Genomic DNA, 44,861 nt, shown 5'->3' on the forward strand with positions numbered 1-44,861 from the left:
AAGGCAAAGCTAAAGGGCTTGCCGCCTGCAATTCACAGACAACAAGCCCTTTCGGCTGCTTAAACAATTTTTGCTTTCAAATATTGTCTAACTTTTGGGGGTCACTTCATTTCCGTTCCGGTTTTTCTTTCAAAACTCCTATAAATCAGGCTGCAAGTCCATCCACGCCGCCAATCAGTGCGGTGGTGCCACCGATCATATCGACGTAAGTATCCAGATCACTCGGCAGGGTAATTTTAACATTGTCACCCAATCCGTTCACCGTGCAATCCATCGTCATGTTCAGAGTCACACTCTGACCTTCTGCAGTCATCGACATCTTCATAGCCAAGTTCATATTCTTGATATCGCCATTGGAAATGGTAACCTTAGAGGACACATTTTCAAACTTGACCTGCACATCCATGCTGCTCATATCCATACCCATGTTTGCCAAAACAGAATTGACCAGTGCATTCATTCCGGAGGAAGAGTAGGTAACCGTCATGTCACTGCCGGATTGGTCAATCGCCTCGATGAGGCAAAGCGGCTCAGAAGACTGCATACCGGTCAAATCTCCCATTTGCGCCATCACATCTTCCACCGACATATCCATTTTGAACTTCTGGTCGCCCATGTTCACGTAGTACACGCCATCTGTGTAATAATACGCGATATCCTGATTGATGGTTGCCGGCGCGCCCTGCTCGACCATCGATTCATTCATGTTGATTTTTACCGTGCCGGTCATCGCAATCTTGGACTGGTCCATGTTTTCCTGATTGGCATCCACCTTTATGTTAAGCGGCATGGTCAAATCCATGATTTTGGTGTCGCCCATTGATACATCTGCCGCAATGTTTGCGGTCATATCCATTTTCGTTGCACCATTCATCTTGGAGGATGCGTCCGTATAGGCAGCGTAGCGGTCAAAGAACGCCAGCAGACTGCTCGCTTTGTTTGCGTCAACCGCACCGTCATCCACCAGCTTCTTCAGCAGTACGGAGTTCTCATCACCCTTCACCGGTGTATCCAGCGCCGTCAGACTCATGGCCGCAACATGATCGCGGAGGAAATTATCCTGATCGCAGTTTGCATAATCTACCAGGCCGATCGATTCGCCAAACGATACTGCCTGCGCATAAGTAAAGTCACCGCCAGCCGTATCACTATAGCCCAAAGCACGAAGCAAGAACGTCGTATACATCTGTGCGGAGCATCCTTCTTCCGGCTCAAACGTGGTCGCAGTTGCGCCCGTTGTCAGACCGTTATCATACAGATACTGTACATACGGTTTTTCCCAACCAGCCAGATCGGTAAACGGCGCAGTATAATCCAGCGTTTTCGCTTCCTCTTCCTTACCCAGCAGACGAACCAGCATGGTTGCCGCTTCCGCACGGGTCGGTGCACGATCCAGTTCATAGCCTTGCGCCGTTCCTTGGAACAAGCCCAGATCCTTAAGCTGATCCGCGCAGTGATCATAATTTGCCGCACCTGCGGTTGCCATCAGGCTGGCAGCCGCAACAGCCGCAACCAAAGCAATTCTGAACTTACTTTTCATAGAGTTACCTCCTTTTATTGACAGTGACATACACTGTGATTAGTTTTATTCTATCATCTTAATGTAACAAAGTAAATAGATTCTCGAAAGAATACGCCGTATCCAACCACCGTTTTACACAAAGAGAGACACGGCACTTTTCACCAGTGCCGTGTCTCAACCAAACACACCTATTCTTTGCCCTGTCCCAGTTACTCCACACGGAGCTTTTCGATCATGGCTTCATCCGGCGTTACATAAGCAGTCTGGTACACATGATAAATTACCATACCCGGTTTTGCACCTGCCGGCTTCTTCACCTGCCGCACCGGTGTATAATCCACCGGTACCCGCGAGGACTGCCGCGCCTTGGAGTGATATGCGGCAATCATTGCAGCCTCTGTCATCGCCCGATCGGTGGGTTCCCGCCCATCCGTAACCAGAATCACATGTGAGCCGTGAATTTTTTGCGTATGGAACCAAATATCACTCTTAAACGCGGTTTTAAGCGTGAGCAAATCGTTTTGCAAGTTGTTCTTTCCGGCAAACACTTCAAAACCGTCGCTCGTACGATAGTGGAAAGGTTTAGCCTGAACAGGTTTTGTGCGCAGCTTCTTGTTACGCGTCTGCTTATTAGAGAGAATGCCTGTCTGCGTCAGTTCTTCACGCAGCTGAGACAGGTCACGCTCACTTTCCGCCTCTCCCAACGCAACCAAAACGCTTTCCAGATAGTCCAAATCGGCCTTGCCCTGCTCAATCTGCTGGGTCAGCACAGTCTCTGCTGTTTTCGCTTTATTATATAGTTTGAAATACCGCTGCGCATTTTGCTGCGGTGTCAGACGCACATCCAGCGTAATTTCTACTTCTGGACAGTCTTCAGCGTAGTAATCCACCACGGTCGCCTTGTTCATGCCTTTTTCCAGTTGATACAGGTTTGCGGTAATCAGGTCACCCATGTGCTTATACTGCTCGCGATTCTGCGTCGCATCCAGTTCCTTCTGCTGCGCTGCCAGTTTACGTGCCAAACGGTCCCGTGCGTTGGTGACCGTCTTATGCAGATCGGCCGATCGACGCGCCATGCGCTCGATTTTTCCCTTTTTCTCATAGAACGCCGCAAGTAGCGCAGAAAAACTATCCGCCTGCGAAACAGTCATCAGCCCTTCATACTGCGTCACCGGCAGAAAAGTGAAGTCAAATACCGCTCCGTTTTCTACTTTGGTGAGTAAAAACGGTTTCCAGCGGTTTTCCTGCACATAGGTGATGAAATCATCGTACACCTGCCCCAAGCATTCCTTCTGCGCATCCGACATAGTGCCAATCCGTACTGCAGCATCTCCGGTTGCACGATAACTTAGCTCTCGGCACAGCAGCGGTGAAAAGCCCAAAAGTTGACCGAGCAGGAAACGGTCAAGCGTCTGTTCTCCATCCGCCTGCGTAACCGCAGCAGCCACCCCCGCACCAGACAGAGTAAACGGATCATGTTTATCCTGCGCGGGCGGCATGCGATAAAATAAGCCAGGCAGCACCTGTCGTTTACCGGACAGATCGCCGTCGATACGACGCATAGCGTCAATAATGCGATTATCCTCGCCGCACAGAATAACATTCGAGTGTTTGCCCATCAGCTCACAGATCAGATGCTTTTTGCAGGGTACACCCATTTCATCGGTTGTGTCCAGCTCAATCGTCAGCATGCGCTCAACCGCAGGCTGCACAATTGCCGCAATCTTCGCACCCTGAACGTGCTTGCGCAGCAGCATGCAAAACATCGGTGGCGCCGCTGGATTTTCACGCGCCGCGTCTATGAAATGCACGCGCGCCGCACCGGCCGCAATCGAAATCAACAGGCGTTTTGCGCCTCCCGGCCCTCTCGTTTGCAGCACAATTTCATCGCGATCAGGCTGATAGACTTTTTCCACGCGGCAGCCCGCCAGCATCTTATTTAATTCATGCGTCACTGCCCCAAGGCAAATGGCATCTAATGGCATATGAAACCTTCCTTAAACAAATTGGATACAGTCGGCATGTCGTTCGGAAACCATCGTCCGCACTTGCGGGAACGCGCCGACAATCTGCTCCGCAAATACTGCGGCAATCGGGTTTTCTGTCGGGAAATGCCCCGCGTCAACCAGCGTCAGCCCCAAAGACTGCGCACGCTGCATCAAATCATAGCTGCAATCTCCGATAACAAACGCATCCGCGCCTTTGGCCAGTGCATCATCCATCATCTTACCGCAAGCACCGCCGCCAACTGCGACGCGATGAATGACATGACCACCGTCACAGAAGCGAACACCGCCCGCACGCAGGCACTCCTTTACATATGCGGCAAACTCCTGCGGCTGCATCTCACGCGGCAAGTCCCCCACGCGACCCAGCATCCGGTTGTCCCCCGCTTCCATGTTTGCCACATTGGTCAGAAACAATGCGGCAGCCAGCGCATCATTCACGCCGCCCCATGCGCTGTCCGCATTGGTGTGCATACAGATGAGTGCAACATCATGCTTAATTGCCGCGCGCAATACGCGCCCGGTTACATCATCGGTAGTCACACGGCTCACCGAAGTAAAGATAACCGGATGGTGCGCCACAATCAGCTGTGCGCCGCGCGCCACCGCTTCCTCCACCACCTGTTCGGTAATATCCAACGCACACAGCGCGGCCGTCACCGTCTGATTGCGGTCGCCGCACAGCAACCCCACATTATCCCAATGCTCCGCCAGCTCCGGCGGCGCGAACCCTTCCAGAAACGTTAAAATATCCTGTACCGTACTCATTGCAATCCCTCCAATGCCTGTTGAATTTCCAAAACCAGACGGCGCTGCATATCCAAACAAGCTGTATCCAGTACACTTGCTTGTTCCATGCCCGCCAACGCACGATTTTCGCGCGTCAGCAATGCCTGCAAATACGCCTTGGCCCCATCCGCTTGCAGCAAGGCAGGAGACAATGCACATTGCCACAGCGGAAACTCCTTTTTCTCTACGCCACCACGGACAGACAGCACCACATATTGTCGCCGATCCTCCCGGCACAGCGTTTCACGCTCAATGGCATAACCATGCGCCCATAGCCATTGACGCAGCTCGTAGACCATGGTCATCGGCTGCAAGAGCAATAAATGCTGTCCCCGTTCGCACCACGGCGCTGCACCCAAAATTTCCGCGATGGTCTGCCCACCCATACCGGCGATGCTGACCGTATCGCATTCCTCCGGCTGCACAGCGTCCAGACCCGCGGCCAACCGCAGGGACAGAGAAACACCATGATCCTGTGCGTTGCGCGCAGCATGCGCCAGCGGTCCTTTTCCGATATCCGATCCAATCGCGGCAGTAATTCTTCCCTCCAGCAGCAAGGACACCGGCAGTTTACCATGATCCGTGCCGATATCCGCAAGCCTTGCACCCTGCGGAACAAGCGATGCCAGACATGCGAGCCGCGGCGTTAAAACCATACTTTCCATATTTCACCCAAAAAAAACAGAGCCGGCGTTAGCCGGCCCCGGTTTTGCTCTTATTCGCCCAGAAAAGCGTTCAGCTTTGCAACCAGCTCATCTGCATTGGTGCCGTGTACCATGCAGGCCTCCTCAATGCTCTCGCCCTGCGACGCCGGGCAGCCGAGGCAATGCATGCCAATTTCCATGAAAAACTTTGCCGTATCCAGATTGCGGTTGAGCACCTCGCCAATCGTGGTCTTTTTCGTAATCGCAGCCATAATAGACCTCCATATATCTTTGTTTGTTATCAGTATACCGCAAAGATGCACATATTTCAATCACAAATACAAAAAATTCACTGTTTCCTGCGGGTTTCAGCAGATACAAAAAGGGTGTCCGGCAACGACCGGGCACCCTTCTGTTAACTATTCTCAGCCCTGCTCGCGCATCTTTGCGAAGCACTCGCTGCAATATACCGGACGGTCGGACTTGGGTTCAAACGGAACACGAGCCTCGCCGCCGCAAGCAGCACAGGTAGCGGTGAAATACTCACGCGGGCCGCGGGCCGCGTTCTTGCGTGCATCGCGGCAAGCCTTGCAGCGCTGCGGCTCGTTCTGGAAACCGCGCTCTGCGTAAAACTCCTGCTCGCCTGCGGTGAACACAAATTCCTTACCGCATTCCTTGCATACTAAAGTCTTGTCTTCGTACATGGTTTTTACCTCTCTTTGATACCGTTCCCTCGGGAAACTGAAATTATATGCGCACAGGCTTTCCCGCCTGCAAACGCCTATTGGGGTTTGATAGCTGCCGATTTTCGCTTGATGCGCTGGATGGCATTATCCACAGACTTGATCGGTTTTTGCAGCGCTTCCGACATCTCCTCATAGGATAAGCCGTCCAGAAACAATGTCAAAACCCTCGCCTCGAATTCAGACAACAGCGAGTAAAGCTGACGAATCAACTCTTCTCTCTCCTCGTTGCCGATCACCAGCGATTCTGGATCACCAATCGGTGCCGTAACCCGGGTGTGCGATTCCGCAAGGTCCTCAAACAGAGGTCGATCGATTGACACGGAACGATTCAGCGGATCATGCTTGAGTGAAGAAGCGGCGCGCACAGCGGAAAAAATCTTCCGCATCACACACAGCTTTGCAAAGGCGCCAAACGGTGCCCCCTTTGACTCGTCATATTCACGCATTGCCTTCATCAGTCCAAGCATACCCTCCTGTATCAAATCCTCTGCATCCGCCCCCACCAGAAAATAAGGACGCGCACAGGTTTTCACCAAGCGGGTATATCGTTTGACCAAATCCTCCGCCGCCGAACCGTCTCCCTGCTGTGCCATACGACATAGCACTTCGTCAGATAACGGCGCGGATGAAAGCATTTTGTAACCATTTCTCATGTCAAGACTCATTATATGCGATAGTTCTGGAAATGTCAAGAAATTTTTGTGAATTCTACTGTTTTGCCTTAAAATAACCTATTCATTTTTGTGATGATTGCCTAATACCTCTGTATTTATTCAACTGTGACCGATTTTGCCAGGTTTCGCGGCTTATCGACATCGCAATTTCGCTCCACCGCTACATAGTATGCCAAAAGCTGCATCGGAATAATCGAAAGCGAGGCAGAAAATTCGTACAGACACTTCGGCAAGCGAATAATATGCTGGCAAACTGACTCGTCCCCGGTAAAGTCATCGGTCGTCACAAGCACCACCACGGCACCACGAGACACAACCTCACGGATATTGGAAACGGTTTTTTCAAACAGAGCGGGCTGTGTTGCCAAGGCGACCACCAGTGTCCCCTCTTCAATCAGCGAAATTGTGCCGTGCTTCAGCTCACCCGCCGCATACGCTTCCGAGTGGATATATGAAATCTCCTTAAGTTTGAGTGATGCTTCGAGCGCCGCCGCATAGTCTAATCCACGTCCCAAAAAGAATACGCTTGGGCGGTTGGCATACAGCGTTGCGATGCGCTGCATATCCTCCTGACACGCAAGCGCCTTCTCGATACATTCAGGCAGGCGCTGCAGTTCCGCGCAAAGTGCACGCTCATCGCCGATAGAAATCAGGCCGCGCGTACGGGCAATCTTTACGGAAATAAGATACAGAGCAGATAACTGTGCAGAATACGCCTTGGTCGTTGCAACCGAAATTTCCGGCCCTGCCCAAGTGTACAACACACCGTCTGCTTCACGCGCAATGGTGGAGGATACGACATTGACAATTGCAATAGTAAACGCCCCCGCCTGCTTGGCCATACGCATGGCTGCAAGCGTATCCGCTGTCTCCCCCGACTGACTGATGACAATGCACAAATCTTTTTTTCCGATAATTGGATTCTCATAACGGAACTCGGAAGCGACCTCCGCGGTGCAGCGGATACGGCACATCGCCTCAATCACACGCTTGCCCACCATGCCTGCGTGCAGCGCCGAACCACAGCCAACGATATGAATATTTTCAATGTCCCGCAGACGCTCATCGGTCAAGCCGTTATCTTCAAACACAACCGCATTGTTCTGAATACGCGGATTTACCGTATCCGCCACCGCCTTCGGCTGCTCCATAATCTCCTTGAGCATGAAATGCTGATAGCCGCCTTTTTCCGCAGCGGACATATCCCAGCTCACAGTCTGTACGGCTTTTTCCACCACGTCACCAAACTCATTCATCACAATGACGCTGTCCGGTCGGACAATAGCAACCTCATTATCATCCAGAATGATATAGTTTTTGGTGCGTCCGATAATTGCAGTAATATCGGACGCAATCATATTTTCGCCTTCGCCTACGCCGATAATAAGCGGATTGTCGCGCCGTGCGGCAACGATTTCCTCCGGATTGTCCATCGACACCACACCCAGCGCGTACGAGCCGCGGATACGCTGTACTGCATTAAGCACGGTTTTCGCAAGGTCCTCCTGCTTGCCCGTATGCAGATAGTCGACCAGATGCGCAACCGTCTCAGTATCGGTCTCCGACTGGAAGGTGTAGCCATGCGCCTCCAACCGCTCACGCAGTTCTTTATAGTTCTCAATAATACCGTTATGGACTACCGCTACCTTGCCCATACCGTCTCGTCCGCCCAGATGCGGATGCGAGTTACGGTCGGACGGCTCGCCATGCGTGGCCCAGCGTGTATGACCGATGCCGCAGGTGCAGTACAGGTCACCCTCTTCGCGAATTTTTTCCTCCAGATTCGAAATACGTCCGCGCGTTTTGACCACGCGCAGACCATCCTTTGTAAACGCTGCAATGCCCGCAGAATCATAACCACGGTATTCCAAGCTGTAAAGTCCTTTTATCAAAATCGGCAGCGCATTTTCGCGCCCCGTAAAACCGACAATTCCACACATAAACGTAAATCCTCCAAAAAAAGAAGCTGAATTTTTAAAAATAGATATAAAAATAGTGCGTTATGCATAACTGCTCTGTCCGCACAGTCGCCCGTGCGTTTTAACAGTCTGCTTACGACCAACCCACTCATGGCCGAAGGGCACCCGCCGAAACCTTCGATGAACCCTTTCCTCGTCAACTGCGATACCGGCTGCACCGCAGTTCTGGCGCTTTCTCCGCTATTCACTTGTCATCATATACTCTCACCTTCCTTCAAACAAACAAGGTGGATGCGAAAACCACATCCACCCCTGTTGGCTCTTTCTTATTATACGACAGACTCAATGACTTTAGCAACCCTTTTTGCCAAAGTATCCACCTGTTCGCTGTCTTTGCCTTCCACCATTACGCGGACAAGCGCCTCTGTACCGGACGGACGCACCAGAATACGACCGTTTTCAGCCAGTTCCGCCGACGCCGCATCAATCGCGGCCTTGACCTCCGGCAACTCCTGCAACGTTGCTTTCTTGTCATTAGGCACCTTGACGTTGATCATCAACTGCGGCCACGGTACTACTTCCGCCGCGATTTCCGAGCACTTCTTGCCGCTTGCTTTGAGAATCGACATAAACTGCAACGCAGTCAGCTCACCATCGCCCGTCGACGCATACTCCAGGAAAATGACATGGCCGGACTGCTCACCACCCAGAATATACCCCTTTTGCAGCATCATTTCCAGAACGTAACGGTCGCCCACATTAGAGCACTCAATGCGCATGCCATTCTTTTCCGCATAAGCATGCAGGCCCATGTTGGACAGTACTGTTGCCACAAACGCACCGCCGCGCAGCTTGCCTTCTTTCTTCATATGCGCCGCGCACACCGCCATAATACGATCGCCGTCCAGCTCCTCGCCGGTTTCATCGACAATCAGGCAGCGGTCTGCGTCGCCATCAAACGCTACACCCAAATCAAAGTCGCCGTTACGCACACGCTTTTTCAGCTGCTCCAGATGCGTCGAACCACAGTTATCGTTGATGTTGATACCGTCCGGCTCATAGAAGCGGATTTCCGCCTTGCACTCGACCAGACGCATCAGGCGCTCAACCGTGGTCGAAGATGCACCGTTTGCGCAGTCCACCGCTACACGCAATCCAGACAGATCGCCCTTGATGGTTTCCGCCAGATGGTCGGTATATTCCACCACCGGATCAATCTTGCTTTTAATCACGCGGCCCAGTTTTTCATGGGTCATCTTCGGAATAGATTCAAAATCGTCGATCAGGTCTTCGATCTTCGCCTCGGTTGCATCCGGCAGCTTATAGCCGTTGCCCGCAAAGATCTTGATACCGTTATACTCGAATGAGTTGTGGCTTGCCGAAATGACAATACCTGCATCTGCCTTATGCTTGATGGTCAGAAATGCCACCGCCGGCGTCGGAATGACACCAAGCAGCTCCACATCCGCGCCAACCGAACAAATACCGGCCACCAACGCATTCTCCAACATATCCGAAGAAATACGAGTATCCTTACCAATCAGCAGTTTGGCCTTGCCAGTGTGCGTTGCCTCCTGCGTCAGCGCATAGGCAGCCGCGGCTCCTATCTTAAAGGCCAACAATGCATCCAATTCAAGGTTTGCCACACCACGAACGCCGTCTGTTCCGAAATATCTACCCAATACAAAACACCTAACTTTCTTATTTTAAGCGGCAGCTTTACAGCATTTGCTGTCCATCCGCCGGCTCCATATGCATATGACGATAAGCCTGTACCGTGACGCACCGTCCGCGTGGAGTACGGCTGAGAAAGCCTATCTGCATCAGATATGGCTCGTAAACATCTTCCAATGTAATCGCTTCTTCGCCAATCGTAGCCGCCAGCGTATCCAGCCCAACCGGACCGCCCCCGTAATTGAGCATGATGCTTTTGAGCATCCTCCGGTCGACATTATCCAGCCCAAGCTCGTCAATCTCGAGCGCACGCAGCGCCATGTCTGCACTTGCTTTATCAATCGTACCCGTACCACGCACCTGCGCAAAATCGCGCACACGACGCAGTAATCGGTTAGCAATACGCGGTGTGCCACGGCTGCGGCGTGCAATCTCAAACGCGCCCTCGTGTTCACACGGCACATTCAAAATGCCGGCCGATCGCTCCACGATCTGGCAAAGCTCCTCCGGCGAATACAACTCCAAACGAAGCATAACACCGAAACGGTCACGCAAGGGACTGGTCATCTGTCCCGCTCGTGTCGTCGCGCCGATGAGCGTAAACCGAGGCAGGTCAATACGAATCGAGCGAGCCGACGGCCCCTTACCAATGATAATATCGAGCGCATAATCCTCCATCGCCGGATAGAGAATTTCCTCCACTGCTCGGTCAAGACGATGAATCTCATCGATAAACAAAATATCATTTTCCGAAAGATTTGTCAATAAAGCCGCCAAATCTCCCGCTTTTTCGATTGCTGGACCGCTTGTAACGCGGATATTGACACCCATCTCACTGGCGATAATGCCTGCAAGCGTCGTCTTGCCAAGGCCGGGCGGACCGTAAAGCAATGTATGATCGAGAGATTCTCCGCGCATCTTCGCCGCTTCAATATATACGCTTAAGTTTTCCTTCGCCTTGGTCTGGCCGACATAATCTGCCATGGTTTTTGGACGCAGCGAATTTTCGGTCTCATCCTCGGAAAGCTGGCGCGTGGAAATGATTCGCTCGTCGTCCGCCATCCCGCCGGAAAATTCTATACTCAAAGGAACACTCCCTTACTGTTTGACCAGCTTTTTCAAACACTGGCGGATGATTTCCTCCGCCGGCATCTGCGCGGTATCCAGCCCTTCCATCGCGCGAAGTGCCTCCGCCTGACTGTATCCGAGCACCATCAGCGCCGCTACCGCCTCCTGCGTATGATTAACGCCGCCGGAAGTGACTGACGCAGCTGCCGGAGAAGCCGACGAAGCGGTTTCCAGCTGCTCTTTACTCATCTTATCCCGCAGCTCCAGCACAATGCGCTGCGCAATCTTCTTGCCGATACCCGGAGCCTGCATCAGCATTTTTTCGTCTCCAGTGATGATGGACAGTGCAAGCCTGTCCGGCGGCGCGACCGACAAAATGGACAGCGCTGCTTTCGGGCCAACGCCGGACACACCAATCATCATTTTAAAGCACGATTGCTCCTCTTCATCGATAAAGCCATATAATTCAAAAATATCCTCACGTACATTCAAATAGGTGAGCAGACGCGCATGCGCGCCGATTTTCAGCTTGCCAATCGTGTTCTGCGACGCATGACAGGCATAGCCCACGCCGCCGCAGTCAATCACGGCAAGCCCTTGTTCGAGCACGGTAACCGTGCCATCTACGTAATAAAACATTTACAGTAAACCCTCATATCGCATTGCCTGTCTGGAATGACCATGACAAATGGCCAGTGCAAGCGCATCGGCTGCGTCGTCCGGCCGCGGCAGCTTAGTCAAATGCAGAATACTTTTGGTCATCTCCATCATCTGCTTTTTCTCCGCATTGCCATAACCGACCACCGCCATTTTCACCTGATTCGGCGTATAAGAAACCGGATGCAGACCTTTCTGCGCCAACGCAAGCAAAATTACCCCACGCGCCTGCGCGACTTGAATGCCGGTCGTGATGTTTTTGGAAAAGAACAGTTCCTCGATGGCGACCTCATCCGGATGGAATGTGTCCACCAGCGTCCCGATGTCATCGTATATTTCACACAGCCGCAGATGCATCGGCATACCAGGTTTGGTCGTTGCCGCGCCATACTGTACGGGCGTAAATTTCATATTGTCAAACCGTACCACGCCGTAACCGATAGTACCATACCCTGGATCAATGCCAAGAATCGTCATAAACGCAAACCTCTGCTTTGTAACTAAAGTATTTTACCATGAAACCACGCAATATGCAACCTGATTTGCCAAGCGCAGCATTCTCTCTGCAGGGCATGGTTTATTCTTCATTCAAGCTCACCCCGCGTGAGCAGCTCCTCAATTGAATCTCGAGCACTTTCGATTATCTGGAACATCTCTGATGAGATCATGTTTCCCGCTTCACCGGACAATGCACGCAGCGCGCGGTCAAAGCAGTCCGGTGTGTCCCGATATTTACGCAAATATAAATTGCATCGCATAGCAGCATGCACCAGCTGCGCGGCAATCGGTACGGCAACCGGCTCCTGCGTCACAGGATAGCCTGTCCCGTCATAATTCTTATGATGCCAACGCATCACATCCGCACAAATTTTCACAAACGGATGCGGTTTTTCACTCTCCAGCAAAGCATAGCCCAATTCCGTATGCCGCATATACGATGTACGCCCCGGCTCCGGTTGATCTGCTCCTAAAGCGATGACCTCATCCGGAACTCCAATAAAGCCAATATCGCAGATCCGTGCAGCTTGCTGCACGTATGCTGCCTGCAATTCCGTCAGGCCGCCACTCGGATGCTGCAAACGCCATACAGCCGCCAATCGCTCTGTTAAGCGCGGAATCACCGGACTGGGTGTCGGTTGAACACCGGTGCGGTATGCGCATAATACAGATATTTTCTTGCACCAACCATCAACCAGCTGGGCCGCTTGTTCGGCAGATAGCTGCTCCGGCAACCCATCCAGCAAGGAGATACCTGCTTGGGCTGGTAGTTTCTCTTTTTCAGGCCCCTCTGTCACGACTGCATCGCGCTTATCCAAAATTGTCCCATTCTCCGGCCAGGCGGAACGCACGATACTGCATACCCGCTCCTGCACGGAATGCGGGTCGACAGGCTTAACCAGAAAATCCACCGCACCGTGCTCCACACCGTTCATCACATTGTCTCGACTTGCATCCGACGTAATCAAAATAATCGGCAGCTGTGTTGTCAGTGCGTTGGTTTGCAGACGGTGCAGCAGCGTAAATCCTGCGCCCCGACGCCCTAGGCAAATATCCACCAGAGCCGCGCATATCCGCTCGGTATTCTTTTGAATAAAGGAAAGCGCCTGATTGGCCTCCTGACAGCATTCCACTCGAAAAATGCCCTTGAATATTTCGTTTAAAATGGCCAAATCCAGCTCTGAGTCATCTACAATCAATAACGTATCTCGTATCATAGGCTTTCCTCCCAACGGTCATCTTGTCAATCTGCCAAAATAGAATCCATCTGCCGCAACAGTTCGGACAATTTTTCACTTTCCACCTCGGCCTCCCGAAGCAACCCTTCCAGCTTGCGCATGTGCTTAAAGCCGGAAGTGCGATACTCTACCAAAATCGCCTGTACACACTCGGCCAAATTCTCTGCAGACAGATTTGCCGCAGTCCCTTTGAGCGTATGCACCAGCATATAAAAGGTCTCATCATCCTCCTGTTGCAGCGCCGTGCGAATTTCTCCAAAGCGCAGCACATCCGGCAGACGACGAACAAACTTCAAAAACAAAGCCGTATTGCCCATAAAGCGACCGATCGCCTTTTGGGTATTAATGCCGGCCTCATCCAATTTTTTCAGTAAAACGGTTTGATCCATGATATTGCTTCTCCCTCGCAGCGTATTTATCCATGAAGCAGGAATCGATTTCATTATACCGCAGAAAGGCAAAGCGGGCAAGCTGCACAGGCATATGTGGCAAAATTCTTCATCCAGCCATCCTGATTTCCCTATGGGAGAATTGACAAATGCGTGTCAGTGTCCCATACTGGCAATGGAGCATAAACCGGAAGGAGAAAATAGATGAAGCACCACAAAGCAAAGAATCGTACCACGCTGCACAATTTATGGCTCAACGTTGTGTTTTTACTGTTTTTTGCCGCTTTAACCATCTTCAGTCTATATATGATGCGCGAAAAGCTGCTGCAAAACGCCCAACAATTCGGCACTTCCTTGACCCAGAATTACGCAGCTGAGGAGCAGAACCATATTGATACCTATAGCGCTATGATGAATCTTGGAACGCAGTATCTCGACCAGATGACTGAAAACAATGCCAGTGAGCAGCAAATCCAAACATGGATTGAAAACTTTTTTCGAAAAATGCCGCAGGTGTTGAAGAACGATTCTGTGGATTTATATGCGGTTGTCGAAGGACGCATTGTTGCTGCCAACCCATGGGAGGGCGATGCCTCTTATGATTTTCGCCAGACAGATTGGTATCGTATGGCAATGGAGGCAAACGGCGAAGTGGTTTTTACCGCCGCCTATCCAGATGTCATCACAGGAAAACAGGTTATCACCATTGCACAGAAAGCGCGCAATTCCGATAACATGCTGCTGTTTGATGTATTTCCAGAAAAATTCCACACGACTGACGATATGCAGCCCCTGCCGGAGGGCAGCTCCTATTATCTATGCGATCAGACGGGTACACTGCTGTATGCACACGAAACTGCCGCGCATGAGGATACGCAGCTGCAGCCGTATGTGGACAGTCTGGTTCAGCGCATTAAAGAAGGCTCGCTCGATCCATATGACGCCAGCATCATAGGGCCGGACGGCAATCCATGCGGCGTCTATTACTACCGGATGAGCAACGGCTGGATCACCATTTTAACCATCCCGTTCCGCACGGTACTGCGTGAGTTGACCGGCATTTACCGTCTTTTCCTACTGCTCTCTTCCCTGTTTTTAATTGCCGCCGTGTTGCTGTCTATCCGTGATTACCGTTTGAACCGCAAAATGCGCCGCACAGATGATACTGTCCGCGCGCTCGGCAACCTGTATTATGCTATCTATCGCGTCAACTATAAAACAGGCGTTTATGAAGCCATAAAATGTGCAAATGATACCCGCCGCCAAATCAGCACAACGGGCCGCTACACGGATTTATTGCGTATCATACAAAATGTCGTTGCACGCAGTACCTATGAGGAATTCGCCAGCAGTTTTTCGCTGGAGAACATCCAACAGCTGGTACATGACCAGGTGCCGGAATTCGGTGGAGACTACCTACGCCGCTTTGAAAATGGCGAACGCTGGGTGAATGTCAGCATTCTGTTTGACGAAGCGTTTGCACAAGACGAAGTCATCCTTGCATTTCGTGAAGTCAATCAGGAAAAGACGCGCCAGCTCGAACAGCTGGAGCTGCTGCAAAACGCACTGGAATCTTCCCACCGGAGCGAGGCGGATAAAAACGCATTTTTCAGCAATATGTCGCATGATATGCGCACGCCGCTCAACGCCATTATCGGCCTTTCCGAATTGGCGCAGCGAGATCTCGACAACCAAGACAAGCTGAAAACGCTGCTGGACAAAATCCTGTTTTCCGGCCAGCAATTGCTCCACCTCGTCAACGATGTACTGGAAATCTCGCGCATGGAGCAGGGCCATATCTCTCTTGACTATCATCCGATCGATTTGCATCAGTGCGTAGAAGACTGCGTGGAAATTTTCCGTCATCAAGCCAAAAAGGAGGAAAAGAACCTCTCGCTTGCATGTAATTTGCGCCATAGCATGGTATTAGGAGACGCTTCACGCATCAGCCAAATCCTAAACAATCTGTTGTCCAACGCTTTTAAATACAGTGAACCCGGCTCCTCCATTACCGTCCGACTCAACGAAAACAATTCTGATAAGCACAGCAGCTATGAGCTTTCGGTGCAGGATACCGGCATCGGAATGTCTGAAGAGTTTCTCCAACATGTTTTCGAGCCCTATGCGCGGGAAACCCGTTTCAGCGCGCGCTCTGTGGTCGGCACCGGACTGGGCATGGCAATTGTCCACAGCTTGGTTAAGCGTATGGACGGCGAAATCCGTGTGTCCAGCGAATTAGGGCATGGCAGCATCTTTACGGTCACACTGCCGCTGCAAGCTGTCACGGAGTCGGAAACCTCTACCAGTATGAAGGCAACCGAATTACCCACGCAAATCGAACCATCTGCATTCGATCTGCGTGGGAAAAAGCTACTGATTGCCGAAGACAATGAAATCAACATGGAAATCGCAACCGAAATCCTGTCAATGCATGAAGTGCAGGTTGTGCAGGCGTGGGATGGGCAGCAGGCCGTGAATATTTTTTCCGCATCACAGCTGCACGAATTTGATGCCATCTTAATGGACATGCAAATGCCGAATATGGACGGCTGTCAGGCAGCGCACACAATTCGCATGTTACATCGTGCAGACGCGGCGACCATTCCGATCATTGCCGTGACCGCAAACGCCTTTCCGGAGGATATAGCGAAAACGCAGGCCGCCGGCATGAATGCGCATATTGTCAAGCCTATTGACTTCACGATTTTGTGTCAACTACTGCAGGCCCTAACCTAAAAAACGTATGTTCTGCAATCAAAAAGGGACGGTGAAAGCCGTCCCTTTTTGATGTCAGTTTTTCTGATTGCGAATGCGTTCCGCCGCAAGCAGAATACCTGCTTTTCCTGAAGAATAAGTCAAGCCCCCCTGCATATAGCACACATATGGTTCGCGCATGGGCGCATCGGCAGACAGTTCGATTGACGCGCCTTGCACAAAGGCACCTGCCGCCATAATAACCGGGTCGTCATATCCCGGCATTGCCCACGGTTCGGGCGTAACGAACGAATCGACCGGCGCACCGGCTTGAATGCCCTCGCAAAAGCGGCACAGCGGCTCGGGAGCTCCAAACGCAATTGTCTGGATAATGTCATACCGCGGCTCTTCTGCCTTGGGACTGACCTCATAGCCCAGCAGTTCCATCACCTTAGCGCAGAAAATTGCAGTCTTGAGCGCCTGTGCCGTCGTATGCGGCGCCATAAACAGGCCCTGATAAAGCAGACGATTCTGTCCCATCGTGCAGCCGCATTCACCGCCGATGCCCGGTGCGGTCAGTTTATAAGAAGCATTTTCTACCAGATCCGCACGTCCTGCAATATAGCCACCCGTCGGCGCCAAACCGCCGCCTGGATTTTTGATGAGTGAACCCGCGATTAAGTCCGCGCCAACCTGTGTCGGTTCAATATCCTCCACGAACTCGCCGTAACAGTTGTCCACCATGATTGCAGCATCCGGATTAACCTGACGCACAGTTTTGCAGATTTCTCCAATTTCCGCACAGGACAGCGTCTTGCGCACGGCATAGCCACGGCTGCGCTGGATAAATACCAATTTTACACTCTGGTCCTGTGCCGCCTGTGCAATGGCCGACAAGTCGGGCACGCCGTTTACCAAATCCACCTGCTTATAGCCAATTCCATAATTTTTCATGCTGCCGCAGTAATCGCCCGTGATGGTATTCTGCAGCGTGTCATACGCAGGACCGGTGACAGAAAGCACGGTATCCCCTGCCTGCACCGCAGAGAACATTGCGCAGGACAGCGCATGGGTGCCGTTAACAAAACCAATGCGCACCAGTGCGGCTTCGGTGCCGAAAATATCCGCGTAGATACGGTCAAGCGTATCCCGACCATGGTCATCATAGCCATATCCGGTCGTTCCTGCGAACAGGTTGTCAGACACGCGGTTTTTCGCAAATGCCGCGAGTACTTTCTCCGTATTTCGGTCGCATACCTCTTCAATCCGCGCAAAATGCGGCATGATTTCGCGCTCGGCCTGTTGACCGAGCGCGCGAATTTCTTCCGATATTTGTAATTTATTCATCATTCTGTGTATTTTCTCCCAATAGCTTTTGACCGTTCGGCAACGTAAACAGTGTATCCTCCGGCTGTTCGGTTTTCAGATTACTCACCACGACCTGACGCGCCAACGTTTCACCCTGATAAAAAGAAGCCTTTTTCAGCAAGCCAGAGGCTGCGGAAATGTAGTAAACACAGCGGTATCCTTCCTGCTCGAACTCGACCATAATACACGGCTCATTATCGATATCCTGCCGGCCTGCGCTGGACAGGACCACGCCTTCATCCAGCACATCTTCATAAGTGGGCAGCATCGCTGCAGAGTCATCCGAAAACTCGCCCCATGTCCCCTTATAAAAGGTGGTGCTGCCGTTCTCCCACGTATATACAGTATCACCTGCACGCAGCAATGTGCTTTGCGCCGCCCCCGCTTCGGTCAACCAATCGGTACGAACCAGATTATCACGCATGTACTGATGACAGCGAAGTGTAGACGAGCCGCCAGTATAATACAGCGTATTCTCGATAACACAGCTGTACGCTTCCGGCCGTTTTAAAGAAGCAATGACCTTTTGCGCGTTATCCGGTCCAATCGTAACGTCTGCCACGCTTTGCGCCGTCAGCAACTGACTGCCGGAGCTGACGGTCGGCGCATTCTCCGTACCGCTTTGCAGCACAATACCGGTGTCCTTTCGATGCAGCACGCCGGATGAGAGTACATAGCTTAAAAACAGCAGTCCTACCAACACCGCCGCACCAATTGCCGCAACCATTGGGGTCGACGGGTTTTTGTACGGCTTCATGGTGCGAACGGAGCCGGTCCATCCGACCGTAAGCCAAAATAGTGCTCAATCGCCTGCAAGATACGTGCAGAAGTCTTGCCGTCTCCATACGGATTGACCGCATGCGCCATCGCCGCATATGCATCCGGATCATCAAACAACTCGCGCGCCAAACGGACAATATTTTCCTGATCTACGCCTGCCAACTTAACCGTTCCCGCCTCAATGGCCTCCGGACGTTCTGTTTCGCGGCGCAGCACGAGTACCGGTTTACCCAAGCTGGGCGCCTCTTCCTGCAAGCCGCCCGAATCGGTCATGATCAGATAGCAGCGCGCCATCAGATTGTGCATCTCGTCCACCGCCAGCGGATGAATCAGATGCACGCGCTCGTTTCCGCCTAAAAACTTTTCCGCCGTCTCGCGGACATACGGGCTGAGGTGTACCGGATATACGAAGTGCACATCCGGGTACGCTGCCGACAGTTCTGCAATCGCACGGCAAATGTTTTCCATCGGCTCACCGTAGTTCTCACGACGATGCGCAGTAACGAGAACCACACGGTTATTTTCAAAATCCAGCGATTTAAGCTGTTCATCACGGAACACAAAATCCGGCCGAACGGTGATATGGATCGCATCAACGACCGTATTGCCGACCACACTCACACCCTCCGTAATGGCTTCACGCGCAAGATTGTCTCGGTTGCGCGGCGTCGGCGCAAAGTGCAGCGTTGCAATCTGACCGGTCAGTTTGCGATTCATCTCCTCGGGAAACGGAGAATATTTGTCATATGTGCGCAAACCTGCCTCCACATGACCCACCGGGATTTTGTGGTAAAATGCAGCAAGCGCACCGGCAAATGTTGTAGACGTATCACCATGTACGAGCACGATATCCGGCTTGGCCTGCTCCAGCACCTCATCCAGACCATGCAGACTCTTTTCTGTAATCAGCGCCAGCGTTTGACGCGGCTGCATAATGTTCAAGTCATAATCCGGCTTGATATGGAAAATATCCAACACCTGATCGAGCATCTCACGATGCTGCGCCGTTACACATACGATAGACTCGGTATTCTCATTCTGCTCCAGCGCATGCACCAACGGCGCCATTTTGATGGCCTCCGGTCGTGTGCCGAATACCGTCATCACCTTAATCTTGCTCATGTTCTTTATCCTCCTGTACCGCATCCTCTGCCCCTTCAGACTGCGCGGTCTTGTCCGATTCTTCTCCGCCGTGCGATATTTCCTCGTGCTCGGCCGGGTGCTTTGCCCAGTGCTCTGCCCCGTAAATGATGCAGGCACCAACCAGAATTGCCGCCAGCACCGCCAGCAGCAGGACAATCGCCTTCACCTCGCCTGACGAGGTCAACACCACCGCCGTCAAGCCAAGGGTTGCACTGATGGCGTACAAAATTGCAACCGCCTGCTTCTGGTTGAATCCCATATCGATAAGTTTATGATGCACGTGCCCGCGATCCGGACTCATCGGACTGCGTCCTGCGGCCACACGACGGATGATCGCGTTTGCTGTATCGAAAATCGGCAGACCAAGAATCAAAAACGGCACCGCAAACGAAATCACCGCATAAAATTTGAACAACCCCATAATGGAAACCGTGGCCAGCATATATCCCAAAAAGGTCGATCCGGTATCCCCCATAAAAATCTTTGCGGGATTGAGATTATACGGCATAAAACCAATACACGCGCCTGCCAACGCCGCCATTGTCACCGCAATGGTCATATTGCCAGTCAAAAGAGCGACTGCCAGCATGGTAATCGCTGCAATCGAAGATACGCCAACCGCAAGGCCATCCAGTCCGTCGATCAGGTTTACCGCGTTGGTAATGCCGACAATCCAGATGATGGTAATCGGAATCGCCAAAATCCCCAAATGAAAATACGGCGTATCCGAAAACGGATTTAAGTTGGTAAACAGCTTGATCTGCAAATCACCCACGCAAACCGGAATCGCGGCAGCCACGATCTGCACCACAAATTTCAGCTTGGCTCCCAGCGCCAAAACATCGTCAAAAATGCCCAGTGCGACAATCATGGATGCACCCAGCAGCACACAGAGCATGGTCTGGTCCAATTCTCCAAAAATCAGGATGGAAGCCAGAAACCCGCCGAATATTGCCAGACCGCCCAAACGAGGAATCGGCTCCTTGTGCATACGGCGGTTGTCCTTCGGCACATCAATCGCACCCACCTTATGGGCGAACTGCTTGACAGGTGGTGTGAAAAAATAAGACAATACACCTGCAACAACAAATGCAGCCAAAATCACACCACTTACAATATATTCAGGCATTATTTTTTCCCCTTAAAGACGGTATTCAGCGTCCCACAAAGCCAACCTTCCGGTAAACCTTGCTCAGCGTCTTGCGCGCCAAATAAGACGCTTTCTGCGCGCCCTCGGTATAGACCTGCTCCAGATAATCCTTATTGCGCAGCAGATCCTCCGTCTTTTCGCGGATCGGGCGCAGCAACTCTACCACCGCTTCACCAACCGCCGGCTTGAGTTCTCCATAACCCTTGCCTGCAAATTCCGCTTCCACTTCCGCAATGGACTTACCGGTCGCTACGGCATAAATCTGAATCAAATTGGACACGCCCGGCTTTCCAACCGGATCCATCACGATGCGGGAATCCGAATCGGTAACTGCGCGCTTGAACTTGCGCATGATGTCCTCCGGCTTATCCATCAGCAGAATAAATCCATTAGGATTCTCATCCGACTTGCTCATTTTTTTCTCCGGATCGGACAGGCTCATGATCTTCGCGCCCTCTCCTGCCTTGGGATAGCGGCCTTCCGGAATCGTGAAGGTACCCGGGAACAAACCGTTAAAGCGGTTTGCGATGTTTCGGCAAATCTCAATATGCTGGCTTTGATCCACACCGACCGGAACCAGATTGGTCTGGTACAACAGAATGTCCGCCGCCATCAGCACCGGATAAGTGAACAAGCCCACGTTCACATTATCCGCATGCTTTGCGGATTTATCCTTAAACTGTGTCATGCGAGATGCTTCCCCAAACATGGTAAAGCAGTTGAGCACCCAAGCCAGTTCTGCATGTGCCGGAACATGGCTCTGGATAAACAAAATGCTCTTTTCCGGATCCAATCCGCAGGCAATATACTGCGCCAGAACTTCCAGCGTTGCATGGCGCAGAGCCGCCGGATCCTGACGAACCGTAATTGCATGCATATCAACCACACAATAAATGCAGTTGTAATCCTCCTGCAAAAGCGGAAAATTGCGAATTGCGCCAAGATAATTACCCAATGTCAGCTTACCGGAGGGCTGCACACCGGAAAAAATTGTTTGCTTCTGGTTTTCGCTCATAGCTAAGACTTCCCTTACTCAATGGATTGTGATTCTTTCGTACGAAGCAAACCACCCCATACTTATCAGTAATCATACCATATTTCCCGTTTTCTTGCAACGAATTTTATTATTTTCCCATTTAGTTTGTCTTTTAACCTCGACTCTTTTTGCAGGTGACTTAGGGTTTTCTCTGTATATTTTTCTGTTTAGCGTGGTAAAATTTTCGGATAGCGATTGTGTTTTTTGCAAAAACGTGGTACAGTAACTTCACAACAACAAGGAGGACACCTTTTATGCAATTCACATTTGCCCACAATAACTATAATGTGCGCGATCTCGATCGTTCACTCGCTTTTTATAAGGAAGCGCTTGGCTTGAACGAAGTCCGCCGCATTAACGCGGACGATGGCAGCTATGTCATTGTTTATCTCAGCGACGGTGTTTCCAAGCACCAGCTTGAACTGACTTGGCTGCGGGATTGGGAGCGTCCCTATAATTTGGGCGACAACGAATTCCATCTGGCTTTTGTTGTGGATGATTATCCCGCCGCGTACCGCAAACATCAGGAGATGGGCTGCATCTGTTTTGAAAACCCGGCAATGGGAATTTATTTTATTTCCGACCCGGACGGCTATTGGCTGGAAATCGTGCCCGGCAAATGATATGCTCCTGCGGCGTGAACATAAGGAAAACAAGGAGGCCGCCGTTATGCCGGCGGCCTCTTAATTTTGTCACAATCGCCCGGCACTATCATTTTTTGAATCCATCTTAATGCGCGAAAGGAATGAATGTACCTTTGAACCCATATCTGGATTTATTTTTGACCTTTGCCCGCATCGGCGTCTGCACCTTTGGCGGCGGCTATGCCATGCTGCCGATTTTACAGCTTGAAGTGGTAGAAAAACGCGCATGGACAACCGAAGATGAGCTGATGGATTATTACGCAATCGGTCAATGCACCCCTGGCGTCATTGCCGTCAATACCGCCACTTTCATCGGCTATAAACGGCGCGGCATTTTGGGCGCCATCTGCGCTACAGCCGGAGTGGTATTTCCCTCTCTGGTCATTATCATTATCATTGCCGCGTTCATTCAGCAGTTCGCCCACTTGCAGATTGTGCAAAACGCATTTTCCGGTGTGCGCATTGCAGTATGTGCGCTGGTCGTACAATCCGTTTGGAAATTGGCAAAGAAAAGCGTCGTAGACATACCGACAGCGCTGATTCTGCTGATTACCTTTGCAGCAGTTGCCTTTTTCGGTGTTTCCCCTGTGATTATGGTCATCTTTTCCGGTGCGGCCGGCATTCTACTTGGACTTCTCCGGAGGCGGCGCGCATGATTTTTTTACAGCTTTTTTGGGAGTTTTTCAAAACGGGTCTTTTTTCCATCGGCGGCGGCTTGGCTACGCTCCCGTTTCTTCAAGATATTGCACAGAATTATCCTTGGTTCACCTCCAGCGACCTGCTGGATATGATTGCGGTTTCTGAGTCCACCCCCGGCCCTATGGGCGTCAACTCGGCAACCTACGCCGGTTTTCGTGCTGCTGGTGTCCTCGGTTCGTTAACTGCGACCTTCTCATTGGTGCTGCCATCGGTCATTGTCATCGTCCTCATTGCCCGCGCACTGACGCGTTTCCGCGATTCATCTTTGGTACAAGATGGCTTTTACAGTCTGCGCCCAGCCTCTGCCGGCCTGATTTTCGGCGCCATGCTCGAAGTCTTTGCCTCTTCCCTGTTTCACACAGAGCTGTGGAGCGGACTATCCAGCATTGTATCTGTACTCAATGTCCCGGCTATCGCTTTTTTTCTCGTCTTATCGTTTGCGATTTGGAAATTCTCCAAAATCCATCCCATCGTTTTCATCGGTGTGGGGGCACTTTTTGGCATATTGTTTCATTTTTAAAATAACGCGGCAGGAGTCGATAAGCTCCTGCCGCGTTTTCGCTTCTCTCGTTTCTACCGTGCCAAATAGTCTTCCACCACATCCCGAAAATGTACAGCCGCAACGCCATTTTCCTGAAGAAAGGCCGCCAGCAAAGTTATTTCTTCTAAAGAAGATGCAATATCCTCGATACTGTCAATTTGCTCCTGCTCCCCTATAACAGCGATTCCATATTGCTCTCTGCTGTCTGACTTGCCTTTGGTTACCACATAGCGAACCACGTTTATCACCCCCTATTTAACTTTCCGCATAGTTTTCGATCCGCTCGCCCATCTTTCCTATATCTTCATTTCTACCATGATACTTTTTATCATTTGTAAGCACCATGTTCCCCTTTGGATCGTCTTTCTCATTCATTTTACGCGCAAACACTTTATATGTTTGTCGAATCTGGCCGAACAAAAGATAAAATAATTACCGCAGATGACTTGACATCTGCGGTAATTGATTATTTTACCAAAGTTTGTTCAATCAAATTGCATGCATCCTCAATACAGCCGTCACAGGAACGACGTACATTACCATCCGTAACCCCCTTAAGCTCCCGGCACAGATAGGTTCCGTTCTTCTCCTTGAAAGCTGTTGCCAGTGCCTTTGTCGTCTTATAGGTTTGGCCCTTGGTCGCGCCTGGATAATCTGTCCCTTTGCTGCCGCGCATCCCAGCCAGCATAAATGCTGCCGACAAGGCTCCGCAAACCTCCATCAATCCCATACCAAGACCGAAACCTTCCGCAACGCGATATGCAGTTTCCTCATCCAAACCAAACTGGTCGCAATACGCGCATGCCACCGCCTGCGCACAGTTATAACCTTGTTCATGCAGGCGTTGTGCCCGCCCTGCCCGTTCTGTCATAAAACAAATTTCCTTTCAGTTTTTAATATTCTACCTGCGTGAAATAATACATAATTGCATTATACTGTGCACGCGCCTCTGCTTGCCAGTCTTCCTCGCTGTCGATGAATTTCTGATCTTCCTCATTATCAATAAAGCAGAATTCACTTGTCACCGCCGGAATAAACAGAGACGCTGCAATGCGATTGGTATAATAATAATCTCCGTTGCTGCCTTCCTTGAACACGACCTGTCGAATAGGAATTCCCAAGGTATCGTATTCGTCCAACAACGCTTCACCCAGAATTTTGCTTGGGCCTCCGTTTTTGTCCGCTATCTGCGCGAGCACCTCCGCACCACGCGCCGTCGTATTAGCTGCGTTATGGTGAATACTGAAGAATAGGTCCGCAGATACAGCATTTTGCTCCATCACAGTGCCGCGCAGTGACAACGAACTGCCCGCTTCCATCGTATCACGTACCATAATCACGTTGACGCCGGCGTCCTCCAAATAAGATTGCAGATATTGCGCCACATACAGATTCACGTGCTTTTCATCCAGCGACATATCTGCATTATGCGCACCAATATCGCTTCCACCATGTCCCGCATCCAGAATGACCGTCATTTTCCCATCCAAATGCGAGGTCCGAGGCGGTTCTACCGGATCCTCCGGTTCTCCTTGGCTAGCGTCATAATCCCCGATTCGGGTCAGATAATCCGCGCTGCAATATCTCCCGGTGCCTGCATCGGTATCCATCAGGTGTGCCCAGCCCTTTTCCATGCTGTCCACTACGATTTCATCACCGTTTTGCAGACGGCCCACAATGTTGTAGCTCGTCCCCGGGCCGGAACGGACTGACAAGGACGAATCCACCTTCACGCGATAAACGCCTGTTACAAACGGTTCTTCCGGCTCCTCTTCCGGCGCTTCCGGTTCCGCGTCGTCTCCGTAATCCTTTATCCGGGTCAAATAGTCCGCACTGCAGTATCCGCTGGTATTTTTGATATGCGCCCAACCATTCTTGAGTTCATCTACAATAATCTGTGCTCCGTTGGACAACTGGCCGACAACCTCATAACTCGTCCCTGGGCCAGATCGAATCGACAGCGACGAATCCACCTTTACCTGATAAAGCCCCGTTACAAACGGCTCATCCGGTTCTTCCGGCTCCGGCTCTGGTTCCGGTTGAGGTGCCGACGGCGTTTTAATCTGAACGGTCTGTGTTGTACTTTCATATGCAGCAGTAAATCCAATGGCAGCGGACACATCTGCAATTTTATAATAGTTATTGCCGTTGATGTTGTAGCCTTTAATGGAAACCCCACTGCCATCCAACAGTACCTTTGACGTGGACTCCTGCACCCGCAGAGAGGTCGTTGACGCCACGGTCATTTCCCCGCCGACCACCGTATATGCCTGTCCGGAAATCAGGTTGACCGCATTCTTGGCACTGTCCCATGTGACATTAAACGATATGGTGGTGCCATTAAGCAAATAAGCCAAATCCCGCAGCTTAAAATAATTATATCCGTCAATATTATACGCCTGCGGATTGACCGCCTCGCCGTTGACCTGCACATGATGCGTGGAAGGTACAATTTTCAATGTAGTTGCCCGTGCTACCGGCAAATCCATCTCCGCCGGTTCCTGTTCCGCTGTCTGCATCTCCGACGAAAGCATCATTTCCGCTTCGTCCGTAAGCGCCGTCTGCGGCATATCCGCCGCTCCTGCACCTGAAATTGATATGTAAATGGCCGCGCACAGTAACGCGATAATTCGCTTGAAACGCATGTGAAACCTCCGTGCCGTCCCGTGTGAATATGTGCTTATATTGAATGTATTTTATCACGAAACCGCCCGAAATTCAATGCTATCTATCGGAAAGCGGGGCATTTGTAATATTACAAATGCCCCGCTTATGTTACAGTATTACATCATTTACAGCATGGCCGCACCGATTAGTCCGGCATCATTACCCAGAGAAGCGCACACAATCTCCGTATTGCACTTATCGCTGCGGAAGGTCTGCGGTGTTGTCAAACGGCGCAGCGGCTCAAGCAGTTTTTCACCGTAGCCTGCCAAACCACCGCCCAAAACCAGACATTCCGGCTGGAAGATATTGATAAAACTTGCCAGTCCACTCGAAAGATTCTCACAATAATCATCAAACAATTCACGAGCCAGCAAATCTCCTGCGTCTACAGCGTCGCAAATCATCTTGGCATCCAGATGTCCCGCACTTTTGCTCAACAGGCTTTCGCGCCCCTCGGCCAATGCCCGTTCTGCAAACTTAACAAAGGCCGACGCCGACGCGTATGCTTCCAGACAGCCTTTCCGTCCGCAGTTGCACGGCTCACCGTCACGCTGGATAACAATATGCCCCATCTCACCCGCAATACCGTTGCAGCCGGTATAGAGCTTACCGTCAATGATAATGCCGCCGCCGACACCGGTGCCTAGCGTCACCATCAGCATGTTGCGCGCATTCTTTGCTGCGCCTGCCGTTGCTTCACCCAAAGCCGCACAGTTTGCATCGTTATCCAGCTGTACCGCACAGCTGAATTCCGGCTGGAAAGCGTCGGCAAAGCAGACGTTGTTCATGCCAAGATTCGTACCAAATTTCAGCGTGCAGGTCTCCTTGTCAAACGAACCGGGCACACCGATTCCGATACTGGTCACCTGGCTTGCCGCAATACCGCGCTCTCCACACAAAGCCAGCGCAAGCAGCTTCATATCCGCGCACAAACCTGGGGCGTCTCCCGTTCTGGTGGGCGTACTCTGCTTTGCCAGCAGCGTGCCGTCCTCTTCGCACAACGCTGCCTTGACCGAAGTTCCTCCCAGATCAATACCAATCCGCATATAATTCCCGTCCCTTCTTCCGTTTATTCAAATAAATGCAGCCCGCGGCCGCGGAAATACGTATCCAATCGCTCTCGACTGCTGTTGACCACCAACTCCTCTGGAAATCCGATATCTTCCAGCATGGCCAGTGCATGATCCACGCAGCCGACACGATACTCGATATGCGAATCGCTGTCCACAACGATTGGCACCTCGTATTTTTTGCACAACCGGGCAATTTCCGTACAGTTTTCCCGGCTTCCCTTGCGAATGGCGAAAGAATTGCTATTAATCTCCACCAGCTTATCGTACTGATTGCAGCGAGAGATGATATATTCCTTATCAAAATCATAGTTGGCGTTGCCTGGATGACCAAGCGCATTAACCCGCTTGTCCTGTAAAACCGCCTCCAACGCTTCGGTATGCGCTGTTTTGGTTGACGGTTCAAAACAACATTCGTGGAATGATGCCAACGCAAACTCAACCGGCTTCAGACTGCCCGCCTGCATATGATCCAACTCTCCACCCGGACAAATATTGAATTCGATGCCGCGAATCACGGTCACGCCCTCGATTTGACGCGGCAGAATATCCAAATTGGAAAAATGCCATTCGTGCGGCGCGTCTCCCATGTCCGGCCCATGGTCGGTAATGCCGATAGCAATCAACCCACGGCTTTTTGCGCCGCGTGCCATCTCATAGACTGTGGAGTAAGCATGTGTACTTGCGATTGTATGGGTGTGCAGGTCTGCTACGATTTGCATGAACTTGTATGCTCCTTTATGATATGCTTGTTTTTACAACAGATATGTATTCCGAAACCGCGCATGCGCTTACACCAAAAGCCCAGCGTCGCTGGGCTTTTGATAAAATCACTGTTCACCAATCGGGCCGGAATACGCCGCCTAATATCAGAATTTTAATTGCCATACTGCTTTAGCATACGCTCCTGCAATTCCTTGGCTGCATTAAAGCCCATTTTCTTCTGGCGGTCGTTCATGGCGGCTACCTCAATGATGACAGCCAGATTTCGACCAGGCTTAACCGGAATGGTCATGCTGGGCACGGCAATATCCAAAATAGAAGTAGTTTGTCCATCCAGTCCGAGGCGGTCGTACTGCTTGCCCTCTTCCCAAGGCTCTAGATTGATGACAAGCTCGACTTTTTCAGTCATCTTAATAGCGCCAACACCGAAAATACGGCGCACGTCCACAATGCCGATACCGCGCAGTTCAATAAAATGACGAATCACTTCGGGCGCGGTACCCACCAGCGTTTTATCCGACACGCGCTTGATTTCCACCGCGTCATCGGCTATCAGACGATGTCCGCGCTTGACCAACTCGATTGCCGTTTCCGACTTACCGACGCCGGAATCACCTAACAGCAGTACGCCTTCACCGTAAATCTCAATCAAAACGCCGTGCAGCGTTACGCGCGGCGCAAGATTGACCTTGAGTGACGCAATAATGGCGCTCATAATGGTCGAAGTAAACTCATTGGTGCGCAAAATCGGTACGCCGCATTTCTGCGCCGCTTCCATGCATTCTGGGAATACATCAATATTGCGCGAAATAATCAGCACCGGAATCCCGGTGGAAAACAGGCGCTCAAAGCAGGCACGCCGGGCATCCGGCTCCATCCGCTCCACATAGCTTGACTCCACCTTGCCCATAATCTGGATGCGGTTGGGATCAAAATAATCGAAAAAGCCCGCCAGCTGCAAGCCGGGACGGTTGACGTCATCCTTTGTGATTTCGGTCTTTTCAAAGCCTTCCGGACCGTAAACCACCTCAAAATTAAATTCCTGAATCAAATCGCCCAGACTGACGCCGAACTCTTTTAACTGCATAAACCAAGCTCCCTTCCGCAATGGCAGGTGTTAAGATGATTGTATTATACCCCCTTTTCCCCCACTTTTCAACGGTTTCCGTCGGGACGGCACCAAAACTTGAAAAAGCATTTTTTTGTAAAAAATAACTTGCATTTTACTATTTGTTGTGGTATTATAATATCCGTTATGCAATGCACAAGAGAAGGAGGTGCAGGAAAATGGCAAAGTGCGATATTTGCGGCAAGGGCGTGACCTTCGGTATTCAGGTTTCCCACTCTCATCGTCGCTCCAACCGTACCTGGAAGCCGAACGTTCGTCGTGTAAAGGCTCTGGTGGACGGTACTCCCCGCCATATCAACGTGTGTACTCGGTGCCTCCGCTCCGGCAAGGTAACCCGCGCGATCTGATTTGCAGACGCGATACCGTTGAAACTGTCAAAGCGCTCTGCTTGCAGAGCGCTTTTCTATTGCCCATTTGCTTTGAGAAGGTGATTTTCCCATGAAAAAGGCTTTCCGTCCCGCCTTTGCGGTGACGATTCCCGTGCTTTGCGGCTATCTGTTTATCGGCTTTGCCTTCGGCGTCATGCTGCGCGACATCGGCTATACTTCCCCTTGGGCTTTTCTGACCAGCCTGACGGTTTATGCTGGGTCGGGCCAGTATTTGCTGGTTTCTCTTCTTGCCGCCAACGCATCGCTGGTCACAGTCGCGTTCATGACGCTGCTGCTCAACTGCCGGCATATCTTTTACGGTCTGTCCTTTCTCGAAACCTTCCATCAAATGGGACATGCCAAATGGTACATGATTTTTTCTTTGACCGACGAAACCTATTCCCTGCTGTGCTCACTTAAAACACCGGAAAACGTTGATCCCAATGCAATGCGCCTATGGATTGCCATGCTTGACCACAGCTACTGGATTTTTGGTTCAGTAATCGGCGCGATTATTGGCGGCGTACTGCCGTTTGACTCCACCGGCATCGATTTTGCCATGACCTCGCTGTTCACCGTGATCTTCATTGAGCAATGGATGAGCACCAAGCAGCACATCCCCGCCTTTCTCGGCCTGGGCGCCGCTGCTATTTCTCTTGCGCTGCTTGGACCGGACAACTTTATTCTCCCCGCGATGCTGGCTATCTGTGTCATGCTGGTTTCACTGCGCGGCCGCCTTGCAAAGGAGGTGGCACAATGACGCCCACAAGAGCACTGACCATGATTCTTGTTGCCGCTGCGTGCACCTTTGCCACCCGCGTTGCTCCTTTTCTGCTGTTCAACGGCAAAAAGCCCATTCCGCCGATTGTGCGCTATCTGGGTGAGGCACTGCCGCCCGCAGTCATTGCGCTTCTTGTCGTCTACTGCGTCAAGAATGTAAACTGGCTTGCTGCACCGCACGGTGCTCCCGAGCTGCTGTGCATTGCTGTGACCGCCGCGCTGCATGTATGGAAGCGCAACAACCTGCTCTCCATCGGTGTGGGTACGGTATTGTACATGTATCTCATTCAAAACGTATTCGTCTAATTGGTTTTCCGCGCTGTGAAAAACAGCGCGGTTTTTTATTTCCTCATTCCGCCATCTGTGGTACAATAAAATCCAGTCAGGAAAAGGAGCATCATCATGGAAACCATTACGCAAATTCTGGCCCGCGAACTCGGGCAAAAGGAAGAATATGTCGAAAATATCGTCAAGCTGCTCGATGACGGCAACACCGTTCCGTTCATTGCGCGTTACCGGAAAGAAATGCACGGCACGATGGACGACCAGACCATTCGACAGCTCGCAGACCGACTGGCCTATTTGCGCGGTCTGGATGCACGCCGCGACGAAGTACGCGAAGCAATCGAAGCACAAGGGAAACTGACCGATGAACTTTCCACTGCCATCGCTGCAGCGCAAACGCTTGCCGCGCTGGACGACCTGTACCGTCCCTACCGCCCCAAACGACGCACCCGCGCGTCTATGGCACGTGAAAAAGGTCTTGCACCACTGGCAGAGGCGCTTCTGGCTGCGCGCGGCTCATCCCCCACAGCCGAAGAACTGGCGCAGCCATATATCGACGCAGAAAAGGGCGTGGAAAATGCTGAAGCTGCCCTTGCAGGCGCAGGTGATATTATCGCAGAAGATTTATCTGACGATGCATCGCTTCGCGGCCGTCTGCGCGCATTGCTGCACCGCACCGGCATCATCCGAACCACAGGCTGCGACGAGAACGACACGGTCTACACCATGTATCACGACTTTTCCGAGCCGGTGCGTAAGCTGCAAAGCCATCGTGTTCTGGCTATTAACCGCGGCGAGAAAGAGGGCAAGCTCAAGGTCACACTCGAAGTAGACGAAACCGAAGCGCTTGCCGCAATCATCCGCGCAGCGGTGCATCCGAAAAATCCATATGCCACGCTTTTGCGTGAAGTCTGCGCCGACAGCTGGAAGCGGCTGCTGTTTCCCTCGCTGGAGCGCGAACTGCGCAGCGAGTTGACAGATGCAGCCGATGAACAGGCCATTCACACCTTTGCACTCAATCTGCGGCCGCTGCTCATGCAGCCGCCCGTACGCGGCCGTGTGACACTGGGCTTCGACCCGGGCTACCGAAACGGCTGCAAGCTGGCTGTTGTAGACGAAACCGGCAAGGTGCTTGACACTGCGGTCATCTACCCCACCCCGCCGCTCAAAAAGACTGAGGACAGCAAGCGTACGCTGCGCCGCCTATGCGACCGGTACAAAATCACCTGCATCGCCATTGGCAACGGAACCGCCTCCAAAGAGAGTGAGATTTTTATTTCCGATTTCATCCGCGAATACGGCGGCGGCATCGACTATATGGTCGTTTCCGAAGCCGGCGCGTCGGTTTACTCGGCCTCCCCGCTCGGTGCAGAGGAATTCCCGGATTTTGACGTCAACCTGCGCTCTGCCGTATCCATCGCGCGCCGCTTGCAGGACCCGCTTGCCGAGCTGGTGAAAATCGACCCCAAGTCGATTGGTGTGGGCCAATATCAGCATGATATGCCGCAGGGGCGGCTGAGCGACGCGCTCGATGGCGTGGTAGAAGACTGCGTCAACGCCGTCGGTGTGGACCTAAATACCGCGTCTCCCGCCCTGCTGCGCCGTGTTGCAGGCATTAGCCCAACTGTTTCCAAAAATATCACCGCTTTCCGTGAGCAGAACGGCAGTTTCCAGAGTCGCAAGCAACTGCTCAAAGTCAAGGGGCTTGGACCCAAGGCATTCGAGCAATGCGCGGGATTTCTGCGTGTACCGGATGGCGCCGACCTGCTCGACCGCACCGGCGTGCACCCGGAAGCCTATGAAGCCGCACGCACACTGCTCACCCTGTGCGGCTACACAACCGAGGATGCCGCACAAGGCAAGATTGGCGAGTTAAATGACCGCATCAAAGAGCTCGGCATAACCGATGCTGCTGCTCGATGCGGTGTGGGTGTGCCGACGCTGACCGACATTATCGGGGAACTGCAAAAGCCCGGCCGTGACCCGCGTGACGAGCTGCCGCCCCCGCTGCTGCGCTCGGACGTGCTGGATATCGCAGACCTCAAGCCCGGTATGAAGCTCAAGGGCACGGTACGCAATGTGGCGGACTTCGGCGCGTTTGTGGATATTGGTGTGCATCAGGATGGATTGGTGCACATCTCGCAGCTTTGCAATCGATATGTCAAGCACCCATCCGAGGTGGTCACCGTTGGAGACGTGGTCGATGTGGCCGTTCTTTCGGCTGACCCCAAAACGCACCGCATCGCGCTGACCATGAAAATATAACACCACAGCAAAAGGGAGCGCCCCATAGGGCGCTCCCTTTTATTATTCTATTACTCACTATCCTACTAATGCATTCCAAGCGTCATGACATCCATCACGGTTGCCAGCACAATCACCATAAACCAGCATGCAAGCGGGTAAACCCATTCCGCGCCGCTCTCTTTTCGCGGGCTCAGCCGTGGGCAGACGCGTTGCAGCAGTTTTGACAGCGCAAAGCCAATTGCCGCACCCGCGGTATTCAAGATGAGGTCGTCAACCGAGGTTACTCCACCTGCCACAAGCTGAATCAGCTCAATGCTGAGCGATAATCCAGCTGCAAACAGGATGGTGTGCCTTGCTCTGTCAAAATATCGCCAGAACAGCGGCAGCAGAAACCCAAGCGGTGCCAGCAGTGCCAGATTACCGACAATGTTCATAAATGCACCCAGTCCCGGAGAGGTTTTATCCGTCAGTACACAAATGATATCGTTAAACGGAATCAATTCAAGCCGCGGTGTGGGTAAACGCCAGACCAGAAGCTGATAGAGCGACGGACCTGTCACCAGTCCCACGCCCATCAGATAAACCAGCAGCAACAGAATACCGCATACATCGCGCCGTCTCATCCGGCTGCCTCCGTTGCCGTACTGCTGGAAGTGACATTATCATTCGTTGTGTCAAATCCGTCCGGACGATATTTTTCTACCACTTTCTCCGGCCAATCTCCTTCGGCATAGATCAACCAGTACCAATTCTCTGTGTCTCCATGTTTTACGCAAGCTACAATATGCACGCTATCCATACGCTCATCCAACAGAAAACCGCTGATCGCAGCTTCATTGGTGCCGTACAGGTTCATCGCATCACGATTGATTCCATTTTTCAGCAGCGCCGCTATATCAACCGGATCGGTGACTTCCACGCTTTGCCACACTGTATCTCCGTTTGCCTCCTGCATACTATACTGGAGCTCGATTTGCTTGACGTTATCCGTCGACAACGGCATTGGCTTGATGCCCGCGAGCTTTTCAATCAGCGCAAGCGTCTCTTTATCCTCCGCCGTCACATAGGCATCACCCTCCCGCATCTTGGCACCGTCTGTATCCAGTCGGAAAATCTCCAATCGAAGCACTGGCAAGCCGTTTTCCGTCCGCGCAAGTGACTCTTTCTGCAGCGCAGCCAGAATCTGACGAATGCCGTCCCAGTCGTTCAGCGTAGAAGCAACTCCATAGCCGCTCTCGCTTGTGTAAATATCCAGACTGTATTGGTTCTTCGCATTCTGCTGTTCCAAATCCACCTGGAACAGCGGCCATGTAGCGCGCTTATATTCCTCAGAGCTATAAATCTGATTGCACAGCGTATTGACCTCCTCGTCATCCGGCAGAAGGAAAAAGCGCATCGCTGTTCGACCGCTGAGCCAGAACCGCAGCGTCAAGCCACGATAATTACCTTCTTCGTAGAGTGCATCGCGGTTGACCTTCGTTCCCATTTCTGCCAGCTGATAAACTGCATCAATGTTGTCCGGACTAGTCAGTTTCTCTTCCGCACTGCCGTTGATGCTCACAGCTTGAATGCTGTCACGGTCCGGCAGCCAGCTGTCATAACCGGTGACATCGAATTTCATGCACAGCATAGCCGCAAACAAAACCACCAGTATGGCCACAAGGTGTACCGGCTTTGCGAAAATGGCATGGAAGTCAAAGGCGTAAATCATTTCCACAATCCAGTGGAACAGCACCGTGCCAAGCACAAGCCCGACCCAGAACCAGAAGTCTCCTGCAATCATGCCGAAGGCCAGGCCGAATGCCGCACCCATGATGAGACACATATACACCTTGATTAGCAGCTTGGCTGGGGTAAACGCCAGCGCCACACCGGTTCTCTCGCTTTTGCGGATGCGGAACAGATACCAACCGAGCGCCGTAACGGCAACCGCCGCGACCAAATACACCAATAACAATCCGAGAGCTGAAGTGCGCTCTATATAATTCACATTCACACTGCTCATACGCCCATAATACAGGCCGTCGAGCAAAAAGAACTGCACCAGCGGCGACAGCTGAAGCGTCGCCTGCACATTAGCCGACTCCATTGTGAAGCTTTCATAAAACTTGTTGCACAAACCGCTGTACAGCATGCGCACCAGTAAGGGAGACAACATCACCCATGCAAGCAGCAGCAGTGTAATCACTGTATTGCCGCACACGACCGTTGTCAGCACGGTCAGCGCATACAGCAACAGAAATAGAATCAGGTGGCACAGTACTGCGCCGCCGATTTCGCTCCAATGAACCGCCGCGCCAAAGCCCATGGCAAAGGTACAGATCAACGTGATGACCAGCATCACCACATAAGTCGAAACGGCAAAAATCACGCCGGTCAAATAGTTGTTGACGAACAGCTGCGTGCGGGAGATCGGCAAGCTATGATAAAAATCCACCTTCTGCCGCGTATGCAGATATGCAAACATTGCAATGCCGCACACAATCGCCATTACAACAAAGGCTGTTTTGACAAAGGGATTGCTGCCTCCCAGCAGAGAAGATACTACTGAGAGCGCACTCTGCCAGTTCTGATCGACCAATTCCGGGAACCGATCGAGTTGATTCGCACGGGTTTCCAGCGCGCGCTGCATGGTCATCAGGACTGGCAGCAGCAGCGAGAAAAAGAATCCCACGCCGCCCAGCACAAAGCCCCATAAATTCCGGCGCAGGCTGTCGCCCAGCAGACCCTTAGAAGAGAAGCTTTTTGATGTCATAACCAGCCACCTCCGTTTCGTTGATAAAGATTTCCTCCAGCGTGAGCGGCAGCAGCTCGCAGAAGGTCGGATTCATTGCATTCACCTTTGCCAGCAGTTCTTCCCGACTGCCACGCGCGGTCAGCGTGTACAGCGAGCCACGCTGTTCCAAACGCAGTATGTCAATGCCCTGCCATGCGTCCGCAGGCAATGCTTCGGTGAAAATACACTGCATCTTAAACATATCCAGCTTCATCTCATCCAAGTCGCGTGAGAACAGGATGCCACCACGATGCAGGAGGCCAACATGATCGCAAATATCCTCCAACTCACGCAGGTTATGCGATGCGATGACCGGTGTTAAGCCGCGGCTTTCCACATCCTCTGCAAACAGGCTTTTAACTGTCTGACGCACCACCGGGTCCAGCCCGTCAAATGTCTCGTCACAAAACAGATAATCCGTACCCGCACAAATGCCGCAAATCACCGATACCTGTTTTTTCATTCCCTTGGAAAAGGTACGGATTTTGCGCTTTTCGTCCAGACCAAACCCTTGCATCAGCTTGCGGTAGCGTTCCTCATTGAAATGCTGGTAAAAGCGTTTATAATAATCCTTCATCTCTGCTGGCGTGCAGTTGGAGAAAAAGAACTGTTCGTCTGAAATAAAGAAAAAACGTTCTTTCAGCGCGGTGTTTTCAAATATATCCACGCCGTCAATGCGCACCGCGCCTTCGTCCGGCTTCAGAATGCCCGCCAGCATGCGCAAAAACGTCGACTTTCCTGCTCCGTTAGAACCTATCAGCCCATATACCGAACCGTCCCGCACCTCCGCGCACACATGATCAACCGCAGTGATGTTATCAAATCGTTTGGTTGCATTTTCCGCTGTAATCATGCTGTTCCATCCCCTTTCTGCTCAACCCATTCCCGTATCTGCTCCTCCTTTGCGCCAAGCGCACGCGCCTGATCCGCCAGCGCATGTATCTGCGCTCCGATTTCCTCCAGACGCCGTTGGCACAACGCTGCCGTGTCATCCGAAATAAAATTTCCGCGCCCCTTGGCCGCATAGATGACCCCACGTCGCTCCAGTTCGGCATATGCACGCTGAATGGTATTCGGATTAATAGAAAGCTCCATGGCCAATTGCCTGACACTGGGCAGCTGACTGCCGGCCGGCAATGCGCCCCGCAGTGCAAGCGTCTCCACGCCATCGACAATCTGCTCATAGATTGGCCGTGCATCCCGATAGTCAATCTTAATCACACCCGCGCCTCCTTTCCTTTATGTGTCCTAACCGTATTATGTGTGTTAGTACAGTTATAGTATAATCAACTGCGCACTTTCTGTCAATGGCTTTTTTTCCATGCCTGTGTTATAATAGATGCAAACTGGTTTAGGAGGCTGTTATGGTACATATAGGAAATGACTGGGACGAAATACTGGCGGATGAATTTCAGCAGGATTATTACAAGCGTATCCGCTACTGGCTGAAAAAAGAATATGCGGAGCAGACCATTTATCCTCCTATGAATGATATTTTTAACGCACTGCGATACACTGCGTATGCGGATGTAAAAGCGGTTCTACTCGGGCAGGACCCATACCACGGGCCCGGACAGGCGCATGGCCTATGTTTTTCGGTTCAGCCCGGCGTTGCGCCTCCCCCCAGCCTGCAAAATATCTTTAAAGAGCTGAAAAGCGATCTCGGCATCAACCCACCGCAAAACGGCACGCTGACACCATGGGCAAAGCACGGCGTACTGTTACTCAACACAACACTGACCGTGCGGCGCGGACAAGCCAACAGCCACAAAAATATTGGCTGGACTACATTTACCGATCACATCATCCAAAAGCTGAACGACCGCGAAAAGCCGATCGTATTCCTTCTTTGGGGTGGCAATGCGCGCTCGAAAAAGAAGCTTATTACCGCACCGCAGCATCTTGTACTGGAATGCGCACATCCCTCTCCCCTTTCCGCATACAACGGCTTTTTTGGCTGCCATCATTTTTCCAAATGCAATGCCTTTCTGGAACAGAACGGGATTCCGCCAATCGACTGGGATTTACGACATGCGACACCGGAAGACTAATATGCTCCATTCAACGCATTTCAACGTAAAAAACCCGACTGCACAATGGCAGGTGTTCGTAAAACAGTGTTAGCCAAATAACACGAAATGAGCATCTGTCAGACAGGATTGGTCAACGAAAAAACACGCCATATTCAGCTTCAAAGGCTGGGTATGGCGTGTTTTTGCCTATTTGCGTTTCCGTTTTCCTTTTCCATGCGGCTGGTATGGCCTCGCCTTGCCACGCTGGTTGGAAGGGCATTTCATGTGTTTGGACAACTTTAATACTTCGATGAGATTGATAAATTGCTCCTTGGTAATGGCATCGTAATCAATACCGAATGTCGTAAGGAATATTCTTGCCTGTTTCTCTGCGTCGCTGCCCTCAAAGTTCATGGCATCCTGCAACTGGCTCTGAACTTCCTCTGCGATGGAGGGTGTGTCTGCCGTTGTGGTATCGTTGCTGTGTTCCTCCCGAATATCACGGAGGATCGCTTTCAGATCATCGGCAAGCACATGACCGAAATAGTCATCCTCCCGCACCTGGGCCAGCTCCAATGTCCGGGTGGAAAGATCGTCCTGTCCTTTCTGCTTCATCAAGGCCATCTTCCGAACCGCTTCCAGCATGGCGTTCATATCGTTGATCCGCATATCTGCGATCCGATCCACATAGATCTCCGCATCCAACATCATACGCTGAAAATCTTTGTGGCAAAGCATTTCCGACAGCAGCCGGTGATTGAACTGTCCCACCTTTAATACTTCTATGGCATCGTCACTCAGATGCAGAGCGTCCAGCTCTGTGTCCGGGTGATTTTTTGTTTCTGTCATACCCAGCAGATAGTCCGTGGACACACCATAGAACTTCGCCAGCGTGACGATGCTGAACGGGCTGATGTCTTTGAAATCGTCTGCCTCATATTTGCCGAGGGCGGACTTGGAAAGCCCGGTCTGCTCCGCAAGCTGTTCCAGCGTCAGGCCCCGTTCTACTCGCAAATCCTTCAACCGTTCCTGTATGGTAAGTTTCATCTGCATGGCGTGCCCCTCCTTCTTTCTGTCTCTAAGCGTGGAAATCCACCCTGTTTTGCGTTCTTTTCCGACCTCTTGGATATACGGGAAAGAGTACATTTTTTCGCTAAACTGTTCTTGTAACAACACCTGTACCTTGAAAATCGAATGACCGTCCGAATGGGATATGGCCCCCGGCGAAGTATTTGCCATGACCGCAAAAGCGCGAGCATACCAACGGGGACGGGAACGCCGGGAGCGATCCTCCGGGCAGGAACGACATTCGGGAAAAGCGGCAAAAAAACACGGCTATTTCCAAACCATGTGAGAACAGCGAAGAACCCGCTGCTTTTGTACCGCTGTCCATGTCGTTCTGCGATGCACCGGACAGCGAACACAGTACACCGTTCCGTGTGAGCTGTCACCGAACCGCAAACAGTCAAACGGAACAGCAAAATCAATAGGTGTCCCTTGTGAACAGGGGTACACGGGCGGCAATTCCAGCGGATGCCGTCCTCTATAAATCAACGCTCTGCGGCAAATGGGTGCTGCCATCCAGCACATCCATTATACCACAGAGCGAATCCAAAAAGGGAAAGGAATTGTAAATATGAGCAGAAACAAGGCGAAAAACTGCCGCAACGAAGTGAAATCCTACATCACCCGGGAGGGCATGACCATGACGGAGGTGGTGGAGCTGCTGGCCGATGAACACGGCTGGAGCAGCAGCGTCCCAAACCTGTCCGGCAAGCTGCGGCGCGGCTCCCTGCGGTACACCGAAGCCGTTGAGCTGGCCGATGTGCTGGGCTACGATCTGGTCTGGCAGAAGCGCCGGGAGACAATGTAATTTTACACGGTTTGCCTGCAGCCATATCCGTGCGCCGGACACGGTTGAAATTCAAAAGGAAATATGCGATAATTCCTGTACCAGTCAGAGAAAAAGAGGTCCTTGAATTGCAGAAAGCAGCATACATCACGATTTTATCCAACGGGACAAAGCTGGTGCTGAACGCCAACACCATTCTCTATGTCCTGATGATCGAAAGAACCGCCGAGATCCACGTTTCCGGCGGCAAGGTATATGAGACGCGGATGAAGATCAGCGAGCTGGAGGAAGCTCTGGGCGACGGATTTATCAAGGTCCACAGGGGCTGTCTGGTGTCCGCTATGGCCATCCACGACATCACCGACCACATCAATCTCAACAACGGCGAATCCCTGATTTACACTCTCCGTAAGAAAAAACAGATCATCGCCCAGTTTCAGGAGGCGCAGAAGCGCCTGATCAGCGGCTTCACCCGGGACGGTATTCCCGCCACGGAGGAGGAATACCGGGCGCATTACCGCAGCTTTGACGTTATGCCCTTCGCCTTCACGGACATTGAGATGGTGTTCGACGAGGAGCGCCGCGCCGTGGACTGGATCTTCCGCTACGGAAATCCCGCCCTGGCGACGCTGGAAAAGCTGCCCCTGGAGAAGATGATCGGCAGTTCCTTCGGCAGCCTGTTTTCTAACATGAATACCAAATGGTTGCGTCTGTATGAGCGAGCCACCCTGTACGGCGAAACGCTGGAGGTCATGGACTACAGCCCGGAGATCAACGCCTATTTGAAAGTGACCTGTTTCCCCACCTTCAAGGGCCACTGCGGGTGCATCCTGTTCAATCTCACGGAGATCGAATACGCCAAAATCAGCCCCGACGCCGACAAGGCGCTGATGCGCTACTTTGGCAAGACGCCGGAGCGGGATGGCGAAGCGTGACAACCCCATATCGAACCGCCGCGCATGGCTGGTCGTCTCAATGGATGGCGTGCGCGGCGGCTTTTGTCGTTTTACGCCGTTTTAATGTCGTTTCGCGCAGGGGCTATTGAAACAGACGGCGCAAAGCCGTAAAATAAATGCGGTTGTATTTTCAAAGCAGGAGGAACCTCTATGAAAAAACGATTGTTCAGTATCATCACAGCGCTGGCCCTGTGCCTAACGCTGCTGCCGGCCACGGCGCTGGCGGCGACGAATGTAACCTATTATTACTGGGACAGCAGCGCAAAACAACTGAAACAAGCAAACTGTTCCAGCGCCACCGAGGTGACGGGCAGTGAAAGCGACACGGCCATTACCTGGGGTCAGGACGGACAGGACACCTGGTATGTGGTAAACAGCAATGTGACCATCGGCAAAACGGACTCCGATGACACCTTTGCCTGCATTACAGTCAAGGGCAATGTCCACCTGATCCTGGCCGACGGCTGCAATCTCACCATCAAGGGCAACATCCAGGTGATGAAGGATGTCGGCACGCTGACCATCTACGGTCAGTCTGCTGGCACCGGCGAACTGAATGTCGAGAATTCGTCGTCGAAATCATCGTCGTCGTATTATGATGCCGCTATTGGCGGCCAGCGCCTCGAAAAGAGCGTGAGCGAAGCCGGCAGCATTACCATCCATGGCGGTACGATCAACGCTACTTCTAACGGCTATGGCGCAGCCATCGGCGGCAGCGGCAGAAAAATTTCCGGTGAATATGGCACGGCAACCGTTACCATCCATGGCGGTACGGTCACCGCTACTGCTAACAGCTGTAGCGCAGCCATCGGCGGCGGCGACTACGCTGATGATTATTATGGCATTGCCGACGTTACCATCAACGGCGGTACGATCAACGCCACTGCTACCAGCGGCGGCGCAGCCATCGGCGGTGGTCGTTGGTGTACCGGCAAGGTTACCATCAACGGCGGTACGATCAACGCCACCTCTGACAACGAAGGCGCAGCCATCGGCGGTGGTCGTTCGAGTCCCTGCAATGTTATCATCAGCGGCGGCAAGATCAAGGCCAAGGCTTCGGAAGGCGCAGCCATCGGCAGCGGTTATGGGGGAGCGTACGAACCGTCCCCAATAGAAATCAACGGCGGTGAGATCTACGCCGAGGCTTCGCAAGGCGCAGCCATCGGCGGCGGTAAGAGCGCGGGCCAACCGGTCAATGTCACTATTACCGGCGGCAAAATCGAGGCCCACGGTGCCAGTGGCGCCGGAATTGGCACAGGATATGGTGCCAATTCATCTAAAGCCAGCAGTGTCACGATTAAAAACGGCGAAATTTTTGCAGAGGCAGATACAGGAGCGGGAATCGGCAGCGGCAGCGAGGCTGTTACTGTTAATAATTACGTCAATGTCAGCATTAGCGGCGGTACTGTTACTGCGAGAACCAATTATGTTCGTAACACGGACTGTGGTGCAGCAATTGGCGGCGGAGGCGCGTATTACAGCAAAAAATCTTCACAGGGCTACATTACTATCTCCGGCGGTACGGTTAAGGCCTATGGCACCGATTATGCTCCCGGTATCGGCAACGCCCCGGGCGGCACCGCAAAGGGAATGATTAAGATCTCCGGCGGCAATGTCACGGCCGAGGGCGGTCTTCAGGCTGCCGGCATCGGCAGCGGCAACTACACCAAAGCCGGTAAGATTGAGATCAGCGGTGGCACAGTCGAAGCCAAAGGCGGCGAGATGGGTGCCGGCATCGGTACCGGCGCCGGCCAAACGGCTACGACTTATCTGGGAACGGTTTCAATTAAGGGCGGTACGGTTAACGCCACCGGCGGCAAGTGGGCTGCCGGCATCGGCGGCGGCAATTATGTCGGCGGCGGCGGTAGTATTACCATCTCCGGCGGAACAGTCACTGCCACCAGAGGCGATCAAAGCGCTATGACCACCCCTGCTGCTGACATCGGCCACGGCGGCGATGCTACGTCATCTGGTATCAATTTTACGCTGGATGGCACCGCATGGACCTATGTCAACAACGAGGGCACATATATCCCCCCAACGAAAACCGCCGGGTTCTACTTCCTCGGTAAGAACGGCACGGTCTATGGCAGTCAGACGCTGCCATCCGATTATTGCATTGCAAGTGATGAGAGCCTGACTGTTCCGGAAGGCGCGTCGCTGAACACCGGCAGCTACAATCTCTATGTGAACGGAACACTGTCGGGTGCGGAGCGCGTCACGGGCAGTGTATATTGTCCCCTGACCCTCACAGACTGCACCGCGACAGGCACGATTACCACCTACAATGGAACCCGTTATGGAAAGGCGGGCACATCCTTCTCCCTGGTGCCCGACAACAAAACCAGCTATGTATTCGATTCATGGACGACGACCCCTTCTGTAAGTATTTCCAACAACGCCTTCACCATGCCTTACAGTGCCTTGTCCGTGAAGGCTACTTACAAGCTTGCTGTGACGATCACCGCCCAGCCTCAGAGCAAGACCGTCACCTACGGCGGCGATGTCCAACTCAGTGTTTCCGCCCAGAATTCCAGCGGCGGAACGGATGGAATTACCTACCAGTGGTACAAGGATAGCGCTGCGCTGACGGGAGAAACCTCGAACACGCTGACCCTGACCAAGCCCAACGCGGGTACATATCAATACTATTGTGCGGTGACCTACGGAGGAAGCACTGTCAAGAGTAATACCGCTACCGTCACGGTGAACAAGGCCGCCGGCGGTGTGACCATTACCGGCGACCCCGGTAAGGAGTACAACGGACAGCCTGCGGCCCTGGAAGAAAGTGGATATTCCGTCACCGACGACGGAACCGTCACCGTGAAGTATAAGGTCAAGGATGCGAACGACAGCACCTATACCGAGACAGCCCCCACCAACGCGGGCGACTACACCGTTAAGGTTACCAAGGCGGCTGGTACGAACTATGCCGAAGCCTCCGCCACGAGGGACTTCACCATCAGCCGCAAACCGGTCACCGTGTCCGGCATCGCCGCCAGCGACAAGGACTATGACGGCAAAGCTACAGCTACGCTGGTCTACACCAATGCCGTGTTCACCGGAAAACTGGAAAGTGATACCCTGTCTGTCACCGCTACCGGCACCTTTGAGGATGAGAATGTCGACACTGACAAGACGGTCAACATCACTAATTTGACTCTGGGCGGCGCCAGCAAGGACAACTACACTCTGGCGGCGGAAGGGCAGCAGTCCACAACCACCGCCAGCATCAGCCCCAAGGAAGTCACTGTGACCATCCAGCCCAAGAGCAGCGCCTACGGCGCGGCTATCGTGGAGCTGACGGCTACGGACAACGGCATCGTGGACGGCGACACCGATGTGTATGCCCTGGCTACCTCCGCCACTTCTTCCAGCCCTGTGGGCACCTATGACATCACCGGTGAAGGCAAATCCGCAAACTATGATTTTACATTTGAAAACGGCCCCGGTGCTTACACCATCACCGCGGCGCCCCAGTCCGCCACCGTCACCATGGAGGGCTGGACCTACGGCGATACACCCAACGAGCCTGTGGTGACCGGCAATGCGGAAAATGGGGCCGTCACCTACCGCTACAAGGTCAAGGACGGCGGATATTTGACCGAGAAGCCCACTGACGCGGGCAGCTACACCGTGGAGGCCACCATCGCCGCCACCACCAACTATCAGGAAACCGTGGTTCCCGCCGATTTCACCATTGCCAAGAAGGAACTGACCGTCACCGGCCTGACGGCCACAGATCGAACCTATGACGGCACAAAGAATGTCACTCTGACCGGCGGCACCTTGTCCGGCATCATCGGCAGTGACGATGTCAGCGCGGATATGCCCACCGCCGGCACCATGGACGACGCCAACGCGGGCGAAAACAAGTCCGTTGACTTCGGCACCATCACCCTGACCGGCACTAAGGCGGGCAACTATACCCTGACCCAGCCCACGGTCACCGTGAACATCTCCAAGGCTGATCCCAACGTGGGTGAGGTCAGCTATTCGGGCGACACCATCTACACCAGTACCCCGCTGAACAGCATCACTCTGAGCAAGACCGGTGCCACTGACGGTACGCTGAAGCTGACGGATAACCAGACCCTGACGGCTGGTACGGCTGACT

The 44,861-nt window shown here is 52.4% G+C and carries 42 protein-coding genes; 12 read left to right on the forward strand and 30 right to left on the reverse strand.

Annotation, left to right across the window (positions count from 1 at the left end; translation table 11 throughout):
• Window positions 1-145 precede the first annotated feature (145 nt).
• The 14 genes from ACTQ34_RS09465 to ACTQ34_RS09530 all read right to left on the reverse strand — a co-directional run bounded on the left by ACTQ34_RS09465 (window position 146) and on the right by ACTQ34_RS09530 (window position 13,824).
• A complete protein-coding gene (locus ACTQ34_RS09465) occupies window positions 146-1,540 on the reverse strand; it encodes a DUF6612 family protein (protein WP_441363595.1) in 1,395 nt (464 codons plus the stop codon).
• A gap of 191 nt (window positions 1,541-1,731) precedes the next feature.
• Entirely contained in the window at window positions 1,732-3,507 is a 1,776-nt protein-coding gene (locus tag ACTQ34_RS09470) for an Rqc2 family fibronectin-binding protein (protein ID WP_441363596.1), read from the reverse strand.
• A gap of 12 nt (window positions 3,508-3,519) precedes the next feature.
• The gene (locus tag ACTQ34_RS09475) at window positions 3,520-4,296 is read right to left on the reverse strand and encodes a Nif3-like dinuclear metal center hexameric protein (RefSeq protein ID WP_441363597.1); all 777 of its coding nucleotides are present in this window, start codon (window positions 4,294-4,296) and stop codon (window positions 3,520-3,522) included.
• A complete protein-coding gene (locus ACTQ34_RS09480; RefSeq protein ID WP_441363598.1) occupies window positions 4,293-4,982 on the reverse strand; it encodes a tRNA (adenine(22)-N(1))-methyltransferase in 690 nt (229 codons plus the stop codon). The genes ACTQ34_RS09475 and ACTQ34_RS09480 overlap by 4 nt, the downstream gene beginning before the upstream one ends.
• Window positions 4,983-5,032: 50 nt before the next feature.
• A complete protein-coding gene (locus ACTQ34_RS09485; RefSeq protein WP_125114563.1) occupies window positions 5,033-5,233 on the reverse strand; it encodes a DUF1858 domain-containing protein in 201 nt (66 codons plus the stop codon).
• Between the two features lie 153 nt (window positions 5,234-5,386).
• Window positions 5,387-5,665 (reverse strand): zinc-ribbon domain containing protein, encoded by a 279-nt coding sequence (locus ACTQ34_RS09490; protein ID WP_125114564.1) that lies wholly within the window; start codon window positions 5,663-5,665, stop codon window positions 5,387-5,389.
• Between the two features lie 77 nt (window positions 5,666-5,742).
• A complete protein-coding gene (locus tag ACTQ34_RS09495; RefSeq protein ID WP_441363599.1) occupies window positions 5,743-6,360 on the reverse strand; it encodes a sigma-70 family RNA polymerase sigma factor in 618 nt (205 codons plus the stop codon).
• Between the two features lie 116 nt (window positions 6,361-6,476).
• Window positions 6,477-8,321, reverse strand: coding sequence for a glutamine--fructose-6-phosphate transaminase (isomerizing) (gene glmS / locus ACTQ34_RS09500; protein WP_441363600.1), 1,845 nt, complete (start codon window positions 8,319-8,321; stop codon window positions 6,477-6,479).
• Between the two features lie 308 nt (window positions 8,322-8,629).
• Entirely contained in the window at window positions 8,630-9,982 is a 1,353-nt protein-coding gene (gene glmM, locus ACTQ34_RS09505; protein ID WP_441363601.1) for a phosphoglucosamine mutase, read from the reverse strand.
• A gap of 37 nt (window positions 9,983-10,019) precedes the next feature.
• Window positions 10,020-11,060 (reverse strand): Holliday junction branch migration DNA helicase RuvB, encoded by a 1,041-nt coding sequence (gene ruvB, locus ACTQ34_RS09510; protein WP_302665468.1) that lies wholly within the window; start codon window positions 11,058-11,060, stop codon window positions 10,020-10,022.
• Between the two features lie 12 nt (window positions 11,061-11,072).
• Window positions 11,073-11,681: a Holliday junction branch migration protein RuvA gene (gene ruvA / locus ACTQ34_RS09515; RefSeq protein WP_441363602.1), complete on the reverse strand. Its 609-nt coding sequence runs from the start codon at window positions 11,679-11,681 to the stop codon at window positions 11,073-11,075.
• Window positions 11,682-12,176, reverse strand: a complete 495-nt coding sequence (gene ruvC / locus ACTQ34_RS09520) for a crossover junction endodeoxyribonuclease RuvC (RefSeq protein WP_441363603.1) — start codon at window positions 12,174-12,176, stop codon at window positions 11,682-11,684.
• A 107-nt stretch (window positions 12,177-12,283) separates the two neighbouring features.
• On the reverse strand, window positions 12,284-13,414 hold the full coding sequence (locus ACTQ34_RS09525) for a response regulator (RefSeq protein WP_441363604.1): 1,131 nt from the start codon (window positions 13,412-13,414) through the stop codon (window positions 12,284-12,286).
• Between the two features lie 26 nt (window positions 13,415-13,440).
• Window positions 13,441-13,824, reverse strand: a complete 384-nt coding sequence (locus ACTQ34_RS09530) for an Hpt domain-containing protein (RefSeq protein WP_441363605.1) — start codon at window positions 13,822-13,824, stop codon at window positions 13,441-13,443.
• A 204-nt stretch (window positions 13,825-14,028) separates the two neighbouring features.
• On the opposite strand from ACTQ34_RS09530, the gene ACTQ34_RS09535 reads away from it, so the two are divergent.
• Entirely contained in the window at window positions 14,029-16,560 is a 2,532-nt protein-coding gene (locus tag ACTQ34_RS09535; protein ID WP_441363606.1) for a hybrid sensor histidine kinase/response regulator, read from the forward strand.
• Between the two features lie 54 nt (window positions 16,561-16,614).
• On the opposite strand, the gene ACTQ34_RS09540 is transcribed toward ACTQ34_RS09535, so the two are convergent.
• Genes ACTQ34_RS09540 through trpS form a run of 5 tightly spaced genes read right to left on the reverse strand, consistent with a single transcriptional unit; the run spans window position 16,615 to window position 21,974 of the window.
• On the reverse strand, window positions 16,615-17,868 hold the full coding sequence (locus tag ACTQ34_RS09540; protein WP_441363607.1) for a methionine gamma-lyase family protein: 1,254 nt from the start codon (window positions 17,866-17,868) through the stop codon (window positions 16,615-16,617).
• On the reverse strand, window positions 17,858-18,643 hold the full coding sequence (locus ACTQ34_RS09545) for a hypothetical protein (protein WP_441363608.1): 786 nt from the start codon (window positions 18,641-18,643) through the stop codon (window positions 17,858-17,860). Before ACTQ34_RS09545 ends, ACTQ34_RS09540 begins: the two co-directional genes overlap by 11 nt.
• Entirely contained in the window at window positions 18,640-19,788 is a 1,149-nt protein-coding gene (wecB, locus tag ACTQ34_RS09550) for a non-hydrolyzing UDP-N-acetylglucosamine 2-epimerase (protein WP_441363609.1), read from the reverse strand. Before wecB ends, ACTQ34_RS09545 begins: the two co-directional genes overlap by 4 nt.
• The gene (locus tag ACTQ34_RS09555; protein WP_441363610.1) at window positions 19,775-20,938 is read right to left on the reverse strand and encodes an MraY family glycosyltransferase; all 1,164 of its coding nucleotides are present in this window, start codon (window positions 20,936-20,938) and stop codon (window positions 19,775-19,777) included. Before ACTQ34_RS09555 ends, wecB begins: the two co-directional genes overlap by 14 nt.
• Before the next feature lie 25 nt (window positions 20,939-20,963).
• A complete protein-coding gene (gene trpS / locus ACTQ34_RS09560) occupies window positions 20,964-21,974 on the reverse strand; it encodes a tryptophan--tRNA ligase (RefSeq protein ID WP_441363611.1) in 1,011 nt (336 codons plus the stop codon).
• 275 nt (window positions 21,975-22,249) lie between these two features.
• Between trpS and ACTQ34_RS09565 the strand changes: the two genes are divergently transcribed.
• The 3 genes from ACTQ34_RS09565 (at window position 22,250) to ACTQ34_RS09575 (ending at window position 23,858) form a co-directional block, all read left to right on the forward strand.
• Entirely contained in the window at window positions 22,250-22,618 is a 369-nt protein-coding gene (locus ACTQ34_RS09565) for a VOC family protein (protein WP_373163083.1), read from the forward strand.
• Between the two features lie 134 nt (window positions 22,619-22,752).
• Window positions 22,753-23,295, forward strand: a complete 543-nt coding sequence (locus ACTQ34_RS09570) for a chromate transporter (protein WP_441363630.1) — start codon at window positions 22,753-22,755, stop codon at window positions 23,293-23,295.
• Entirely contained in the window at window positions 23,292-23,858 is a 567-nt protein-coding gene (locus ACTQ34_RS09575; protein WP_441363612.1) for a chromate transporter, read from the forward strand. Before ACTQ34_RS09570 ends, ACTQ34_RS09575 begins: the two co-directional genes overlap by 4 nt.
• Window positions 23,859-23,911: 53 nt before the next feature.
• On the opposite strand, the gene ACTQ34_RS09580 is transcribed toward ACTQ34_RS09575, so the two are convergent.
• The 6 genes from ACTQ34_RS09580 to hprK form a co-directional block, all read right to left on the reverse strand.
• Window positions 23,912-24,118, reverse strand: a complete 207-nt coding sequence (locus ACTQ34_RS09580; RefSeq protein ID WP_441363613.1) for a DUF6514 family protein — start codon at window positions 24,116-24,118, stop codon at window positions 23,912-23,914.
• Window positions 24,119-24,345: 227 nt separating this feature from the next.
• Window positions 24,346-24,750 carry a C-GCAxxG-C-C family protein gene (locus ACTQ34_RS09585; protein ID WP_441363614.1) on the reverse strand — a complete coding sequence of 135 codons (405 nt, stop codon included), beginning with the start codon at window positions 24,748-24,750 and terminating at the stop codon, window positions 24,346-24,348.
• Window positions 24,751-24,772: 22 nt separating this feature from the next.
• Window positions 24,773-26,524 carry an N-acetylmuramoyl-L-alanine amidase gene (locus ACTQ34_RS09590; protein ID WP_441363615.1) on the reverse strand — a complete coding sequence of 584 codons (1,752 nt, stop codon included), beginning with the start codon at window positions 26,522-26,524 and terminating at the stop codon, window positions 24,773-24,775.
• A 147-nt stretch (window positions 26,525-26,671) separates the two neighbouring features.
• On the reverse strand, window positions 26,672-27,592 hold the full coding sequence (locus ACTQ34_RS09595) for an ROK family protein (protein WP_441363616.1): 921 nt from the start codon (window positions 27,590-27,592) through the stop codon (window positions 26,672-26,674).
• 23 nt (window positions 27,593-27,615) lie between these two features.
• On the reverse strand, window positions 27,616-28,338 hold the full coding sequence (locus ACTQ34_RS09600; protein ID WP_441363617.1) for a phosphatase: 723 nt from the start codon (window positions 28,336-28,338) through the stop codon (window positions 27,616-27,618).
• A gap of 155 nt (window positions 28,339-28,493) precedes the next feature.
• Complete coding sequence (gene hprK, locus ACTQ34_RS09605; protein ID WP_125114582.1) at window positions 28,494-29,426, reverse strand: HPr(Ser) kinase/phosphatase; 933 nt, start codon at window positions 29,424-29,426, stop codon at window positions 28,494-28,496.
• Window positions 29,427-29,626: 200 nt separating this feature from the next.
• Here hprK and rpmB point away from each other — a divergent pair, with 200 nt between their 5' ends.
• The 4 genes from rpmB (at window position 29,627) to ACTQ34_RS09625 (ending at window position 33,166) form a co-directional block, all read left to right on the forward strand.
• Window positions 29,627-29,815: a 50S ribosomal protein L28 gene (rpmB, locus tag ACTQ34_RS09610; protein WP_078096872.1), complete on the forward strand. Its 189-nt coding sequence runs from the start codon at window positions 29,627-29,629 to the stop codon at window positions 29,813-29,815.
• A gap of 91 nt (window positions 29,816-29,906) precedes the next feature.
• Window positions 29,907-30,596: an AzlC family ABC transporter permease gene (locus ACTQ34_RS09615; RefSeq protein WP_441363618.1), complete on the forward strand. Its 690-nt coding sequence runs from the start codon at window positions 29,907-29,909 to the stop codon at window positions 30,594-30,596.
• Window positions 30,593-30,922 (forward strand): branched-chain amino acid transporter permease, encoded by a 330-nt coding sequence (locus tag ACTQ34_RS09620; protein ID WP_441363619.1) that lies wholly within the window; start codon window positions 30,593-30,595, stop codon window positions 30,920-30,922. The genes ACTQ34_RS09615 and ACTQ34_RS09620 overlap by 4 nt, the downstream gene beginning before the upstream one ends.
• Before the next feature lie 96 nt (window positions 30,923-31,018).
• Window positions 31,019-33,166, forward strand: a complete 2,148-nt coding sequence (locus ACTQ34_RS09625; RefSeq protein ID WP_441363620.1) for a Tex family protein — start codon at window positions 31,019-31,021, stop codon at window positions 33,164-33,166.
• 65 nt (window positions 33,167-33,231) lie between these two features.
• Here the strand turns inward: ACTQ34_RS09625 and ACTQ34_RS09630 are convergent, their stop codons facing one another.
• The 4 genes from ACTQ34_RS09630 to ACTQ34_RS09645 are packed head-to-tail and all read right to left on the reverse strand — an operon-like array spanning window position 33,232 to window position 37,145.
• Window positions 33,232-33,771, reverse strand: coding sequence for a VanZ family protein (locus tag ACTQ34_RS09630; RefSeq protein ID WP_441363621.1), 540 nt, complete (start codon window positions 33,769-33,771; stop codon window positions 33,232-33,234).
• Entirely contained in the window at window positions 33,768-35,903 is a 2,136-nt protein-coding gene (locus ACTQ34_RS09635; RefSeq protein WP_441363622.1) for a hypothetical protein, read from the reverse strand. The genes ACTQ34_RS09630 and ACTQ34_RS09635 overlap by 4 nt, the downstream gene beginning before the upstream one ends.
• Entirely contained in the window at window positions 35,878-36,777 is a 900-nt protein-coding gene (locus ACTQ34_RS09640; RefSeq protein WP_441363623.1) for an ABC transporter ATP-binding protein, read from the reverse strand. The genes ACTQ34_RS09635 and ACTQ34_RS09640 overlap by 26 nt, the downstream gene beginning before the upstream one ends.
• Window positions 36,774-37,145: a GntR family transcriptional regulator gene (locus ACTQ34_RS09645; protein WP_441363624.1), complete on the reverse strand. Its 372-nt coding sequence runs from the start codon at window positions 37,143-37,145 to the stop codon at window positions 36,774-36,776. Before ACTQ34_RS09645 ends, ACTQ34_RS09640 begins: the two co-directional genes overlap by 4 nt.
• A gap of 143 nt (window positions 37,146-37,288) precedes the next feature.
• Between ACTQ34_RS09645 and ung the strand changes: the two genes are divergently transcribed.
• Entirely contained in the window at window positions 37,289-37,975 is a 687-nt protein-coding gene (gene ung / locus ACTQ34_RS09650; RefSeq protein WP_441363625.1) for a uracil-DNA glycosylase, read from the forward strand.
• A 168-nt stretch (window positions 37,976-38,143) separates the two neighbouring features.
• Here the strand turns inward: ung and ACTQ34_RS09655 are convergent, their stop codons facing one another.
• Window positions 38,144-38,989, reverse strand: a complete 846-nt coding sequence (locus ACTQ34_RS09655; RefSeq protein ID WP_441363626.1) for a helix-turn-helix domain-containing protein — start codon at window positions 38,987-38,989, stop codon at window positions 38,144-38,146.
• Between the two features lie 583 nt (window positions 38,990-39,572).
• On the opposite strand from ACTQ34_RS09655, the gene ACTQ34_RS09660 reads away from it, so the two are divergent.
• The 3 genes from ACTQ34_RS09660 to ACTQ34_RS09670 form a co-directional block, all read left to right on the forward strand.
• Window positions 39,573-39,809, forward strand: a complete 237-nt coding sequence (locus ACTQ34_RS09660) for an LLM class flavin-dependent oxidoreductase (RefSeq protein WP_441363627.1) — start codon at window positions 39,573-39,575, stop codon at window positions 39,807-39,809.
• Window positions 39,810-39,916: 107 nt separating this feature from the next.
• Entirely contained in the window at window positions 39,917-40,723 is an 807-nt protein-coding gene (locus ACTQ34_RS09665; protein ID WP_441363628.1) for a LytTR family transcriptional regulator DNA-binding domain-containing protein, read from the forward strand.
• 171 nt (window positions 40,724-40,894) lie between these two features.
• On the forward strand, window positions 40,895-44,861 hold a 3,967-nt coding region (locus tag ACTQ34_RS09670; RefSeq protein ID WP_441363629.1), incomplete at its 3' end, for a beta strand repeat-containing protein.

Source organism: Agathobaculum sp. LCP25S3_E8 (assembly GCF_052117165.1).
In the GTDB taxonomy this organism is placed as follows: domain Bacteria; phylum Bacillota; class Clostridia; order Oscillospirales; family Butyricicoccaceae; genus Agathobaculum.

Excerpts from the sequence above, each read along its gene's own strand:
- ACTQ34_RS09465 (WP_441363595.1), bottom strand. The coding sequence starts at position 1,540 with ATGAAAAGTAAGTTCAGAATTGCTTTGGTTGCGGCTGTTGCGGCTGCC.
- ACTQ34_RS09470 (WP_441363596.1), bottom strand. The coding sequence starts at position 3,507 with ATGCCATTAGATGCCATTTGCCTTGGGGCAGTGACGCATGAATTAAAT.
- ACTQ34_RS09475 (WP_441363597.1), bottom strand. The coding sequence starts at position 4,296 with ATGAGTACGGTACAGGATATTTTAACGTTTCTGGAAGGGTTCGCGCCG.
- ACTQ34_RS09480 (WP_441363598.1), bottom strand. The coding sequence starts at position 4,982 with ATGGAAAGTATGGTTTTAACGCCGCGGCTCGCATGTCTGGCATCGCTT.
- ACTQ34_RS09485 (WP_125114563.1), bottom strand. The coding sequence starts at position 5,233 with ATGGCTGCGATTACGAAAAAGACCACGATTGGCGAGGTGCTCAACCGC.
- ACTQ34_RS09490 (WP_125114564.1), bottom strand. The coding sequence starts at position 5,665 with ATGTACGAAGACAAGACTTTAGTATGCAAGGAATGCGGTAAGGAATTT.
- ACTQ34_RS09495 (WP_441363599.1), bottom strand. The coding sequence starts at position 6,360 with ATGAGAAATGGTTACAAAATGCTTTCATCCGCGCCGTTATCTGACGAA.
- glmS (WP_441363600.1), bottom strand. The coding sequence starts at position 8,321 with ATGTGTGGAATTGTCGGTTTTACGGGGCGCGAAAATGCGCTGCCGATT.
- ruvA (WP_441363602.1), bottom strand. The coding sequence starts at position 11,681 with ATGTTTTATTACGTAGATGGCACGGTTACCGTGCTCGAACAAGGGCTT.
- ruvC (WP_441363603.1), bottom strand. The coding sequence starts at position 12,176 with ATGACGATTCTTGGCATTGATCCAGGGTATGGTACTATCGGTTACGGC.
- ACTQ34_RS09525 (WP_441363604.1), bottom strand. The coding sequence starts at position 13,414 with ATGATACGAGATACGTTATTGATTGTAGATGACTCAGAGCTGGATTTG.
- ACTQ34_RS09530 (WP_441363605.1), bottom strand. The coding sequence starts at position 13,824 with ATGGATCAAACCGTTTTACTGAAAAAATTGGATGAGGCCGGCATTAAT.
- ACTQ34_RS09535 (WP_441363606.1), top strand. The coding sequence starts at position 14,029 with ATGAAGCACCACAAAGCAAAGAATCGTACCACGCTGCACAATTTATGG.
- ACTQ34_RS09540 (WP_441363607.1), bottom strand. The coding sequence starts at position 17,868 with ATGATGAATAAATTACAAATATCGGAAGAAATTCGCGCGCTCGGTCAA.
- ACTQ34_RS09545 (WP_441363608.1), bottom strand. The coding sequence starts at position 18,643 with ATGAAGCCGTACAAAAACCCGTCGACCCCAATGGTTGCGGCAATTGGT.
- wecB (WP_441363609.1), bottom strand. The coding sequence starts at position 19,788 with ATGAGCAAGATTAAGGTGATGACGGTATTCGGCACACGACCGGAGGCC.
- ACTQ34_RS09555 (WP_441363610.1), bottom strand. The coding sequence starts at position 20,938 with ATGCCTGAATATATTGTAAGTGGTGTGATTTTGGCTGCATTTGTTGTT.
- trpS (WP_441363611.1), bottom strand. The coding sequence starts at position 21,974 with ATGAGCGAAAACCAGAAGCAAACAATTTTTTCCGGTGTGCAGCCCTCC.
- ACTQ34_RS09565 (WP_373163083.1), top strand. The coding sequence starts at position 22,250 with ATGCAATTCACATTTGCCCACAATAACTATAATGTGCGCGATCTCGAT.
- ACTQ34_RS09575 (WP_441363612.1), top strand. The coding sequence starts at position 23,292 with ATGATTTTTTTACAGCTTTTTTGGGAGTTTTTCAAAACGGGTCTTTTT.
- ACTQ34_RS09585 (WP_441363614.1), bottom strand. The coding sequence starts at position 24,750 with ATGACAGAACGGGCAGGGCGGGCACAACGCCTGCATGAACAAGGTTAT.
- ACTQ34_RS09590 (WP_441363615.1), bottom strand. The coding sequence starts at position 26,524 with ATGCGTTTCAAGCGAATTATCGCGTTACTGTGCGCGGCCATTTACATA.
- ACTQ34_RS09595 (WP_441363616.1), bottom strand. The coding sequence starts at position 27,592 with ATGCGGATTGGTATTGATCTGGGAGGAACTTCGGTCAAGGCAGCGTTG.
- ACTQ34_RS09600 (WP_441363617.1), bottom strand. The coding sequence starts at position 28,338 with ATGCAAATCGTAGCAGACCTGCACACCCATACAATCGCAAGTACACAT.
- hprK (WP_125114582.1), bottom strand. The coding sequence starts at position 29,426 with ATGCAGTTAAAAGAGTTCGGCGTCAGTCTGGGCGATTTGATTCAGGAA.
- rpmB (WP_078096872.1), top strand. The coding sequence starts at position 29,627 with ATGGCAAAGTGCGATATTTGCGGCAAGGGCGTGACCTTCGGTATTCAG.
- ACTQ34_RS09615 (WP_441363618.1), top strand. The coding sequence starts at position 29,907 with ATGAAAAAGGCTTTCCGTCCCGCCTTTGCGGTGACGATTCCCGTGCTT.
- ACTQ34_RS09620 (WP_441363619.1), top strand. The coding sequence starts at position 30,593 with ATGACGCCCACAAGAGCACTGACCATGATTCTTGTTGCCGCTGCGTGC.
- ACTQ34_RS09625 (WP_441363620.1), top strand. The coding sequence starts at position 31,019 with ATGGAAACCATTACGCAAATTCTGGCCCGCGAACTCGGGCAAAAGGAA.
- ACTQ34_RS09630 (WP_441363621.1), bottom strand. The coding sequence starts at position 33,771 with ATGAGACGGCGCGATGTATGCGGTATTCTGTTGCTGCTGGTTTATCTG.
- ACTQ34_RS09635 (WP_441363622.1), bottom strand. The coding sequence starts at position 35,903 with ATGACATCAAAAAGCTTCTCTTCTAAGGGTCTGCTGGGCGACAGCCTG.
- ACTQ34_RS09640 (WP_441363623.1), bottom strand. The coding sequence starts at position 36,777 with ATGATTACAGCGGAAAATGCAACCAAACGATTTGATAACATCACTGCG.
- ung (WP_441363625.1), top strand. The coding sequence starts at position 37,289 with ATGGTACATATAGGAAATGACTGGGACGAAATACTGGCGGATGAATTT.
- ACTQ34_RS09655 (WP_441363626.1), bottom strand. The coding sequence starts at position 38,989 with ATGCAGATGAAACTTACCATACAGGAACGGTTGAAGGATTTGCGAGTA.
- ACTQ34_RS09660 (WP_441363627.1), top strand. The coding sequence starts at position 39,573 with ATGAGCAGAAACAAGGCGAAAAACTGCCGCAACGAAGTGAAATCCTAC.